Source organism: Lacrimispora sp. 38-1 (genome assembly GCF_049890855.1).
Taxonomy (GTDB): Bacteria; Bacillota; Clostridia; order Lachnospirales; family Lachnospiraceae; genus Lacrimispora.
In genome coordinates this window covers 1-57,671 of record NZ_JBANEW010000014.1, presented here as the reverse complement: position 1 = coordinate 57,671, position 57,671 = coordinate 1, and the positions used below count along the sequence as shown (strand labels likewise).

The 57,671-nt window shown below is 42.7% G+C and carries 52 protein-coding genes and 1 other annotated feature; of the genes, 8 read left to right on the top strand and 44 right to left on the bottom strand.

Features of this window, described 5'->3' with window-relative positions:
• Positions 1-30 precede the first annotated feature (30 nt).
• Entirely contained in the window at positions 31-1,563 is a 1,533-nt protein-coding gene (locus tag V7D18_RS03805) for a GH39 family glycosyl hydrolase (RefSeq protein ID WP_426151604.1), read from the top strand.
• 25 nt (positions 1,564-1,588) lie between these two features.
• Here the strand turns inward: V7D18_RS03805 and V7D18_RS03800 are convergent, their stop codons facing one another.
• The 9 genes from V7D18_RS03800 to arcC form a co-directional block, all read right to left on the bottom strand.
• Positions 1,589-2,479 carry a carbohydrate ABC transporter permease gene (locus tag V7D18_RS03800; RefSeq protein ID WP_426151665.1) on the bottom strand — a complete coding sequence of 297 codons (891 nt, stop codon included), beginning with the start codon at positions 2,477-2,479 and terminating at the stop codon, positions 1,589-1,591.
• 25 nt (positions 2,480-2,504) lie between these two features.
• Positions 2,505-3,440 (bottom strand): ABC transporter permease, encoded by a 936-nt coding sequence (locus tag V7D18_RS03795; protein WP_426151602.1) that lies wholly within the window; start codon positions 3,438-3,440, stop codon positions 2,505-2,507.
• Between the two features lie 69 nt (positions 3,441-3,509).
• Entirely contained in the window at positions 3,510-5,198 is a 1,689-nt protein-coding gene (locus tag V7D18_RS03790) for a sugar ABC transporter substrate-binding protein (RefSeq protein WP_426151601.1), read from the bottom strand.
• 117 nt (positions 5,199-5,315) lie between these two features.
• Positions 5,316-6,914 (bottom strand): response regulator transcription factor, encoded by a 1,599-nt coding sequence (locus V7D18_RS03785; protein WP_426151599.1) that lies wholly within the window; start codon positions 6,912-6,914, stop codon positions 5,316-5,318.
• Between the two features lie 12 nt (positions 6,915-6,926).
• Entirely contained in the window at positions 6,927-8,696 is a 1,770-nt protein-coding gene (locus V7D18_RS03780; protein ID WP_426151597.1) for a sensor histidine kinase, read from the bottom strand.
• Positions 8,697-8,892: 196 nt separating this feature from the next.
• A complete protein-coding gene (gene aguA / locus V7D18_RS03775; protein ID WP_426151595.1) occupies positions 8,893-9,996 on the bottom strand; it encodes an agmatine deiminase in 1,104 nt (367 codons plus the stop codon).
• A gap of 17 nt (positions 9,997-10,013) precedes the next feature.
• Positions 10,014-11,375: an APC family permease gene (locus tag V7D18_RS03770; RefSeq protein ID WP_426151593.1), complete on the bottom strand. Its 1,362-nt coding sequence runs from the start codon at positions 11,373-11,375 to the stop codon at positions 10,014-10,016.
• Positions 11,376-11,387: 12 nt separating this feature from the next.
• Entirely contained in the window at positions 11,388-12,416 is a 1,029-nt protein-coding gene (gene ptcA / locus V7D18_RS03765; RefSeq protein WP_426151591.1) for a putrescine carbamoyltransferase, read from the bottom strand.
• 22 nt (positions 12,417-12,438) lie between these two features.
• Positions 12,439-13,383 carry a carbamate kinase gene (gene arcC, locus V7D18_RS03760; RefSeq protein WP_426151589.1) on the bottom strand — a complete coding sequence of 315 codons (945 nt, stop codon included), beginning with the start codon at positions 13,381-13,383 and terminating at the stop codon, positions 12,439-12,441.
• A 271-nt stretch (positions 13,384-13,654) separates the two neighbouring features.
• On the opposite strand from arcC, the gene V7D18_RS03755 reads away from it, so the two are divergent.
• Positions 13,655-14,671, top strand: a complete 1,017-nt coding sequence (locus V7D18_RS03755; RefSeq protein ID WP_426151587.1) for a LuxR C-terminal-related transcriptional regulator — start codon at positions 13,655-13,657, stop codon at positions 14,669-14,671.
• Between the two features lie 28 nt (positions 14,672-14,699).
• Here the strand turns inward: V7D18_RS03755 and V7D18_RS03750 are convergent, their stop codons facing one another.
• The 14 genes from V7D18_RS03750 to V7D18_RS03685 all read right to left on the bottom strand — a co-directional run bounded on the left by V7D18_RS03750 (position 14,700) and on the right by V7D18_RS03685 (position 30,464).
• Positions 14,700-15,938, bottom strand: a complete 1,239-nt coding sequence (locus V7D18_RS03750; RefSeq protein WP_426151585.1) for a DUF1015 domain-containing protein — start codon at positions 15,936-15,938, stop codon at positions 14,700-14,702.
• A 10-nt stretch (positions 15,939-15,948) separates the two neighbouring features.
• Positions 15,949-17,112: a phosphoglycerate dehydrogenase gene (locus V7D18_RS03745; protein WP_426151583.1), complete on the bottom strand. Its 1,164-nt coding sequence runs from the start codon at positions 17,110-17,112 to the stop codon at positions 15,949-15,951.
• 15 nt (positions 17,113-17,127) lie between these two features.
• On the bottom strand, positions 17,128-18,222 hold the full coding sequence (gene serC, locus V7D18_RS03740; protein WP_426151581.1) for a 3-phosphoserine/phosphohydroxythreonine transaminase: 1,095 nt from the start codon (positions 18,220-18,222) through the stop codon (positions 17,128-17,130).
• 48 nt (positions 18,223-18,270) lie between these two features.
• The gene (gene ilvB / locus V7D18_RS03735) at positions 18,271-19,950 is read right to left on the bottom strand and encodes a biosynthetic-type acetolactate synthase large subunit (protein ID WP_426151579.1); all 1,680 of its coding nucleotides are present in this window, start codon (positions 19,948-19,950) and stop codon (positions 18,271-18,273) included.
• A gap of 17 nt (positions 19,951-19,967) precedes the next feature.
• Positions 19,968-21,629, bottom strand: coding sequence for a dihydroxy-acid dehydratase (ilvD, locus tag V7D18_RS03730; RefSeq protein ID WP_426151577.1), 1,662 nt, complete (start codon positions 21,627-21,629; stop codon positions 19,968-19,970).
• 127 nt (positions 21,630-21,756) lie between these two features.
• Complete coding sequence (gene leuB / locus V7D18_RS03725) at positions 21,757-22,842, bottom strand: 3-isopropylmalate dehydrogenase (protein WP_426151575.1); 1,086 nt, start codon at positions 22,840-22,842, stop codon at positions 21,757-21,759.
• 163 nt (positions 22,843-23,005) lie between these two features.
• The gene (locus V7D18_RS03720) at positions 23,006-23,902 is read right to left on the bottom strand and encodes a hypothetical protein (protein ID WP_426151573.1); all 897 of its coding nucleotides are present in this window, start codon (positions 23,900-23,902) and stop codon (positions 23,006-23,008) included.
• The gene (locus tag V7D18_RS03715; protein ID WP_426151571.1) at positions 23,892-24,512 is read right to left on the bottom strand and encodes a TetR/AcrR family transcriptional regulator; all 621 of its coding nucleotides are present in this window, start codon (positions 24,510-24,512) and stop codon (positions 23,892-23,894) included. Before V7D18_RS03715 ends, V7D18_RS03720 begins: the two co-directional genes overlap by 11 nt.
• Before the next feature lie 213 nt (positions 24,513-24,725).
• Positions 24,726-25,709 carry a DUF4340 domain-containing protein gene (locus tag V7D18_RS03710; protein WP_426151569.1) on the bottom strand — a complete coding sequence of 328 codons (984 nt, stop codon included), beginning with the start codon at positions 25,707-25,709 and terminating at the stop codon, positions 24,726-24,728.
• Between the two features lie 14 nt (positions 25,710-25,723).
• On the bottom strand, positions 25,724-27,094 hold the full coding sequence (locus V7D18_RS03705) for a Gldg family protein (protein ID WP_426151567.1): 1,371 nt from the start codon (positions 27,092-27,094) through the stop codon (positions 25,724-25,726).
• A 10-nt stretch (positions 27,095-27,104) separates the two neighbouring features.
• The gene (locus tag V7D18_RS03700) at positions 27,105-27,971 is read right to left on the bottom strand and encodes an ABC transporter permease (protein ID WP_426151565.1); all 867 of its coding nucleotides are present in this window, start codon (positions 27,969-27,971) and stop codon (positions 27,105-27,107) included.
• Positions 27,971-29,023, bottom strand: coding sequence for an ABC transporter ATP-binding protein (locus V7D18_RS03695; protein ID WP_426151564.1), 1,053 nt, complete (start codon positions 29,021-29,023; stop codon positions 27,971-27,973). The genes V7D18_RS03700 and V7D18_RS03695 overlap by 1 nt, the downstream gene beginning before the upstream one ends.
• A gap of 183 nt (positions 29,024-29,206) precedes the next feature.
• Positions 29,207-30,082 carry a DNA glycosylase gene (locus tag V7D18_RS03690; protein WP_426151562.1) on the bottom strand — a complete coding sequence of 292 codons (876 nt, stop codon included), beginning with the start codon at positions 30,080-30,082 and terminating at the stop codon, positions 29,207-29,209.
• A complete protein-coding gene (locus tag V7D18_RS03685; RefSeq protein WP_426151560.1) occupies positions 30,054-30,464 on the bottom strand; it encodes a MerR family transcriptional regulator in 411 nt (136 codons plus the stop codon). The genes V7D18_RS03690 and V7D18_RS03685 overlap by 29 nt, the downstream gene beginning before the upstream one ends.
• Before the next feature lie 125 nt (positions 30,465-30,589).
• Here V7D18_RS03685 and V7D18_RS03680 point away from each other — a divergent pair, with 125 nt between their 5' ends.
• Positions 30,590-31,441, top strand: a complete 852-nt coding sequence (locus V7D18_RS03680; RefSeq protein WP_426151558.1) for an aldo/keto reductase — start codon at positions 30,590-30,592, stop codon at positions 31,439-31,441.
• A gap of 28 nt (positions 31,442-31,469) precedes the next feature.
• Positions 31,470-32,654 (top strand): iron-containing alcohol dehydrogenase, encoded by a 1,185-nt coding sequence (locus V7D18_RS03675; protein ID WP_426151556.1) that lies wholly within the window; start codon positions 31,470-31,472, stop codon positions 32,652-32,654.
• Between the two features lie 100 nt (positions 32,655-32,754).
• Here V7D18_RS03675 and V7D18_RS03670 read toward each other — a convergent pair whose 3' ends face one another.
• The 7 genes from V7D18_RS03670 to V7D18_RS03640 form a co-directional block, all read right to left on the bottom strand.
• Positions 32,755-33,054, bottom strand: a complete 300-nt coding sequence (locus V7D18_RS03670; RefSeq protein ID WP_426151554.1) for a hypothetical protein — start codon at positions 33,052-33,054, stop codon at positions 32,755-32,757.
• A gap of 45 nt (positions 33,055-33,099) precedes the next feature.
• Entirely contained in the window at positions 33,100-33,837 is a 738-nt protein-coding gene (locus V7D18_RS03665; RefSeq protein WP_426151552.1) for a C2 family cysteine protease, read from the bottom strand.
• 470 nt (positions 33,838-34,307) lie between these two features.
• Positions 34,308-34,916, bottom strand: a complete 609-nt coding sequence (locus tag V7D18_RS03660; protein ID WP_426151550.1) for an HAD family hydrolase — start codon at positions 34,914-34,916, stop codon at positions 34,308-34,310.
• Positions 34,913-36,256 (bottom strand): MATE family efflux transporter, encoded by a 1,344-nt coding sequence (locus V7D18_RS03655; protein ID WP_426151548.1) that lies wholly within the window; start codon positions 36,254-36,256, stop codon positions 34,913-34,915. Before V7D18_RS03655 ends, V7D18_RS03660 begins: the two co-directional genes overlap by 4 nt.
• A 22-nt stretch (positions 36,257-36,278) precedes the next feature.
• On the bottom strand, positions 36,279-36,782 hold the full coding sequence (locus tag V7D18_RS03650; protein ID WP_426151546.1) for a GreA/GreB family elongation factor: 504 nt from the start codon (positions 36,780-36,782) through the stop codon (positions 36,279-36,281).
• Between the two features lie 28 nt (positions 36,783-36,810).
• Positions 36,811-38,130 (bottom strand): 4Fe-4S dicluster domain-containing protein, encoded by a 1,320-nt coding sequence (locus V7D18_RS03645; RefSeq protein ID WP_426151544.1) that lies wholly within the window; start codon positions 38,128-38,130, stop codon positions 36,811-36,813.
• A 17-nt stretch (positions 38,131-38,147) separates the two neighbouring features.
• On the bottom strand, positions 38,148-39,122 hold the full coding sequence (locus V7D18_RS03640) for a hypothetical protein (protein ID WP_426151542.1): 975 nt from the start codon (positions 39,120-39,122) through the stop codon (positions 38,148-38,150).
• A 164-nt stretch (positions 39,123-39,286) separates the two neighbouring features.
• On the opposite strand from V7D18_RS03640, the gene V7D18_RS03635 reads away from it, so the two are divergent.
• Together V7D18_RS03635 and V7D18_RS03630 are read left to right on the top strand one after the other, a co-directional pair.
• Positions 39,287-40,168: a LysR family transcriptional regulator gene (locus V7D18_RS03635; protein WP_426151540.1), complete on the top strand. Its 882-nt coding sequence runs from the start codon at positions 39,287-39,289 to the stop codon at positions 40,166-40,168.
• A gap of 94 nt (positions 40,169-40,262) precedes the next feature.
• On the top strand, positions 40,263-41,204 hold the full coding sequence (locus tag V7D18_RS03630; protein WP_426151539.1) for an NAD(P)H-binding protein: 942 nt from the start codon (positions 40,263-40,265) through the stop codon (positions 41,202-41,204).
• Between the two features lie 199 nt (positions 41,205-41,403).
• Here V7D18_RS03630 and V7D18_RS03625 read toward each other — a convergent pair whose 3' ends face one another.
• Positions 41,404-42,276, bottom strand: coding sequence for an aminoglycoside 6-adenylyltransferase (locus V7D18_RS03625; protein ID WP_426151537.1), 873 nt, complete (start codon positions 42,274-42,276; stop codon positions 41,404-41,406).
• Positions 42,277-42,291: 15 nt separating this feature from the next.
• Positions 42,292-42,984: an HAD family hydrolase gene (locus V7D18_RS03620; protein ID WP_426151535.1), complete on the bottom strand. Its 693-nt coding sequence runs from the start codon at positions 42,982-42,984 to the stop codon at positions 42,292-42,294.
• Between the two features lie 112 nt (positions 42,985-43,096).
• On the opposite strand from V7D18_RS03620, the gene V7D18_RS03615 reads away from it, so the two are divergent.
• Positions 43,097-43,669, top strand: a complete 573-nt coding sequence (locus V7D18_RS03615; RefSeq protein WP_426151533.1) for a TetR/AcrR family transcriptional regulator — start codon at positions 43,097-43,099, stop codon at positions 43,667-43,669.
• Positions 43,670-43,680: 11 nt separating this feature from the next.
• Positions 43,681-44,292 (top strand): GNAT family N-acetyltransferase, encoded by a 612-nt coding sequence (locus V7D18_RS03610; RefSeq protein WP_426151531.1) that lies wholly within the window; start codon positions 43,681-43,683, stop codon positions 44,290-44,292.
• Between the two features lie 56 nt (positions 44,293-44,348).
• Here V7D18_RS03610 and V7D18_RS03605 read toward each other — a convergent pair whose 3' ends face one another.
• The 12 genes from V7D18_RS03605 to V7D18_RS03550 form a co-directional block, all read right to left on the bottom strand.
• The gene (locus tag V7D18_RS03605) at positions 44,349-44,987 is read right to left on the bottom strand and encodes a CatB-related O-acetyltransferase (RefSeq protein ID WP_426151529.1); all 639 of its coding nucleotides are present in this window, start codon (positions 44,985-44,987) and stop codon (positions 44,349-44,351) included.
• Positions 44,953-45,789, bottom strand: coding sequence for an amidohydrolase family protein (locus V7D18_RS03600; protein ID WP_426151527.1), 837 nt, complete (start codon positions 45,787-45,789; stop codon positions 44,953-44,955). The genes V7D18_RS03605 and V7D18_RS03600 overlap by 35 nt, the downstream gene beginning before the upstream one ends.
• Positions 45,786-47,033 carry a [Fe-Fe] hydrogenase large subunit C-terminal domain-containing protein gene (locus tag V7D18_RS03595; protein WP_426151525.1) on the bottom strand — a complete coding sequence of 416 codons (1,248 nt, stop codon included), beginning with the start codon at positions 47,031-47,033 and terminating at the stop codon, positions 45,786-45,788. The genes V7D18_RS03600 and V7D18_RS03595 overlap by 4 nt, the downstream gene beginning before the upstream one ends.
• A gap of 118 nt (positions 47,034-47,151) precedes the next feature.
• The gene (locus V7D18_RS03590; RefSeq protein ID WP_426151523.1) at positions 47,152-47,718 is read right to left on the bottom strand and encodes a GNAT family N-acetyltransferase; all 567 of its coding nucleotides are present in this window, start codon (positions 47,716-47,718) and stop codon (positions 47,152-47,154) included.
• A gap of 40 nt (positions 47,719-47,758) precedes the next feature.
• A complete protein-coding gene (locus tag V7D18_RS03585) occupies positions 47,759-49,024 on the bottom strand; it encodes an Nramp family divalent metal transporter (protein WP_426151521.1) in 1,266 nt (421 codons plus the stop codon).
• Positions 49,025-49,051: 27 nt separating this feature from the next.
• A complete protein-coding gene (locus tag V7D18_RS03580; RefSeq protein ID WP_426151519.1) occupies positions 49,052-50,194 on the bottom strand; it encodes a diguanylate cyclase in 1,143 nt (380 codons plus the stop codon).
• 95 nt (positions 50,195-50,289) lie between these two features.
• A complete protein-coding gene (locus V7D18_RS03575; protein ID WP_426151517.1) occupies positions 50,290-51,165 on the bottom strand; it encodes a hypothetical protein in 876 nt (291 codons plus the stop codon).
• A 15-nt stretch (positions 51,166-51,180) separates the two neighbouring features.
• On the bottom strand, positions 51,181-51,981 hold the full coding sequence (locus V7D18_RS03570) for an ABC transporter permease (protein WP_426151515.1): 801 nt from the start codon (positions 51,979-51,981) through the stop codon (positions 51,181-51,183).
• Entirely contained in the window at positions 51,981-52,775 is a 795-nt protein-coding gene (locus tag V7D18_RS03565; RefSeq protein WP_426151513.1) for an ABC transporter permease, read from the bottom strand. Before V7D18_RS03565 ends, V7D18_RS03570 begins: the two co-directional genes overlap by 1 nt.
• Positions 52,768-53,754, bottom strand: coding sequence for an ABC transporter ATP-binding protein (locus V7D18_RS03560; protein WP_426151511.1), 987 nt, complete (start codon positions 53,752-53,754; stop codon positions 52,768-52,770). Before V7D18_RS03560 ends, V7D18_RS03565 begins: the two co-directional genes overlap by 8 nt.
• A gap of 422 nt (positions 53,755-54,176) precedes the next feature.
• Positions 54,177-54,821: a class I SAM-dependent methyltransferase gene (locus tag V7D18_RS03555; protein WP_426151509.1), complete on the bottom strand. Its 645-nt coding sequence runs from the start codon at positions 54,819-54,821 to the stop codon at positions 54,177-54,179.
• 90 nt (positions 54,822-54,911) lie between these two features.
• Entirely contained in the window at positions 54,912-57,284 is a 2,373-nt protein-coding gene (locus tag V7D18_RS03550) for a valine--tRNA ligase (protein WP_426151507.1), read from the bottom strand.
• A 59-nt stretch (positions 57,285-57,343) separates the two neighbouring features.
• Positions 57,344-57,609 (bottom strand) — a binding site (T-box leader).
• Positions 57,610-57,671 lie beyond the last annotated feature (62 nt).

Below are 57,671 nucleotides of genomic sequence, written 5' to 3'. Positions count from 1 at the left end.
TCAGATCAGATTCAGGGGAAGGGGATTTCAATGGAAAAGCAAATCAGTTACCAGATTGGAAATGAAACAGAATGTAGTTTTAAGAATCATGCAGATTACTGTGTCGGAACCGGGCGTATGGGGCTGGCCCTGCAGCAGCAGTATCAGGAACAGTTAAAGCTGGTGCAGGAACAGATTGGTTTCAGCCACATCAGAGGGCATGGGATCTTTTGTGATGATATGGCGATTTATCAGGAATATACGGATGAATCAGGCAGCATCAGGGTGGAATACAATTATACATATTTAGATATGGTTATGGATGCTTATCAGAAGCTGGGGATTAAACCGTTTATAGAGCTGGGATTTATGCCTTATAAGATGGCTTCCGGTGATCAGACCGTATTTTACTGGAAAGGAAATGTCACGCCGCCCAAAAGCTATGAGGCATGGTCCGGTCTGGTACAGGCTGTTCTTTTACACCTTATGGAGCGTTATGGAAAGGAAGAGGTAGTGACCTGGCCGGTAGAGGTATGGAACGAGCCAAATCTTCCCGGTTTCTGGAAAGATGCCGACAGAGAAGAATATTTCCGCCTGTTTCAGGAAACTTTTTATGCAGTAAAAAAGACTGACAGCCGCTTTCTCATAGGCGGACCGGCAATCTGCGGAGTTGACGACGTTGTCTGGCTTAGGAAATTCCTGGAATATTGTGACGCTCAGGACCTGAAACCGGATTTTATTACAAGGCACCATTACATGTTTGAGAAACCGGAACAATGCGGCCATTACAGCTATGGAGCCTTACGGGATCCAGCAGCTGCTTTGGATGAACTGAAGGTATCCCGGGAAATTATAGACAGCTTTGATACATTTAAAGGACTGCCCATGCATATAACGGAATTCAACACCAGCTACAGCCCTGACAGTCCCATTCATGATACCACAGTCAACGCCGCCTATGTGGCATGGCTTCTGTCTAAGCTGGGGGATTTCTGTGAATCCTATTCTTACTGGACGTTCGGCGATATTTTTGAGGAGAAGGGCGTGCCCTTTACCCCATTTCACGGCGGATTTGGTCTGGTTGCAAACGGAACCATTCCAAAACCAACATTCTGGACCTTTGCCTTCTTTAAAAAGCTCCAGGGCAGATGTATCCACCGTTCCGATGAACTGATTGTTTTACAAAAAGATGATGGGAGCTATTGCGGAACCGCCTGGAATTTATGTCTGAAGCAGAAGGAATGTCTGCGGCTTTATTTGGCTTTACCGGAAAAAGAGGAAGGAGAATACTGTCTGCTCACTAAAACCGTCGATGAAACCCATGGAAACCCCAGAAAAAACTGGCATGATATGGGAGAACCGTCCTGGCTCTCAAAAGAAGAAACTCAGATATTAAAAGACAGCGCACAGCCATTCCTACATACAGAGACTCTCAGTGCTTCGCCCTCCGGCATTTCATTTTCCATATTGCTTCAGCCATGGGCAGTTGTATGGTTCCAGCTTAAGAAAATTAAAAATTGCAAAGACAGGGGGTATGATTACTTCCGCGGAGAAGACCCTGCGGCAGGTACCGGAAATAAATAAATTTCCTGTCCTGCCGCCGTCTTTCCTATCCCTTAACACCTCCAATGGTAAGACCTGTAACAAAATACCGCTGTAAAAACGGATACAGGCAGACAATCGGCAGCATAGTAAGTATGGTGGCAGCAGAACGGACCGAAGTGGGCGTTACGGCTGCCACCGCATTCTTCATGGATTCTACAGAATTACTTTGATTACTTACAGATGACAATAACTTCATCAGTTCATACTGCAGTGTGGTCAGATTGGCATTCATCCGATTGTAGAGCATGGCATCAAACCATGAATTCCAATGTCCTACTGCACAAAATAATGCAATTGTAGCATATACCGGTTTGCATAAAGGTGAGATAATTTTCGTAAATATAACCAGGTCTCCGGCTCCGTCTAACTGAGCCGACTCTTCCAGGCTATCAGGAAGCCCTACCATATATGTCCGGATCACCATCATATTAAAGGCTCCTACCATTCCAGGAATTATATAGACCAGAAAGCTGTTGGTAAGGCCTAAGCCCTTATATAAAAGAAAAACAGGAATCATTCCACCGTTTACGTACATGGTAATAACCCAGAATAAGGAAAGCTGTCTCTTAAAAAGAAAGCGTTTCCGGCTTACTATATAAGCAAGAAGGGCATTGGCGGCCAGTGCAGTAATGGTGCCGATCGCCGTCCTTGCAACACTTACATAAGCTCCCACAATCAGATTTTTTTTATGAAGTACTGTAATATAATTCTGAAGTGTCCATTTTCTGGGCCATAAATACAGCCCTCCCCTCAGAGCATCAGTCCCGTCATTAAAGGCCAGGACCAGTGTATTCCAAACTGGATAAAGGGTAATGATCACAAACAGAACCATGAATATGGTATTAAGGAAAACAAATATCTTATTACCCAGTGAACTTTTCCTTTTATGTAACATTCTATGATTAATCATATCTGCCCCCTTAGAATAAGCGTTCTTCGCCGGCCCGCTTTGCCATCTCATTTGCAATTAATATAATGGAAATACTTACCACGCTTTTAAATATTCCTGCTGCAGTACCCAGGGAATAATCTCCCTGACTGATACCCCATTTCAAAACGTATATATCAATAGTCTGGGATACACTCTGTACCAGACCGTTTCCTAACAGATACTGGACTTCGAAACCGGCATTTAAAACATTTCCTGCATTCATTAAAAGAAGAATAATAATCGTAGGCTTTATACCAGGCAGCGTAATGTATTTGATTCTGGCCCACCTTCCCGCTCCGTCTATGGCCGCCGCTTCATAGAGAGATGTGTCTATGGCTGTTATGGATGCCAGGTAGATAATGGCATTCCAGCCCGTTTCCTTCCAGACATTGGCAAAGGCAACAATCCACCAGAAATACTTAGGATATGCAAAAAAATTCAGAGGCTCCTTTAACAGATGAAAGCGAACCAGAAGATCATTAACTATCCCCGTCCCAGACAGAGCATCATGCAAAATGCCGGTAACAATAATCCAGGATAAAAAATGTGGAAGATATGATATTGTCTGCACAACCTTTTTACCGCCCTGTGACTTTACTTCGTTTAATAGAATTGCAAATACAATAGCTGCAACCATGGTAGTAACTAAATTAATAACTCCCATAGCCAGGGTATTTCTTATGACATGGATAAATCCATCGTCAAGAAACAGCTGCCGGAATTTTGCAAGCCCTATAAATTTTGAGTGGAAAAAGCCTTCCTTTGGCTTATAGTTTTCAAATGCCATGAGCCAGCCTGCAAGAGGAAGATAACAGAATATAAATCCATAAATCACATAGCCTGCAGACAACAGCAGGAGCACTTTCTGCTTTTTTATTTCTTTCCAATTGATACGTTCTTTTTTAACCTTTCCAATGGATGCCATGGTATCACTCCTTTGCTAAAAAACAGGCTGGCGCAGATATATATGATTGCACCGCCTGTTTTCTACTATTTAATTTGCTGCCGCTTCTTCTGCAATTTTAATTCTCCTGTCTACCTCCGGCTGTACTTCATCAAGAAATGCCTGTGGATTGCAGGTTTCATAAGCAGTTAAATATTCTTCCCAGCCAGCTTCAAAATCAGGCGCCATGACAACCTTTGGTAAATATTCATGTTTTAATTCTCTCATCTTAATCCATGCGGTTCCGCCGGGTGTTGCCGTAGTCATGGTTCCAACAAACGTATAAATCGGATACCAGGGTCCAGGAATTTCATTTTCTCCTACCATATCTACATAGGTTTTGCAGCCATATGCCTGAAGGCATTCCTGTACATTCTTCGGAAGACTATCCAGGAACTCATTGGGCTGCAGCTCAGGTTTTGCTGCATTGATTCCATCCTGGCTCATTCCCCCCCAGACCGGGAAATAGGAATAAGGACATAAATGAGAGGCTTTGTATGCAGTATTGCTGACTTTCATACGAATTTCAGGTGTCCGGTAGAATAAGCCATCCTGATCCACCAGGTAATCCACATCCTTTTCTCCCCAGTTTCTGAGAGTGATCGCTTCTTCACTTAACAGATCATCTACGAATTTTAAGGCTCCTCTGACATCTTTACAGCTTACGGTAATGGACAGACCGGAACCTACATTTAACGTATCCCCGGAGGTATGCCATCTGTTTTTTACTCCCTTGTCAATGGTAATCGGAAGGGGTACATAATTACAGCCCTGGTCCTCCAGCCCCTGCTGCTTTAAAGCATCATTAACGTGAACATAAAAATCCCACCACTGGTCAATCATTCCAAGTACACGGCCTGTGGAAAGCTTTGTAATATATTCATCATATATCTGAGTAAAGGATTCCGGATCTACGATTCCCTTTTTAAATTCTTCATTCAGCTTCTGGAAATAGCGTTTTGCCGTAGGTGTAGTATTGTAATCAATTACTTTCTTTGTTTCCAGATCCACAATACAGCTTCCATCATTGGGATATCCATCCAGGAACAACGGAGCATTCTCAAGGCAGAAATATCTCCAGTCATCACATAAAATAGTGTATGGAATGTTCTTTGTTCCATCCTCCATGGTGGGGTTGGCTTCCTGATATCGCTCGATTAAGTCAAAATATTCGTCCATTGTGGTGATCTTTGGATATCCTGCCCATTTTAGTACACGGGTCTGAATCCAGAAGGCCTCATCGTTATGAGTGGTCTGCATATCCTTTTCATAGCTGTTGTTGAACTGGGGGATCCAGTAGATATGACCATCAGCCTGACGCAGCTGTTCCCATTCCAGCTCGGTAAAGAAATTCTTAATATTAGGATAATCATCAATATAATCATCAAGTGCGACCAGTGCTCCCGCATCATAAAGCTGGCTGGTTCCGTCGCTGCCGCAGATAAAATCAGGATATTCCCCTCCTGCTATTAAGGTTCCCACTGCTTCTTCTGCTGACTGTCCGGTCAGCCAGGTTTCCTTCACTTTGGCTCCTGTAATCTCTGCAATGTGCTGTTGAATTTCATTGTCATCATTGATTTCGTCTCCCGGTACCGCAAAAAAAGCGGTAAATTCTTTGATACCCCCGTCTTCTTTGGCTGTACTGCTGCCGGTAGCTGCTGTCCCCTTAGAGCAGCCAGTCAGAGTTTGCAACACCATGGCACCGATCACAAGCAGAGCTGTAAACTGTTTCTTTCTCAACGTCATATCCTCCCTTTTCTTTTATATTTATAGTTTACTTCAAAGCTGTGTTTTCACAACTGGAGAAAGCTAATAAAAACACAGGGGAAATTATAGAAGCAGTATCCATAATCTGCCCTATTTCACTCTATTTTCCCCTCCCTTTCTAAACTTTGACGGTGTACAGCCCTTAACGGAAATAAAACGGTTCACAAAGTAGTCCAGGTCCCGGTACCCAACCTCCTCCGCAATCTGATATATTTTAAGATCGGTTCTTAACAGCCTGACTGCCGCCTGCTCAATACGGCAGTTATTTAAATAATCCTTAAAGGACATTCCGTACTTTTTCCGGAACAGCTGACCTAAATAGGCGCTGTTTAAATAATATTTATTGCTGTATTCTCTTAATGAAAGATTTTTTGCGTAATTTTTTCTGATATCCTTCTCCACCTCATGGAGAATATCCTTTGATACATGGTTTCGCAGCTGTTCTAAGTAAGCCGCATACTCACAGGATAACCGGATTAAATGCTCTTTTCCGCCTCTGAGCATATCTCCTTCAAAGACATTTTCACTGATATAGAGCATGATTTCTTCCTGGTTTACATATCCGTCCTGCTCGGATGCCAGATGGATCAGCTGGAATAAAAGATAGTTAATATTCAAATTAACCGTGTCCATGGCAAATCTTAAATGATTCATTTCTTCATACAGCCGCTCTACACTTTCCTCAATTCTTCCCCGTTCATTCTGCTCCACTGCAAACAGCAGATCATCCAGATATTGCTTACATAATACGATCCCATTGTTATTTACCTGTACCTCTTTTTCATAATAATAGATGGGCTGCTTTTTGCGAAAGGCCTGAAAAGAGCGGAGAATTCTGGCTGCACCATAGGAATTTGAGATTTTTGAAATATCATTTACCTTTTTTCCTACCAGCATGACAACCGACAGGCTCATGGCATCATTTAAGTACTTTCTGAACCGCTCCAGATACGCTTTCTGAGTCTCCCCTGCATTTCCTGCCATATAATCACAATATATAAAACCAATATCATAGCTTTTTTCATGACTTGAAACATCAAAAATACAATGATCCCCATCTCCTTTTAAAAATGCCAGGCAAGCACGGTAAAGTTCTCTCTGCTGGTTTCGCTTTTCCTCATCCATCAGCTCTTCCATCTGCTCAATATTGTCAATCTCGATGTCCACGTAACTGATTCCTTCCGACCATTGCATCTGTTCTCTGATATAATCGAGATTGATCTGGTCGTATTTCCCAAAGATAAGAGATATCATATTTCTGGCAAGATATGCCTTCTCCATCTTGATTTTGTTAAGCTGTTGCTTTTTACTGCCCTGTCTCTGATAATTCAGCCGGTGCAGCACCCGGATCAGTTCTTCTTTCACAACCGGCTTTAAAATATAGTCAAAGCAATCAAATCGAATTGCCTGCTGGGCATAGGAAAAATCACTGAAACCGCTTAATATGATAAAATCTGCATGGGAAATTTTGTCTCTTCTCAATATTTCCAGCAGCTCCATTCCTGACATAACAGGCATCTTAATATCTGCAATGATTAAATCCACCTGATTATTTTTCAGGTATTCAAGTGCCTCCATTCCATTTGCAGCCGTTTTGACAATCTCATAGCCTTCTTCCTCCCAGTCAATCAGTACCTTTAATCCCTGCACAATAAATGGTTCATCATCCACTAATAAGACACGTATCATAGTTACCCCCCATTATTTCGATATATTTGATACCGGAACTTTAATTGTTACCATGGTTGAAATTCCCGCTTCACTTTCTAACTCAAAGCTTACCATATTATCCGTTGCCATCTTAAGCCGCAGGCAGGCATTTAATATACCGACTCCTTTCTTAGCTTTTAGCATCTCAATACTGGCATGGTTCATCTTGTATTTCAATTCATCCAAAAATGACTCTTCCATTCCGTCCCCGGTGTCTTCGATTTCAATATAAAACACTTGATCTTCTAAATATACATGGACAAAAATCCACCCATCTGCTGTTTTACTCTCAATGCCATGAATACAGGCATTTTCAGCAAATGTAACAATGGTCAGCTTTGGAATCTGGTAGTCCATACATTCTTCCATAATATCAAGCCGGTAAGACAGCCGATCTCCAAAACGGTACTTCTGCAGCTGCAAATATGCCTCCACAAATGAAATCTCTTCCCTTACTGTGATAAAATCCGTACCCCAGTCAAAGTTCTGGCGCTCCATTATTGCCAGCCGTTCCACCATGCTGGCGGTTTCTGTTTCATTTTTAAGCAGACTATGCATACGGATGCTCTCCAATGCGTTAAATAGGAAATGGGGATTAATCTGGCTGTGAAGCGCTAAAAGTTCCGCTTTCTGCCGTTCAATATCCATCTCCTGTTCTCTTAAACGGTTAATATAAACAGTCTGGATTAACTCATTAATAGTAGCCACCATGCGATTATAATTGCGCATTACAATTCCAATTTCATCTTCTCCCCTGATGTTCTCAATCTTCATAAGCTTTTCATCATCAATGCGCTTAAAGGCCTGACTCAGCTCCTTCAGCCGTTCGGTAAAGGATTGGTTGATGGCTATCATAAATCCCAGAGGCAACAGGATGTTTATAAAAACCAGCAGGATGAACAGGGGAATATTCTTTAACATCTGCCTTACGATAACTGTCTGGGGCTTTAAAACATAAATGGTTAACTCAGCCCCGTAGGAAGCAAAGGTCATCTGATAGCCCACTTTTTCCTGCAGATCAAAGGTCTCAAAATCCTTCCATTGTCCGTAATTGCCTTGATTGGACAAAATGATTTTATCATTCCAGCATACATAAACCGGGGCCTCGTAATTCATTTTTACAAAGCTCCGTGCCATGGTGCTATAGTCTATATCCATTTTTACAAGCTTTTCGCAGCCATCTCTTTTGTAAAAATTCAACCTCCTGATAAAGGATATTTTCCGTTTGGAATCTACAGTGGGAATTCTGCTCTCATCATAATACATATAAAGCACCCCATCCCTGCTTGAGCCCTTTAAATACTGGTACCACTCCTGGTCTTTCACTGTAGAAAGCTGTTTAAATTCCCCTCCGCTTACAATGGTGGGGTTGTCCGCATACATGGTGATGGAAGACGCTGTCGTTCCAATGCTGCTTTCAAATAATGAGTCTTTCATAAAAGCCTGATAACTTAAAAAATAGTCCAGCTCAGACTCAAACTGGTTATCCATGAACTGGTTTACATACTTGTTCATATATATTTTCTTTGTTGTGCCGGCTGATTCTTCAATATCATAAAAAAAGTTATATTTCACGGCACTTGCAATATTCTCCATGCCCTTTTGCATGGAGGAATTTTCCGACGCAATAAATATGGTAACGATTACACTGTCCGTTATAAAAATCGGCAGCAGGACACTGTAAATATAAAGTATCCTTAGCTTCTTTTTTAATTTAAAATCGTCCAGTTTGGTGGTGATTCTTTTTAAAATCTGTTTCATCTCTGGTCCCCCTGTTAAATCCTGTCCAATCCTATTATAACTCTTTATACTAATTATACGGGATAAACTTTTTCTATACTCCTGACAAACTATATAAATTTGCCAGACAAATTTTCATTCTATGGATGAAATATAAAAAAGCGCAACAGACTCTGTGAAATGAGTCTGATGCGCGTGTGGTATTTTTTAATTTATCTTAACCGTTCACTTTCGGCTGCTGCTGAGTAATACAGTGTATATTACCGCCTCCAAATGCAATCTCTTCGGTGCGTACTCCTACTACCTTCCGTTCCGGGAACATTTCCCGAATCTGCTCTAAAGCAAGTGCATCATTTTCATCACCGTACTGGGGAACGATTACACCGCCGTTTACAATAAGGAAATTCATATAGGAAGCAATGGAGATTTCTCCGTCTTCTCTTGGCAGAGTACCCTCTACCATATCAATGGAATCTGCTCCGTTTAACCGTACAGGTTCTTTCGTAAGGCAGAGCTTATGAACCTTCAGTCTGCGTCCCTTTGCATCCACCGCTTCAGAAAGAGTTTTGTACGCGGCCTGTGCTTCTGCATAGAAAGGATTTTCCTTATCCTCCGTCCAGATACAGGCAACCTCACCCGGTCTTACATACTGGGCAACATCATCGATGTGGCCGTTTGTTTCATTTGGATCAATTCCGTCCTTAATCCATATCACTTTTTCACAGTTTAAGTACTGATAAAGCATTTCCTCTATCTCTTCTTTTGTCATATGGGGGTTCCGGCCCTCACTTAACAGACACATTTCTGTTGTAATGACAGTTCCCTCACCATCTACATGGAAGGAGCCGCCCTCCAGAACAAATCCTTCTGTACGGTAGGAATCGATTCCCTCCAGGTCACATACCTTCTGTGCTACCAGATCGTCCTGATCCCAGGGGAAGTACAGTCCGTCAACCAGACCGCCCCATGCATTAAACGTCCAGTCACAGCCTCTGATCCCGCCTTTATCATTGATCACAAATGTTGGACCGCAGTCACGAATCCATGCATCGTTGCTGGTAATTTCCACGACACGGATGTCAGTTGGCAGATGTGCGCGGCAGTTCTGGAACTGAGCAGGGGAGGTGCATACTGTGACCGGTTCAAACTGCCGGATTGCCCTGGCAATCTGGGCAAATACAGTCTGTGCAGGCTTTGCACCATTTCTCCAGTTATCCGGTCTTTCCGGCCAGAGCATCCAGATTCTTTCCTGTTCTTCAAATTCTGCAGGCATACGGTATCCATCCTGTTTTGGGGTTGTATGTTCAATTCTCTTTGCCATAATTTATACCTTCTCTCTTATTTATCTCTTTTTCTGTTAACAATTACCTCACCGATAATAATGAATATGACTGCGCCGATGGTGATGGGAAGCACTGATGTTAAGGACTCCGTATCAAAACTTAAAGGGATTGCTGTAAATATTAGGGCAACTACAATTAACAACATGGGGATGCCTGCCAGTATTTTTAAGAATAATGGACTGCCTGGAACCCGAAACGGCCGTTCTGTATCTGCATCAATTTCCCTCAGCTTTATAAATGCGGGAAATACCGGCAGATAGGAAAGCAGAAACATAACAAGGTTCAATGCGAAGAAGCTCCAGAACAAATCCTTATTTGGCATAAACGGAGCTATAATAAGAACCAGGCTGGCAACCAGACCGTTCATGACTGCTGCACCGGTTGGCATATTTGTTTTTTTGCTCCGTATTTTAAATACTCCGGGCATATCTCCATTTTCTGCAGAATAGGCTGCCACATTGTTTACTCCCAATGACCAGGAAATCATATTTCCGAAAAGTGTCAGCAGAAAGCCAACTGCTACAGCAACTACAATCATACCTCTGGTCGTGCCTGTTAAAATCTGAACGCTTGCAACAAGCCCTGTGCTGGTGCTGATCTGGTCGGAAGGAATCGCAACACCAATACCAAACGCCATAAAGATATAAATAGCTGCTATGACCAGACCTCCCGCAATAATTGACTGGGGAATCTGCTTTTTCGGATTTTCCATATCTCCCGCAAAGGTACAGACTACTTCAAATCCAAGGCAGTTAAACAGAATTACGGATATGTAGGATAAGCTGTTTAAATCAAATTTGGGAAGCATGGAGGACAAGGTGTATTCATTGGCCACACCGTGGGTAACTGCTCCGTAAATTCCAAGCACACCTAACGTTATGGCAATTAAAATTTTAATCACAGCTGCTCCATTTAAGATCCATGCGCTGTCACAAATTGAATTAAAGCTGATTAATACGATAATCCATACAAAGGCCAGTTCGATCAGTAAAGAAGGAATCAGTCCCATCTCGGTGCCTGTCAGCAAACTGATAATATTGGGGAACATCAGCGCCAAAGAAGCCATCCAGAGGGGAAAATTAATCCAGTAATACCACGAAACTCTTCCTCCCCATTTTTTTCCAAAAGCCTTTGATACCCAGTCGTACAATCCGCCATCCCCTTCATAGGTTGTACCAAGCTCTGATGAAATCAGTCCATAAGGCAGCAAAAATGTAATGAGCAGAAAAATCCACCAGAAGTACTGGGAATTACCGATTGCTGCTACCGGTGCTGCTGCTTCTGCCACAAATACCACACAGATTACGGTCATTATGGCATCGATCAAACGAAATTTTTTCTTTGGCGCTTCTGACATGGTGACTCCCCCTTATCTGATATGTCTCTCATCCATAAATTTTTCTAACTGCTCTTTTGCTGCTGCGATCTGCAGTTCGCTTGCTGCCTGTTCTCTCTGGTACTGAGTGAAATAAACCAGCAGACCTCTCATTGCAGTGAGACGGTTTCCTGCCTCTAAGAATGCGATGGAGCTTTCACTGTCAAGTACCTCATCGGTTACGTCCTCTCCTCTTGTAGCAGGGAGGCAGTGCATGAATTTGCATCCGATATTTCCAAGAGACATCAGATCTTTATTTACCTGGTAATCTTTAAATGTTGCAACCCGCTCTTCTTTCGGAGTCTCGTTTTCGTAAAGGCCATACCATACATCTGTATAAATGAAGTCTGCTCCTCTTACGCTTTCACGATTGTCTGTCACTTCCCATGTGCCGCCTGAACCCTTGCAGTTCTCTTCCATAATTTTTTTGTGTTCTTCTAAAAGCTGGTTCTTTTTAGGACCATAATGAACAAAGTGCATGCCAAGCTTTGTTGTGATGAATCCCAGAGAAGCGCAAACCTGAGTACCGTCTCCCACGAATACCACCTTGCAATCTTCCAGTTTCTTTCCTCTTGGAAGGTGCTCCACAATCGTGCACAGATCGCCGATTTCCTGAGTTGGGTGATTGTAATCGCTCATGCCGTTTAATACAGGAATTGAGCTTGCACTTGCCAGTTCCACTACGCTCTTATGCTCAATCACGCGTGCCATAACCACATCAATCATCTGTGATAAAACTCTTCCAGTGTCGCCGATGGTCTCATGACCGCCCAGCTGAATCATGCCAGGTCCTAAGTACTGGGCATGTCCGCCCAACTGCTCCATTGCTGTTTCAAAAGATACACGGGTTCTTGTAGAAGACTGCTGAAAGATCATTCCAAGTGTTTTTCCCTTCATAAGGGGTGGATTATATCCAGCCTTAATGCTTTTTTTAATTTCCAGGGAAAGATGAATGATGTCTAACAGCTCCTCCTTTGTAAAATCATTGGTGTCAATAAAATGACGAATTCCGTTTGCTCTCATGGTAAATCCTCCTGTTTTTTATTTAATTAAAAGTGAATACAGTTCCGGTTTTTCCGTCCAACGCCTCAATGGCTTTGTCCAGGGAAGTGATAATTGCCCGCTTGGAAGGATTGGATCTTACAAATTTCATCGCCGCCTGTACCTTTGGAAGCATACTTCCGGGAGCAAACTGTCCCTCTTCGCAATATTTATTTGCCTCATAAATACTGAGATGATCCAGGTTCTTCTGATCCGGCTTGTTGTAATTAACCGCTACCTTCTCTACCTCAGTGAGAATCATAAGGATATCCGCTTCTACCTGCTCTGCCAGAAGCTCTGCTGCAAAATCCTTATCGATAACCGCTGCAGTGCCGCAAAGAGAGCCAGCCGGATGTTCAATGACCGGAATTCCTCCTCCTCCGCAGGTAATTACGATTGCTTTTGGCCAAAGCTCCTTAACTGCATCAATTTCAACAATTTTCTGAGGAAGGGGTGATGCCACAACTCTCCGGTATCCCCGGCCTGCATCTTCCTTCATCACATATCCTTTTGATGCTGCCAGCTCATCGGCCTCTTCTTTTGAATAAAAAGGACCAATCGGTTTGGTTGGATTTTTAAATGCCGGATCCTTCTCATCCACCACCACCTGGGTTGCAATGGTGACAACAGGGAAATTCTGATTTCTCTTATTAAGCGCATACTTCAGTGCCTGCTGCAGATGATATCCGATATATCCCTGTGACATGGCTCCGCATACATCAAACGGCATCGGGGGTGTTACATCCTTTGCTGCCTCAGACGCCATCAGGATTCTTCCGACCTGGGGGCCGTTTCCATGTACAATGGCCATTTCATACCCGCGTTCGTTCATTTCTGCTATGTACTCACAGGTCTTATGAACGACTGAAAGCTGTGCCTTTGCAGTTGCTTCTCCTTTTCCTGACTGAAGGGCATTTCCTCCTAAGGCAAGAACTATTTTTACAGCCACTGGTGAAACCTCCTTTATTTTCATTTTGCTGTGATCGCCGGTCTGGACCGCTCTCACAAGACGAAAATAACAGTTTTCGGACCGGTTGAGAATGTAGCTGAAGGGTAGAAATTTATAACACTTTTTACTGTTATACACATAAACTCTTCTAAACTTTTGTGCATATTGTACTAAATTTTTGTCGGTTTTTGTAATTTGGCGGTTGAAAAAAGTTTTTATTTTGATATACTGATAATAACTTACAACAGCGGCTTAAAAACTGGAGGCACATATGGCAAAGGGTATTATCTTTCTCTACAATCTGTTTTTAATCATTGTCTATTCCGGGATTCTGTGGATGTCTTTTTTTCTGTTTATGAATGGAAAAGATAAAATTCTGCTTTGGATCGGAATCATTTTCACAGCAATTTTAATAGATGATATCGTAATTTTCGCATCAGAAATCTTTCAGAGCTTTGCTGAATATTATAATCAGATTTTTATGATCGTACCGACTCATAAAACATTGATTTATTTAATTGAATCTCTTGGTTGTCTGATCATTTTCAAAAGCCTGATCAACAAAAAAATAACCTGGTATGACTTCAGTATTCTTGCACTATATGTAACCTTCATGTTTTTTGTACCCGTAATGGGTAACAGCGCGTGGAAGATCTGGCTCTATTACCTGCCGAGCCAGCTTTACAATGCTTACGTCGGTGCGGAGGTTTTATGGACAATAAAAAAGAACCCTGATTTTTATCAGAATTCTTTTTACCGCTGGTGCAAACGTCTTTTTTATTTTACTGTATTTATGAACTTTTGTATTATTGCCGAAGATACCATCGTCATTTTTCATTTTGATGTGTATTCCAAATATTATATCAACATGAACAACAGAAGCTTTACTTCAGATATTTTATACCTTACTTACTCCGTATTTGCCGGCGGATATTTAATGTATTATCTGAAAACCTCTCTGCGCAATAATACAATTGTAGACTATATCAATAGCCATACCCACTCAAATCTGCCTTCTGATATTGAGGAAAGTATCCTGTACCGTTTCAGTGAGGCATACCACTTAACGGTAAGAGAACGGGAAATTTTAAAAGTGCTGCTCTTAGATAAAACAAATCAGGAGATCAGCGATGATTTATTTATCTCTCTTGGAACAGCGAAAACCCATGTCCATAACATCTTTCAGAAAATAGGCGTAGTAAAACGCCCCCAGCTTCTGAGTATTTATGAGGTCTACCGGAAAGAACAGCTGAATGCAAAGCCGGAAAATGAAACACCGTCCCCCTAGCCTGCCGGCTTCGGGAACGGTGTTATTTTTATTTCAGCATATGAATGAACAGCCCGCTTCTTAACTTCGGTTCAAACCAGGTTGATTTTGGCGGCATCAAAAGACCGGCATCCGCTACGGAGAAGAGCTCTTTGATGGAGGTGGGATACATGGAAAATGCTACTGTCATATCTTCCTCACACCGTTTTTCCAGTTCCTTTAACCCCCGGATTCCTCCGATGAAATCGATCCGTTTATCAATTCTCGGATCTCCGATTCCCAGAATGGGACCTAAAAGATTGTCCTGTAAAATAGATACGTCAAGACCTTTTACCGGATCTTCACTCATTAACGCATCCTTTGCTTTTAAGCAATACCAGGTGTTATTTAAATACATTCCAAAGGTTCCCTTTTCAGACGGTCCATACGCTTCTTCTCCAACAGAAGTTACTGTAAAGCCGTCTGAAAGCTCTGTAAGGAATGCTTCCCGGGATAACCCGTTTAAATCCTTTACCACACGGTTGTAAGGAAGAATCATCAGCTGGTCATCGGGAAAGAGAACCGACAGGAAGAAGTTAAACTCCTCTTCTCCTGTATATTCCAGCGTTTCTTTCCGTCTCTTTAAGCCTACCTTTACGGCAGAAGCAGCACGGTGATGTCCATCGGCGATATAAGTGGCGGGAATGCGTAAAAAGCTTTCTTCAATCACCACAACTGTTTCCGGATCGGCAATTCTCCATACCTTATGGCTGATTCCGTCATCTGCAGTAAAATCATAGAGCGGTTCTGTCTTCTTTTTATCCTCTACCAGCCGGTTAATTTCTAAAACAGAACGGTATGCCAGAAAGATAGGACCAGTCTGGGCGTCTGTGGTATCTACATGGCGAATCCGGTCCAGTTCTTTCTCCTCTCTGGTATTTTCATGTTTTTTTATCACGCCGTTTAAATAATCATCAATGGACGAACAGGCCACAATTCCAGTCTGGCTTCTTCCTTCCATAATCAGCTCATAAATATAATAGGCTTTCGTGCCGTCCTGTGCAAAAGTTCCGTCTTTGATCCAGTCCTTTAACATGCCTGCAGCTTTTTCGTATACACGGTCATCGTATATATCCACATCCTGGGGAAACTGTGTTTCCGGGCGGTCAATATTTAAAAATGATTTAGGATTTTCAGCCGTCACCTGACAGGCTTCCTTCCGGTTATATACGTCGTAAGGAAGGGCCGCCACCAGGCTGGCCTCTTCCTTATCAGGTCTTACACATTGAAATGGTTTTACTATTGCCATGTTTATTCTCCTATTTGATTACTCTGACCCGTATCACGCCCTTAATGGCATTCAGTTTCTGAATGCTTACGGCATCCGGTACATTCTCTAAATCAAGGAGTGTATATGCATACTTTTCACGGCTCTTATTGGTCATGTCGGAGATATTCACATCACCGGCTGCCAGAGTTCCCGTAATCTGTCCGATCATATTGGGAATGTTTAAATGCAGGACTGCAATACGGCTTGCAGCGTTGCAGATTCCCATATCACAGGCAGGGAAATTCACGGAATTACGGATATTTCCATTGTCTATATAATCCATGATTTCTTCCACTGCCATCTTCGCACAGTTATCTTCTGATTCCTCTGTGGAAGCTCCCAGATGAGGAATAACGATGGCGCCTTCCATATGTACAGAAGTCGGATTTGGAAAATCAGTCACATATTTTTTGATCTTCCCGGACTTTAATGCCTCCGCTATATCATTTTCATTCACCAGAATATCTCTTGCAAAATTAAGGATTACTGCTCCGTCCTTCATATTGTCAAGGGCAGCTTTATTGATCATTCCCTTTGTGGCATCCACTAACGGAACATGAAGGGTAATGTAATCACATTCTTTATAAATCGTATCCACAGCGGTAATATGCTTTACATTTCTGGAAAGTCTCCATGCAGCATTAACTGAAATAAAGGGATCATATCCGTATACATCCATTCCAAGGGAAGAGCAGGCATTGGCGACCTCTGCACCGATTGCTCCAAGACCGATGACTCCAAGCTTCTTGCCTCTGATTTCACATCCGGCAAATGCACTTTTTGCCTTTTCTGCTGATTTGGCGATATTTTCATCTTCCTGATTTTCCTTACACCAGCGGATTCCGCCTTCAATATCACGGGAAGCTAACATCAGTCCGGCAATAACCAGCTCCTTTACTCCGTTTGCATTGGCTCCCGGTGTATTGAATACCACGATTCCTTCTGCAGCGCATGCTTCTAATGGAATGTTATTGACGCCTGCTCCTGCTCTTGCGATTGCAAGAAGCCCGTCCGGAAGCTTCATTTCATGCATGGAGGCACTTCTGACCAGCACCCCTTCTGCGTCTTCCAACTGATTTGTCAGCTCGTAATCTTCTGTTAACAGTGCGGTTCCGTATGTAGAAATCGCATTAAGGCAATGAATCTTTTTCATGGCTGTGATCTCCTTTCAGTCTGCCTGACTCGTGTGTTTTTCTTCAAAATCCTTCATAAAGGATACCAGCTTCTCCACTCCTTCAACAGGCATGGCGTTATAAATGCTGGCACGCATACCGCCTACGGACCTGTGACCTTTTAAATTCTCAAGTCCTGCTGCTTTTGACTCTTTCACAAATAAGGCATCCAGTTCTTCATCACCGGTAACAAAGGGTACGTTCATAAGAGAGCGATCCTTTTCTACAACAGTGCCGTGAAACATCTTACTGTGATCCAGGAAATCATAAAGAATTGCCGCTTTTTTCTCATTGATCTTTTTCATTGCTTCCAGTCCGCCTAAGTTCTTTAACCACTTAAAGACCTTACCGCAGATATAGATTCCATAGGCAGGCGGTGTATTATAAAGGGATTTTGCATCTGCATGAGTCTTATAGCGAAGCATGGTCGGTGTTTCTTTTAAAACGTCCTCCCGGATTAAATCTTCCCGGATAATGACAATTACAACGCCCGCTGGTCCCACATTCTTCTGGGCTCCGGCAAAAATAAGTCCATACTTACTCACGTCAACAGGTTCCGATAAGAAACAGGAGGAGAGATCTGCTACCAGTATTTTTCCCTTGGTATCAGGCAGTGTTTTATATTTGGTTCCGTAAATGGTATTATTTTCACAGATATATACGTAATCCGCATCTTCTGATATAGGAAGATCGGAAACATCCGGTATATAACTGAATGTTTTATCAGCACTGGAAGCTAACGCGTTGGCTGTACCATAAAGCTTCGCTTCCTGGTACGCTTTCTTTGCCCATTGGCCGGTGATGATGTAATCTCCAACCCCATTCTTAAATAAATTCATGGGAACCATGGCAAACTGCTGGGAAGCTCCGCCCTGTAAAAACAGCACCCTGTAATTATCCGGAATCGCCAGTAAGTCTCTTAAATCAGCTTCTGCTTCGTTGATGATGGTATCATAAGCCTTGGACCGGTGACTCATTTCCATAACCGACATGCCGGTTCCCTTATAATCCATCATCTCCTCAGCTGCTTCTTTTAAGACTTCTTCCGGCAGGACTGCAGGTCCTGCAGAAAAATTGTACACTCTGCTCATATCTCTTCCTCCTCAAATTCGGGACTCTTATCCCTTTCCTTACTGATGTTAAATCTTTAAATCTTCTTCGTCAAATGCATCCTCGATGGGCGCACCCGGTGAAACCATTGGGAATACCTTATCATCGCAGTGAATCTGACAATCTATAACAACAGGAACATTGAGGGCAATGGCTTCTTTTAAGACTTCTTCGAACTCCTCTTTCCCGGTAACCCGGTAAGCCTTTGCTCCCATTCCTTCTGCTATCTTTACAAAATCAACCTGGTCATTAAGAACTGTATGTGAGTACCTCTTTCCATAGAACAGGGTCTGCCACTGACGCACCATACCCAGTACATGATTGTTTAATACAACCTGGATAACAGGAATATTATAACGGGTTGCTGTTGCAATCTCATTTAAATTCATGCGGAAGCAGCCGTCTCCAGCCACATTGATGACTGTTTTGTCCTTACAGCCCATCTTTGCTCCAAGAGAAGCGCCAAGGCCATAGCCCATGGTGCCGAGCCCTCCTGAAGTGATAAAGCTTCTGGGCTTTTTGTACTGATAGTACTGAGCTGCCCACATCTGATGCTGCCCTACCTCTGTGGTGATAATGGCATCTCCTTTTGTCACCTCATAGATTTTTTCTATAATATAGGGTCCTGTCAGAATGCTTTTTTCATAACGCATGGGATACATATCTTTCATCCGGTCAATATGAGCAACCCATTCCTCATGATTGATGGGATCCAGCCTTGCATTTAATTTTCTTAAAATGGATTTTACATCACCGATTACGCTTGCATAAGTTTTTACGTTTTTATTGATCTCAGCAGGATCCACATCAAAATGCAGGATCTTTGCATTTCTTGCAAAGCGGGATGCATTCCCGGTCACACGGTCACTGAATCTGGCACCCACTACGATTAAAAGATCGCATTCCGTAATTCCGAAATTGGAGGTTTTGGTTCCGTGCATACCAACCATTCCGGTATAGAGCTCATCGGTTCCGTCAAAGGCTCCTTTTCCCATCAGACTGTCTGCAACAGGGGCCTGAATCTTATGGGCAAAGGAGGCAAGCTCCTCAGAAGCATTGGCAATGACTGCACCTCCGCCTACAAAAATATAAGGCTTCTGTGATTTGCGGATGAGCTGCAGCGCCTGTTCTAAATCCTCTTCCAAAATGGTATCTTCCTGGCGGATAATGGGATCCGGCTGCTTTCCTTCATAATCATAAGTACTGGCAGTCACATCCTTTGTAATATCAATGAGAACCGGACCTGGTCTTCCTGTCTGGGCTATCTTAAATGCCCTGCGGATGGTATCCGCCAGTTTACTGATATCCTTTACAATAAAATTATATTTTGTTATGGGCATGGTGACGCCCGCAATGTCGATCTCCTGAAAGGAGTCTCTGCCAAGGAGTCCCACCGCTACGTTGCAGGTAATGGCTACCATTGGAACGGAATCCATGAAAGCAGTTGCGATTCCGGTTACTAAGTTGGTTGCCCCCGGCCCTGAGGTCGCCAGACATACTCCCACTTTTCCAGTTGCTCTCGCATAACCATCCGCTGCATGGGCAGCTCCCTGTTCATGGGAGGTGAGAATATGGGTGATCTCGTCCTGATGCTTATAAAGGGCATCATATATATTTAAAATGGTGCCGCCCGGATATCCGAAAACGGTATCCACGCCCTGTTCCTTCAAGCACTCGATTACGATCTCTGCTCCAGTTAATGTCTTCATAAGCTGCTCCTTTTCTTTTATATTTCCAGGATCGCCCCACGGCTTGCAGGGGCTGCCATAGCCGCATATCTTGCCAGATATCCGGAGGTAACTTCAGGTTTTCTTGGCTGCCATTTTGCCTTTCTTGCTGCCATCTCTTCGTCAGATACCTTTACATCCAGTTTGTGATTGTCAATATCAATGGATATGATGTCGCCTTCCTCCACCAGTGCAATAGGACCTCCTACTGCTGCTTCGGGACAGGTATGACCGATGGAAGCGCCTCTGGAAGCCCCGCTGAACCGTCCGTCTGTAATGAGAGCTACTGTGGAACCAAGCCCCATACCTGCAATGGCAGAGGTAGGGTTTAACATCTCTCTCATTCCCGGACCGCCCTTTGGACCTTCATAACGAATGACCACCACATCTCCTGCTACGATCTTTCCGCCCTTGATGGCTTCGATCGCATCCTCTTCACAGTCAAAGACTCTTGCAGGACCTTCGTGCTTTAACATCTCAGGAGCAACGGCAGAGCGTTTTACAACCGCACTGTCGGGTGCTAAATTTCCTTTTAATATGGCGATTCCACCGGTTTTGCTATAGGGATTTTCCACCGGACGAATTACCTGTGGATCTTTATTTACACATCCTTTGATGTTCTCTCCCACCGTTTTTCCAGTTGCCGTAATGCAGTCCAGCTCCAAAAGTCCAAGCTTGCTGATCTCATTCATGACTGCATAAATGCCGCCTGCTTCATTTAAATCTTCTATATAAGTAGGACCTGCCGGAGCAAGGTGGCAGAGGTTTGGAGTTTTTGCGCTGATCTCATTGGCAAGCTCCAGATTTAAGTCCACACCTGCTTCATGGGCAATAGCCGGAAGATGAAGCATACTGTTGGTGCTGCATCCAAGAGCCATATCCATGGTAAGGGCATTTTTAAATGCCTTCTCACTCATAATGTCACGGGGACAGATATTCTTCTTTAACAACTCCATAACCGCCATACCTGCATGTTTTGCAAGTTTCAGACGTTGGGAGTAGACAGCCGGAATTGTTCCGTTGCCCTTTAAGCCCATTCCAAGGACCTCGGTTAAACAGTTCATACTGTTTGCCGTATACATACCGGAACAGGAACCGCAGGTCGGACACGCCTTCTGCTCGTATTCCTTTACATCCTCTTCCGTCATCTTACCCGCTGTATAAGCTCCTACTGCTTCAAACATGCTGGAAAGGCTGGTCTTATGACCCTGCACACGTCCAGCCAACATTGGTCCGCCGCTGACGAACACTGTGGGTATGTTAATACGTGCTGCTGCCATCAAAAGTCCGGGAACATTCTTATCACAATTAGGTACCATAACCAGTGCATCAAAGGCGTGGGCTCTTGCAAGACATTCTGTGGAGTCTGCAACTAAATCCCTGGTGACCAGTGAATACTTCATACCAATATGTCCCATGGCAATTCCGTCACATACTGCAATGGCTGGAACCATAACCGGTGTTCCGCCTGCCATGGCAACTCCCATTTTGACGGCATCGACTATTTTATCCAGATTCATATGGCCTGGTACGATTTCATTATAGGAACTGACAATACCGATTAAAGGCCTTTCCATCTCTTCCTCTGTCATTCCCAGCGCATTAAAAAGGGAACGATGAGGTGCCTGCTGCATACCTTTTTTAACTGAATCACTTTTCATCTGCTGCACACTCCTTTTCTTTTTTCATAACTTTCTGATTATATGGAAATCCGGGAGCGTATAAAATCAAATGTTTTATCCGCTTCCGGCAATTTTCATGTTCTGAATTGTTGGATAAACGGCCGGGCTAAATAATCCGTTCTGCGATCAGATCTCCCATTTCCGTTGTCGATACCTTTTTAAGTCCTTCGGAGTAAATATCTCCGGTCCGGTATCCTTCTTTTAAAACCTGCTCGACTGCTTCTTCCACCGCATCTGCTTCCTTATCTAAATCAAAGGAATACCGAAGCATCATGGCTGCGGAAAGAATGGTAGCGATGGGATTGGCAATATTCTTTCCTGCAATATCCGGAGCAGAACCATGGCTTGGTTCATACATGCCGAATTTGCTTTCATTCATGCTGGCTGAGGAGAGCATTCCGATGGATCCCGTAATCATGCTGGCTTCATCGGATAAAATATCTCCAAACATGTTCTCAGTAAGAATCACGTCAAACTGTCCCGGATTCATCACCAGCTGCATGGCACAGTTGTCTACCAGCATATGTTTCAGTGTCACTTCCGGATAATCCTGTGCAACCTCTTCCACCACGTTTCTCCACAGTCTTGAGGAATCCAGCACATTGGCCTTATCTACGCTGATCACCTGCTTTTTCCGCTTCATGGCAATCTCAAATGCCTTTACTGCGATCCTGCGGATCTCATTTTCATTGTAGGTAAGAGTATCCACTGCAGTCATCACACCGTCCACCTCTTTGGTGTAACGATCCCCGAAATAGAGTCCTCCGGTGAGTTCCCGCATGATGACCATATCAAAGCCGTCTCCGATAATCTCCTTTTTTAAAGGACATGCATCAGCCAGTTCTTTATAAAGATAAGCGGGGCGGATATTTGCAAATAAATTAAGACCTTTGCGGATGGCCAGCAGCCCCGCTTCAGGTCTCAGATTCGGTGCCACATCGTACCATTTTGAATTTCCCACATTTCCCCCGACTGCTCCCAGGAGAACGGAGTCGCTTTTTTTTGCTGTTTCTAATGCTTCGTCCGTTAATGGGACGCCGTAAGTATCAATGGATATCCCTCCCATTAAGACTTCTGTATACTCAAACAGGTGATGGTAAACCGCTCCAACCTTATCTAATATCTTTCTCGCCTCTCCAATGATTTCAGGCCCTATCCCGTCGCCAGGGATTACTGCAATGTTATAATTCATTTGTACTCTCCCTCTGTGTCACTGTAATCTGCTGATATATTTCTTCTCATAATAGAACATTTGTCAGGATTTTTCAACTAAAATAAAATATTTTTACTGGAAAACATATATGAGAAAGGAATTGATACCATAATTGGCAGTTATGAAAGAAACGATCAGCCTATTAAAATCTGGTAATGACAGTCTTATTAATCCCGCTGTCTACCGGCGTCCGATTCACATGATATTCTGTCTGTGGTAATAAATTTTCTATAAAGGAAACAGAGGGAGTATAGATCCATCTCCCACCTGAAGCAAGTGATTTCAATATTTTCATATATGTTCCCGCATACAATCGATCAATGCCATCATTCTGCAAAAAATGATGAAGGAAATGACTGCTAAATGAAAGATGGGAAATAATCGTCCCCCATTTTTGATCACCATACATAAATTCCAGCCAATCACAGTTACAATAATAATCTTTATTTTGCTGTAAACGATCTATTCCATACACCGTCAAATGCCGGGCCCTCAAATATTCAACCAGACAACCATGTTCTCCGCAACCAATATCTAATATTGGATCAATTAGAAAACTGCTGTCTATTTTTAACAAATTCAATTGAAATTCAGGTGAATATTCAGCGCATACAAAATGCTTTGCATCCCGATTTGAATTATGGTTAATTTGATAAACAGCTGGATTCGTCTTTTTTACTAACATGCAGATTCTTTGAAAATGCCCTCTTTCAATCTCATCAACTGGCAATTGCCTGGTTATATCACGCATTAGCAGCGAATATATTGTTTGAATGATTAAATTATCTTCATTACTAAAATTAATATACGGATCTGTCTGATAAAGTGTTTTGACGAAACCACGTGATAAATTCACCAATAAAACTTTCTTATCTTCATTGGAAAGATTTAATAATTCTTCATTTAGCAATTTAATTTCTTTTCTGGTAGTTCTATTAAAATGTAACTGGCTCCCCATCGTACAAAATAAATTCTTATATGAATTCTCCTGAAATTGTCGCTCGGCAATCTCATTTAATTTAGTCAGGTTAGATTGCATTCCTATCTATCATGCTCCTCTCTAAACATAGTGTGAATATCATTAGGCATGTATCAGCAATATGGTTTTTGAGTTCTTCTTCATCCGAAATTAATCTCCTTCCATTGAAATAGTTCGATACTTCCCCAATTATATAACAGTGAACATTGTGCAATACCCAATAAATCTTTTCCCTGTCCACCACCTCATGACAGCTATCTTCCCAAATGTTCTTTAAAACTTCAACCATGGAGCTTACTGCTTCCTCAGTAGCAATTATGTCATTGTCTGGACGTACATCATCAATATAATCTAACCAGGCAAGTCTGAACCATCCCCTATGCTCTAAATATTGATCAGCCAGCGTAGAAAAGAAACACTGTAATTTATTGCTTTGATCCTGCATATTCGCTAACCTTACATATAATTCTGAAATAATTTTTTTTTGAATAACTATATGTGCTTCCCAAAGCAGGTCATTAAAAGAAGGGAAATAATTATATAAATTCGTATGAGCACAGCCAAGGGCACGCGCAATTTCCCGTAGATTGATGCTGCGAATATCACTCCTGTCTTTCATCAAATCAAGAGCCGTTTCTATAATCTGATCTTTTGATATACTTTTGTTCATAAATTCCTCCTGCATTACCATTGGTAATTACCAACGGTAATATGATGTTACAATATTTTATTTAGCAAGTCAACTGATCTTTTTAAAAACGTTTCCATTGCTGCTCTCGGATCCAGGACCAACACTCGTTTGAATGACTGCCGGACAAACCGGAAAAAGCAGTTCCGGCATCATCACAATCCGGAACTGCTTTTTTAATATATACTTATCCCTCTATTTACTGATTTCCCCATTTATAGTCAGGCATTTATCAATGGATGCCTTTTCTATCTCATTAACATAAGCAGAATTCTCTGTCCGTGTATAATAACAGCTTGAGTCCTCGTTCAGGCTGCCTACAGACAGGCTGAATGTCTCATCCTTACCATTCTTATTATAAGTATACGTAATAACGGCTGAAGGCTGATCAAGCCCATAATCCTTTAACTGGGAATCGTTTACATTATAGTTTGGACAACTCTTTACCTTCAGGCTGGTGAGTGAATCAGCCAGTACATTTAATGGAGAATTATCCTCCACCTTATTCTCCTGGGAGTCTGCAGAGTCCTTATACCATTCTATGGTCCCTTTTTCATCATCCAGCTTTTTCTTTACAAAATGTTTGCTGCTTTCTCCCTTAGTAACAGTAATTTCTGTGACATCAGTTCCTGCAACAGCTGGAAATTCTTCCAGAGCCATAAAATCATCAAGGCCGCTGTCTGTCTCCGTAAACAGAGAGGAGCTGATGAGATAAGGGGTATCCTCTCCCTGGATCGCAGCATAGTAATCTCCGTCCTCTGTTGCATTACCAAGAAGAATCACTGATTTTTTATTGTCTGCAGCGGTCACTGTAACAGTACGGATTGGCTGATCCAGCCCATATGCGCCAAATCCGTCGCCTCCCTCCAGTTTTCTGACTGCCTCCAGCTTAGAGACAGTAGTGACAATGCCATCCATCTTTTCCTGTTTTACAGGGAATTTATCATCCTGGTCATAGATCCATGTACCGTCTTTTTTTGTAAAGGAAAGCTCCTCACCGTCCCGATCATAAGAAACTGACAAAACATCGGAAACGTCGGTCATATAAACCTTGGAAGCCTCCTCTTTATCTTCAGTCTTTTTCTGGGATCGGTCCATATACTGACCCACTCCCACATACACTGCACAAAGCAATGCCAGAGCGGCAGCTCCATATATCAGGCCGTTTTTTTTCTTCATAATCATGCCTCCTTCTACAGACGCCTGCGCTTTAACCAGATCATAAGTCCACAGCAAAGGGCTGCCGCAGGAATGACAATGATAAACAGGACTCCCCACATGCCGCCATGAGTCACAGTATTGTAGGTCACTTCAAGACTCTTGGAAGGAATGGAAACATTGGCAACGTCATTAAAGTTGGAGGTTACTGCATTCATAAACAGGGTTAAATTGCTTAAATTGGTGAAGCTGGTATTTAAACTTTCATCAATAAGTGAAGGAGTTGAAAAAACGGTCAGACGGGCAGAACCCGTATCCAGCTTCTTTTCTGAAACAGCTCCAAGAATGTATGTGCCTTTCTTCTGGGCATCTGGAGTAACAAGCATTCCTCCGTCACTGGTCTGCATAAACGGGGTTACACTAATTCCCTCAGGGAGATTTTGAATCTGGGTCAATGCGCCTGACTGGAGAACCAGTGCCGTGCTCTTTATATCCACACCGTTTGTCACTTCACTTCCGGACTCAATGGTCGGGAAAATGTAATAAGGATTATTCTGATAAAAGTTCTTGGTATCTGCAGCCATTCCATTTTCTAAGTTAAGGCCATATGCACTGATAACAGAAGTCAGGTTCGGACGCTCTTTCTCAGAATATCCGGCAAATATTAATACGTGTCCCCCTTTGTCCAAATAATCAGAAACCATGGTCTTTTCATCATTTGCAAGATCAGAAGCAGGTGCATTTATAAGAAGAAGTTCACAATCCTCAGGAATCTTTCCGTCTTTTAAGAGGTTAATGCTTGTAACCGTTAAATTGGATTTGCCCAGCATATCAGTTACGGTTTTTCCAAATGCAGCCTCTCCGTGTCCCTCTGTAACATAGATGGTTTTGGAAACATCACTGGTCACATGGGAAATGGCTCCTGTCAGCTGACCCTCACCGTCAAACTCGGTTTCTTTTGCCTGCCCGTAATAGTAATAAGAGGATTCATCCATTTTAATAATATCGTTAAATGGAATGGACTGAGTTTTATTTGTAGCCTCACAGCTTACAAGCAGAGTGCTGTCTGTAGCATTCAGTTTTTTAACCTGTTCCGGGTGAAGTACGGAATCCACCGTCTCTACTTTGATATGGCCGGATAAATCCCCGTAACGTTTTACAAAGCTTGTGATCCGTTTATCCACGTTTGCCGGATCTCCCACCACGTAGATCGTCACATCCTTATCAAGTGCTTTTAACAGGTCACTGGTGGTCCCTCCCAGGGTGTAGATCTGGCTGCTGCTCATATCCCATTGCCGCACCTTTTCCGGAAGACGTCCCACAATCATATTCAGTATAATAACAGCAGCAATCACAATCACGGAAAGAATTGCCGTATAGCCGCCTTTTTTTAATTTTCTGGTCATTTCCATCCTCCTAACTCCATCTGCGTTTCTCTATGGACTGCACAGTCAAGAATACCAACAGGAATATAATGCTGATATAGGAAACCAGACCGCCTGCATCAAAGATATAACGGTTAGCAAAGTTCTGGAATACGCCGGTGATTGCAACCTTCTCCATAACACTGGTCAGCGCCCGGTCAAACATACCTTTTTTGATTAAGTACAATCCAGCCATAACAATAATTCCAACTGCCTCCAGAATCACCGCAAGCCCGTTGTGGCTGGTGATCCGGTTGACAATTAATACGGCAAAAGACCAGAGAAGGAAAAAACCAATCAGTGACCCCAGCGCGGTTGTAGGTAAAAATCCCACAAGATTGGGCCACAAAATCAGCAGCAGAATGATTCCAAAGGTGCCTACTGCCGCGATGATCTGACTTTCTGTCAGGGAAGAAATAAACATTCCTATGGCAATATAAACACAGCCCAGTAAGAAAAATGCCAGAATTGCCGCATAATCCGCTTTTAAATGGGCAGTTCCGTTCATCTTGATGATCAGCGGACAAAGGCAGGATAACAAAACAGGGACTGCGAATACGGTGACCATGGACAAATATTTTCCTACGACTATTTTTCCTACGGAAACCGGAGATGTTAACAGCAGCTGATCCGTCTTTGTCTTTCTGTCATCTGCAAAGCTTCTCATGGTAAGAACCGGGATGCCGATCATGATAATTGTCACCATTCCGGATAAAGTATAGGAAAAATATGGATACCCGCTCATCATGTTGTACGCCATGAAGTAAATACCGATGAACAGCACCATAAAGGCAATGAAAACATATCCGGTCATGGACTGGAAGTAAGATTTCAGCTCTCTTCTATAAATAGCAGCCATTATAATTCCTCCTCTCCATCTTTCTCAGTATTTTCTGTATCTGTGTTTTCCGTTTCCATATCTGTATAAACTTCTTCCGGGGTTTCCATCCCCATATCTGCGGACTCGGCATCTGCAGTCAGCTCTAAGAATACCTCTTCCAATGATGCCTTATTTACATGCATGGAAAGAATCGGGAGTCTGTTGTCTGCAAAAGCAAAGAAGATAATTTCCCGGATATCCGCTCCGTCTTCCCCTGTACCGGCCATACGGAATGTTACTTTTTTTACAAACTCTTCGCCGCTCTCCTTAATGCTCACGTCTGCTGTCTGGGGGATGGTGTCAAGAATCTCACGGATTACTTCCTCTTCTCCTTTTACCAGCAGCTCCATTCCGGAAGCATCTGCCATCTGGCGCTCTAAGTTTTCCGGTGTATCACTGGCAATCAGGCGGCCCCGGTCTATAATCAGCACATGATCACAGACTGCACTGACTTCGGAAAGAATGTGAGAGCTTAAAATAACGGTATGCTTTTGTCCCAGTTCTCTTATGGTATCACGAATCTCAATGATCTGCTTTGGATCCAGTCCCACAGTGGGTTCATCTAAAATAATCACTGGCGGAAATCCCAGAACTGCCTGGGCAAGCCCTACTCTCTGTCTGTAGCCCTTGGAGAGGTTTCGGATCAGGCGTCCGCTTACATCTGTAAGCTTCGCCAGGCTCATCACCTTAAGGACTTCCTCCTCCCTGTACTTTTTTGGTATTTTCTTTAGCTCTGCTGCAAAATCAAGCTGTTCCTTCACCGTCATATCCACATAAAGAGGCGGAAGCTCCGGCAGATATCCGATACATCTTTTCGCTTCCTCCGGATCCTCTAAAATGTTATGGCCATTAATCCACACATCCCCTTCGGTAGCACCTATGTAACCTGTTATAATATTCATTGTGGTGGACTTTCCTGCTCCATTGGGTCCCAGGAAACCATAGATCCTGCCATCCTCAATGGTAAAGTTTAAATGATCCACAGCCAGATGCCCGCCGTAATCTTTTACCAGGTTTTTGACTTCAATCAACTCTCTCTCCTCCTGTTCTTTTCACATAATCGTGTCCTTACTTAGGGTAAAAGGGAATTGTGAAAATTGTGTGATTTAACTTTGTTTATTGTGTGATAAAAGTATGAATTATTTCGACAGAAGAAAAGACAGGAACAGCCTGGGACATCCTGCGCCCCAGACTGCCAATTACAATGAGATGATTTATTCAGCCGCTAACCGGTTGATTTTGTGGTAAAACATATATTGCTGCAAAATACCTGCACAGCCCTCATACCTCTTAAGCGGAAAACCCTCCGGATAATAGGTTGTAAGGATCTGCTTCACATGGGTATCCACAGGGAATGCTCCCACATGGTGGAGTCCAAAAAGGCAGACACAGTCCGCCACCTTCTTTCCGATTCCCAGCTGTTTAAGCAGCATGGCATGAGCACATTCATAATCCGCTTCCTTTAAACCGCCAAGCCATTTCTTTCCCTCCGGCCCGCTGCAGCACTCCGCAATGGAAAGAATATACTTATCCCGGTATCCCAGCCCCAGGCCAGAAAGACCGCTAAGACCAGCCGACGCAATGGATTCCGGTGAAGGAAACGTCATATAGCTTTTCCAGACCTCCTCCCACCTTCCGTCAGAAGACAGCACCAGGCCTTTTCCCGTCTTCTCCATTCCGAATCTCTGGCAGAGTTCTTTTACACTGCCCTTAATCCGGGGGATATTATTATTCTGGGATATTATAAATGTGACCAGCATCTCCCATAAATCCTGGCGTAAAATTCTCACTCCCCAGCCGCATCTGATGGCCTCCCTAAGGTAAGAATCCTCCGATGGCACCCGTTTTTTATATCCGGCATAATCCTCTTCCAGATCAAAATAATGAAACCATATCGTTTGAAATTCTTCCTCTTCACAGGAAAAAAGAAATTCTTCCTCTTCCCTCACTGCTTCTATGTACCCGGCCCCGGCCGTGACAGACCAGACACCCTGTTCCAGCTCTTTCATGCGGAAGCATTGCCCGGACTTCGCAATCTGCCCCAGATCCATATCAGTAATTTTAATCCGGTACATGACTGACTTCTCCATTCTCACTGCTTCCAGCTAAATATTTCTCATACTGGTCAGTAAAATACTTAATCTTATGGTCCACCTTGCATAGGTATTTCTGCATTCCGGCGATCTGGTCCTCCACTTCCTTTTTATGGGCTTCCAGCATGGAACAGCGTTCTTTTAATGTCTCTTTTCCCTGTAAGCTAAGCTCCACAAATTCCCGGATCTGTCTGATGGCCATTCCAGTGTTTTTCAGACAGCAGATTAAAGAAAGCCATTCTAAGTCCTCCTCCGAATAACGGCGGATTCCGCTTTCACTCCTGTCCACGAATGGAAGAAGCCCTTCCCGTTCATAATACCGGAGAACGTGGGGCTTTAAGTTTGTCTTTTCTGATACCTGTTTTATCGTGTAATTCATATTTATCCTGTTCCGGCAGATTTTCCAATCTGTCTCTTGACTTAAAGTTAACGTTAAGGTTTACAATACTAACTATACAATAGTTTGGTCCCGTGATCAAGCAAAATCAATAAGGAGGTACCTGAATGAAATCTTTATCAGACAGTTTTATACTGGCTAACGGTGTCAAAATTCCCTGCATTGGCTTTGGCACCTGGAAGGCACAAAATGGGGAAACAGCGGTCAATGCAGTGAAACAGGCATTGAAGACAGGCTATCGTCATATCGATACTGCGGCACTATATTACAATGAGGAAAGCGTTGGAATCGGAATAAAGGAAAGCGGCATCCCAAGAGAAGAGATCTTTGTAACCAGCAAGCTTCAAAACGGAGAACATGGATATCAGGAAACACTAAATGCCTTTGAGGCAACCATGAAAAACTTAAATCTGGATTACTTAGACCTATACTTAATCCATTGGCCCAACCCTGTTAAGTCCCGCTCCAACTGGCAGGAGGCCAATGCAGGCACCTGGAAGGCATTTGAAGAGCTGTATGAGGCAGGGCGCATCCGTTCCATCGGTGTCAGCAATTTCCGCCGCCATCACTTAGAAGAGCTAATGAAAACAGCAAAAATTGCCCCCATGGTAAACCAGATCAGGCTTTGCCCTGGTGATACCCAGGATGATCTGGTTTCTTACTTAAGGGAACAAAATATATTGGCAGAAGCCTACAGCCCCCTTGGGTCAGGCAAAATCTTCCAGGTTCCGGAAATGATTGCGTTATCAGAAAAATACGGAAAATCCATTGCACAGATCTGTGTCAGATGGAGCTTACAGATGGGCTTTCTTCCATTGCCCAAGTCTGTCACAAAGGAACGGATTGAGGAAAATGCCCACGTGTTTGACTTTGAGCTTACATCCGAAGATGTATCCATCATAGCAGGCTTAAAGGGCTGCTGTGGTTATTCTACCGATCCGGATACAACAGATTTTTAATTAATGCATAGAAAAGAGGGGTATTACCATGTTAAATTTTGATTTTCACATTCCCACACGCATCTGTTTTGGAAAAGACTCTCATAAGGAAATCGGAAGCCTTCTTGCTCCTTATGGCAAAAAGATCCTTTTGCATTACAGCGGAGACAGGATTAAAAAGAACGGTCTGTATGATACAGTCGTTCAGTCTTTAAAGGAAAACGGTATTGAATTTGCAGAACTGGGAGGGGTTGTTCCCAATCCCCGTCTGTCACTGGTTTATGAGGGAATAAAATTATGCAAAGACCAGGATATTGACTTAATTCTGGCAGTTGGCGGCGGCAGTGTCATTGACTCTGCAAAAGCCATCGCCATTGGAGTCTGCTATGAAGGTGACGTATGGGACGTTTATGAACAGGGAAAGGCAATTACTGCTGCACTTCCGGTTGCTACGATTTTAACCATTCCGGCTGCCGGCAGCGAATCCAGCAACAGTACAGTCATTACCAATGAAGAAAAACAGATGAAGCTGGGATATGGAAGCGATCTGGTCCGTCCGGTTTTAAGCGTCATGAATCCGGAATTTTTCTTCACTCTTCCGAAAAACCAGATTGCCAACGGTGTGGCAGACATGATGAGCCATATATTCGAGCGTTATTTCACCAATACCCTGCATACAGATTTAACAGACGGTCTTTGCGAAACAACTCTGAAATCAATTATGAAACACGCACTTCTGGTTTCCCAAGATCCGGAAAACTACGATGCCTGGTGCCAGGTGGGACTGGGAGGCACCATTGCCCACAACGATTTACTGGGACTTGGACGGAGACAGGACTGGGCCTGCCATGGTATGGAGCATGAGCTGAGTGCCATCTACGATGTGGCTCACGGTGCCGGACTGGCAGTTCTCACTCCCGCCTGGATGAAATATGTCTATAAAACAAATATTAACATGTTTGTACAATTTGCTGTTAATGTCATGGGTGTGGAAGGCAGCTTCCGGGATCCTGATTCCATTGTTCTGGAAGGAATCAATCGTCTGTCCGGGTTCTTTGTAAAAATGGGGCTTCCCACAACCCTTGAGGAACTGGGAATCGACAGCACCAATTTAGAGCTGATGGCTAAAAAATCAACCGGAGAGGCCTATGGCGTGGAACATCCGTTAGGCGGGTTAAAAAAGCTGTATTGGCAGGATGTACTGGAAATATATAAGATGGCTTCAAAAGCATAAAGCAGGAAACAGGGAGACAAGTCAAGATTAGCAAAAAGAGGACAGCCAAAATCAGTCTTTTGGCTGTCCTAATTGTAATTAGGCGCTGTTTTCAAAAATATCAGCCCATGCTATCTTTTTTATGCCTTAAACGAGCGGTTAACTTCCCAAATGCCTTAACCAAAATACACAAAATCAGCCAGTTCACCCCTACATTACCTAAAAACTGTATTAGATTAATTCCTAGTCCAGCAGGAAATTCAGAAATATGCCCATGCATAGTAACAAATATATCAGGAAATCCCAAGCTATATACATGTTCCATATTTCCCCAACTGATTGGTAATACCCATGGGAAGAAAGAAATTGCTATTGCAAGAATAAGCAATCTAATCTTTTTTCTTTTCAACAAATTTCTCATGTTCCATGCCTCACGATGCGTCTGGTGATTTCATACCCTTATGATTTATTCCCAATAAACTACAACATTTTTTGCCGCATCATCTACATACGTCATATACCGAATAGATCTTTCAAACTGACTTCTGGGCATACTGATTAAAACAGAAGTATCCCACGGATTTATTACTACAACCGTATTTTTATTTACACTCTTTATGGAATAGGAATGACCTCCATCACCGATAATTCCCTTGTCTGGATCAGCTATATTAAAATCACAGGCTGCTGTAATTCCCTCTCCGTTCTGACATTTTGCAGCCATTGTATTCATGATTTCAGTTTTATTTGAGGACCTGTATATTCTTTGTCTGAATCCTGTCATTCTTGTAAAAACATCACAGGCAAAACAACCATTATAAACATTCATGGCCTTTTGTAAACCGGCCTCAATCACTCTGGCATCAAGATCACCTTCTATGTATGCATTATAAACATCATCCTCAGTGACTGTTACTCTTCCACCGCCGAAATTAAGGGTGTAGGTGCCATTATAATTATCCGTAATCATTTTTCTGAAAATTTTTCTGCCATATTTGCTGTTGTCCAATGCCTGTATGGCTGAAACTGCTCCACAATCACCGATACTTCCCTGATAAATTGTATCTAACTTTCCATCCAGCTGTGATTCAGAATAACCACCTGTTGCTGCCAAAGCAGTAACTGGTGTAAACAAAGTACTTGCAGCAATTCCTAACGCCAAACATAAAGCGCCTATTCTCTTTTTGATTTTTCTCATTTCCATACTTAAATCCATTCCTTTCGCTTCGCTCAGGCACAAAGCATGATGAAAATGCCGGCTTGAGCTGTTTTTCTTTTATTATTTTTATTACAGGAACTCTGGCGGACTTCGCAGTTCTAAAAAAGTTCCTATAGTTTATAAATCAAGTACAAATCTGCATTGGCCCTGATGTCCACAAGACTGTTTCATACTTCCCTTCTTTAACAGCATGTTTCACCTCCTTGTTTTTTAATTGTCTCCAGGAATCTCCACCCATATTTCCTATCGCAGTTTATAGCAAGATTTAAAACTCTCGTATACCCATTTATTATAGCTTATTTTGTCACAAAAACATGTACCATGTAATAAATGACGCTCTGAATGTAACTTTTGGTACTATTTTGTAGGTTTTTGCCTCTTTTATGACAAAAAATTATGCGCAAAAAAAGATCAGGCAGTTTAGGCTCCTGATCTTTTTCTCGTTTAATCTGCGCTTAATTTAATTTTCTCAGACACTCCTTAAGACCTTCTATATCCCGGTCAGCAAAACAGTATCCTTCCATACCGCATTCCCTTGCCCCTTCCACATTCATCGGCAGGTCATCAATAAAAAAGCATTCCTCCGGTTTTAGGTGAAACCGTTCAAAGAGATGACCGTACATCTCCTTTTGAGGCTTCATGCACTTCACTTCTGCAGAAAAGAGAACTCCGTCAAAATATTCAATTCCCGGAATGACAGACGTATAGGTCAGCAGACGGAGGGAGGCGTTGGAACAGAGGTAAATTCCATAACCCTGTTCTTTTAACTCTCTCACAAGTTCACCCATTTCTTTTACCGGATGCATATTATATTCATGCCAGTGCTTCAGACAAAGCTCTGCCATATCCTTTGCATGATCTGTGGACAGACGGGACTGCATTCTCTTTAATGCATCCTCCTCTGAAATCAGCCCCATATCAAGCAGCAGCCATTCCTGGGAATCAAAGACCGATGTACAGACTTCTTTTCGTTCCGCTTCATCTTCCATAAAAACGGTTCCCACCTTGTGGCCTTCGTAATCAACCAGTACTTTTCCCATATCAAATACAATGTTTTTTATCATCTGTCTCTCTCCTGTAGTAATTCATTTCTGTTCTTAAACCAAAAATAATAAGGTACTTCTGCAAAAAGCATGCAGGCCCAGCCGATCAGGCTGGCATATGCAACCCCCTTCATTCCCATTACAGGAACGAAAAGTGAGACGAATACCACCCGCACAGAGATCTGGATCAGGGTGGAAATCAGCGTAATGGACATATTTCCCATTCCCCTGAAGAACCCCTGAATTCCATTGGTAAATGCAGGCATGAGGTAGAAAAAAGCCATCAGCCCCAGATATTTTACTCCGATTTCCACCATTCCCGTATCGTTCCCAGATACGAACAGCTTCATTACAGGCTCTTTTATAATTAGAATTAAAATGCAGATGAAAACCCAGTATCCTGCCTCAATCATAAGTCCTGTACCAAATCCCCTCTTTATGCGGCCGCTGTTTTTAGCTCCCCTGTTCTGGGCCACAAAGGTCATGATTCCGCTGGAAATGCTCTGCTCCGGCGTAAATGCAAAATCATCCACCCTGTTTACTGCATTAAACGCTGCAATGGTGCTGACACCAAGGGGATTAATCATTCCCTGAATCAGCAGCTTCCCGATTGGCTGGCAGGATTGCTGAAGCGCTGTAATGGCTCCCTGTCTTAAAGTCAGATTTAAAAGATCCCGGTCCAGCCGTATTTCATTCCTGCTCACCCTGAGAAGGGGAACCCTTTTATATATGTAAAGAATACAAAGCCCGGCAGATACTGCCTCTGCAATATCCGTGGCAAGGGCCGCTCCTATAACATCCATATGAAACCATGCCACAAAAACCACATCAAGCAGTCCATTTAACACAGAAGCCCCGGCCAGGAACCGCACCGGAGTTTTAGAATCTCCAACGCTCCTCAGTGCAGAAGCCACTGCATTATAAAAAAATGTAAAAGGCATTCCCAAAAAAATGATCCGCAGATACATGGCTGCATCCTCTAAAATCTGGTCCGGAACCCGAAGCAGCCTTAAGATGCCCCTGGAAGAGATAAATCCCAGCACAGCAATGATAAAGGAAAAGAAGCACCCAAAAAGAAGTACCGTTGAAACCTCCTCCTTTAGTCTTTTTTCATCACCTGCTCCGAAGAATTCGCTCATCAGCACCGATGCCCCGATACAGATTCCTGTAATTCCTAAAATTACAATGCTCATAACGGGGTTTGCAGTCCCCACTGCCGCCAGAGCATCTTCTCCTGCAAAACGCCCAACTATTATGGAGTCCACCGCATTGTAAGTCAGCTGAAATAAATTACCCAGAACCAGAGGAATGGAAAAACGGATCAGCTGGGAGGAGATATTGCCTTTTGTCATATCTTTCATCAAGAAACCTTCCTTTGCCGGATCAGTAACTTCTCAGCTGATCACTTCCATCATCCTTTGTATTTTCCAGACGTTTCACCACTACATAATAACCGGCTTTCTCATTTACCTTAACATAGATCCGGTCTCCCACTTTATGCCCCAGAATGGCACTGCCTAACGGCGATTCGGAGCTTATCAGGCCTTTCATGGAATTCCCCCGGACAGTTGTCACCAGTTTATAGGTCTCCACCTCATCGTCGTCTTCAAAATACAAATCCACTGTGTTATAAAGCCCTATTTCATCCTCTTTGGAATCGTCAGAAATAATCTGGGCAGTCTTTATCATTTTCTCCAGATAACGAATTCTGCTTTCATTCTGGTTCTTATCCTTTTTGGCCGCATGGTATTCAAAATTTTCACTTAAATCTCCATGAGCTCTCGCTTCCTTAACCGCTTCCAGAGCTTCCTTCCGCACCACCAGCTTACGGTATTCGATTTCCTGCTTCATTTTGTCAATATCATTCTCTGTCAATTTGTCAAACACGTTACTGCATCCTCTTTCTTCATTTTGGTTAAGAAAGGCCCTCACTCCCCTTTGGACCAGCTTCCACGGGTTTTCTCTTATAAAGAGACAAAAGCCTGTCTAAATATATGGATTTCAGCTGCTTACTTGCCAATGCCTGTTTCACCGGAGGCAGCTTTAAAATGGTCTCAAATAATGCTGCCATGGCACGATGGCTGGCAAATGCCTGATTATCAAAAATAAGATTCTGTAAGGTTCCCTTTTCAATGGCCTGCAGCACAAAACGGTGGGTGCTGTTCACCGGAGTGATGATCTGCTTTGGCCTCCGTTCCAGTTTTATCGCTTTCACACTGCAGTTTCTTGCGCATACGCCGCAGCCAAGGCAGATTTCTTCATCCACCACTGCCTTTCTCTTTCCATTTTCATTCTTTTCCATGGAAATCGCCAGAATCGGACACACCTTCTCACATTTACCACATCCTACGCAAGTCTCCTCTGATATGCGGGGAATGTAATTGGTGGTAGCAACGGGCTGCATGGGGCTGAACTTTCTGGCTGCCTGAAGTGCTTCACAGCAGCATCCGCAGCAGTTACAGATAAATGCCGGATGCTCCCGCACATTTTCTCCGATCTGCACCAGATTGCTGGCATAGGACCGCTCCAGCGCATCCATGGCCTCCTCTTTGGAAACCAGTCTGGTATAATCCCCATGCTCTGCCAGAGAACGGGCAACATTGTCAAAGGTCAGACATACATCCCAGGGAGCATTGATTTCACAGGGATGACCTGCATGCGACATCTTATGCCGGCAATAGCAAAGCCCCAGACCGATGTAATCTGCTTCCTCCACAATGTGTGAGGCCCTTTCATAATCCAGGATATGGTTGGTTTTATCCGTCATCAGTACAGGTTCCTGAACATAAACTCTTCCCAGTTTTGTTTCCGTAGCAAAAAATAAGTCCTTGATAAAGTCCTCTTCTACGTTCATGTATTGATAATAAAGCTCACCTAAGTATTTCTGGTCAATGTCTCCTCTTGTCCTCATCAGGGCAAATTCAATAAACCCTGCCATGGGAGGCGGCATGACAAACTTCCGGATTCCGTTATGATAGGAATCCACCAAAAGAGCTTTTTCGCACAGGTGATTTAAAAGCCGTTCTGCCTTAAACTCCGTAGTCTCCCAGATTTTTGCTGCTTTTTTCACCGTAAACGGCCGTACCGGCAGCAGTGCCACCCATTTTGCTTCTTTCTCCGAATACAAAACCTGAAGAATTTTGTAAAGCGTCTCCGACTCAGGCGCCCCTTGTGTGAACCAGTTAATGCGGTCACTTAAATTTAAGTACGCATCACGGGCTGTCAGATGACCCATTTCCATTCCTTCTTTCTTTATGCTTTTTTTGCAATTATTTCAATTCGTCCCCGGGTGGTTCCCACTCTCTTTAAGGACTTTACAGTAAGCCCGAACAGCTTTGCCAGATTCTTAGTTCCCTCTCTGGTCAGATAAACCTCCGAAGCAGCTTCCCGCCACATCACACTCCCCTTCTTTTCCAGAAGATCCATTGATTTATCCAGATCCGGTCCGTCAAACCAGAGAATTCCTCCATCTGCCAGACAGTCAGCTGCCTTATCAAGAATCGCATTCATATCACGGCTGTCCGTAAGATGTTCAATGATGACCACTCCATAGCTTCCCTTTTTGCCGGAGTTCATTGCCTCAGCCTCAATCAGAGTACTGATCTCATAACCTGCACTGACCGCCGCTTTATATAATTGACTGTTTTGGCTGCCGATAAACAGCATGGAATGATCAGAAGCCAATCCTTTCATATCAGCAAGTATTCTGTTACATCTTGCCCGGGAGCGTTCTGCTCTCTTTTTTCTTTTTATAATCCAGGGTTCTTCCTTTGCCAGATAATAATTTCCGCACTCCCCGCACTTCATAAAAATGCGGACCGGTTTTAGCAGCTCTTTCCCCGCTTCATCCCCCTCCAGGTAAAGAGATGCTCCATAATGCACCGCACCTTTACCGGAGCAGACGGGACAAATTTCAATCTCTGCAAACATTAAATTTCTAAGCTCTTTTAAAGCCTTAAAATACCAGCGGTACAGACGGTCCCGGAATTCCCGGTCATAGACAAACAACCAGTTTTTTATAACTTCAGCCATCCATCTTGTTTCGTGGATTACAGACTTGTCCGCCTGAAGTCCCTTTAAATTTTCTTCCAGCGTAAGAAGTCCGGAAACAGCATCCTCTTTCAGCCGGTCATTCCCCTGAGAAGTAATCAGATGTTCGATCCCTTCCACTACGCTGCTGCACAAATTGACCATCACTACCAGCTGATTCATTCTGCCTGTCGCCATACATCCATCCTTTCCTGTCAATCGTTTCAGTATTTCGTACATACTCTGTTATTTTAGCACTTTTAAAAGGGGAATGGCAAACACTTTCTTGTAGAGAACCTGTAAACGGTTTATAATAATATTATAAAATACACGGATTAAAAGTAATAGTTAAAGAGGTTAATATGAATTTTGATAAAATAAAATATTTTATTGATTTGGTTGAATGCAGGAATTTTACAGAAACTGCAAGGAAAAACTTTGTATCACAGACTACAATCAGTCTGCAGATTGCATCACTGGAAGAAGAGGCAGATATTCAATTAATAGACAGGAAAAAAATTCCTATTGAACCAACAGAAGCTGGATGGCTATTCTACGATGAGGCCGTCACTCTCTGGAAACAATACAATCATATGAAAGCTAAATTGATTAATTATAAAATGAATCAGGATCTGACAATAAGCGTAGAATACGCTGCAGCAACAGACATTCAGAGCATGTTAAGCTTAATGCCTTCTTTTAAAGAAAAGAATCCCAATATAAAATTTGAATTGGATAAGGTACTGTTAAAAGATGTTTCAGAATATCTGCTGAGAGGATTATATGATATTGCTGTGGCATTTGATTCGGAGTTTAAGGATAAACCCCGCATTCACACTTATCCCCTGTATAGCGGGCAATATTGTGCAGTTGTCAGCAGCCGTCACCCTCTGTTTCACCATAAAACAATTTCCAAAGATGAATTATATCAGTATCCGCTGATCATGCTGAATGCCGACTCAATTGGCAGTTCCTATGAGCTGATGATACAGCATGCAGCCTTAGATGGATATCACCCCAAAATAGTCCGGTCAGCAGATGATATTGAAACCGAGCTGTTTTACATTATCACAGAAAACCTGATCGGATTTTTTCCAGACAATTATAATGCCGATTATTTAAAAAATGATGTCCGAATGATCCCTTTAGAAGATACAAATCATACATTCCAAATCGAAATTGCTTACTTAAAAGATAATAAAAACATTGCTTTAAAACAGTTCCTTAAGCATATACAAAATTAGCTTTTTGAATAGCCCATATATTTATCTCATTGGACTTTGTCTAATATTTAACGTATCATAGAAATACAAACAGTCAGAAGGAGGATTAACAATTATGGGTAAATTATTATTAACTGGAGCCGATGGTAATTTAGGGCGGCAGGCCGCTAAATATTTATTGGAATTAGTTGGCAGGGACCGGATCATTCTCTGCGGTTATAATCAGGAATCCTTAAAAGAATTTGAAAATCAGGGCATCGAAACTTATGTGACAAATTTCAACAGCAGCGAAGGGCTTGATGAAGCCTTTGCCAATGCAGACAAGATTGCTTTAATTTCTATGCCTTTTGTGGGGAAAAAGCGTCAGAATGCTCACAAGAATGCTATCGATGCAGCTAAGAAAGCAGGTGTTGAACAAATTATCTATACCTCTCTTGTCAATGCAGCAGATGAATCAAATCCCAGTGTAGAAAAAATTGACCATGCCTTCACAGAGGATTACATCATGCAGACCGGACTGGATTATATTTTCCTCCGCAATTCCCAATATGCGGAGGCCATGATCACCAATTATTTTACCTTTGCTAAAATGGATGGCGTATTAAAAAACAGCCAGGGCAGCGGAAAAATGGCTTACATTTCCCGTAAAGACTGCGCCAAAGCAATCGCTTATTCTCTTGCAACCGAGAATTATCACAAATCCATTTTAAATATCAATGGACCTCAGTTAATGACCATTTCCGATTTTATCGAATATGGAAATCAGGTTACCGGAAATCATGTAACCTATGAGGAGCTGACGGACGAAGAAAATTATGCTGTCTTTGATTCTATGGGAGTACCCAGAACCACTGACGGAAAATTTAAGGAAGATTCCGAAGCGCCGTTTTCTTCTGAGGGAATGGTGACCTTTGCACAGGCCATTCGTTTGGGTAAAATGGACATGTTTACGGATGATTTTAAAAAACTTACCGGTCAGGAGCCTATCACAGTTCAATACATGTTTGAGCATGCAGATGACTACCAGATTGGAGAACGGCATTCAAAGGATAATTAATAAGGTAAAAATCCATGGGATTCTGCAGCATGTTTACAGGATTCCATGGATTCTTTTTTTATAAGCTTTTAATTATATGAAATACCCCGCCTCACGACCTGTATGGACTGCATGATATAACGTACCCTGTTTTGTATTGCAGTCACCGATTGAAAGAATATCGGCGGCATATACCTACCCTTCCTTTATCACAGGATGATTAATAAACTTGTTTTGCATCCGTAGGAAGTTCTCTGACATGGTTTAAATATTTCATACAGTTTGCCGCTTCCGTCTTGTCATATAAAAAACCAAGCTCTCCCGATACAAATCCCGCCGTCTCATGAAACAGATTACACATTTTTTCAACTGACTCCCAGATATGTTCTGTCTCAGCATCCGCATATGTCTTTAAAAAGCTTTCCCACTCTCTATTTGACAGCCACCGGTACATATCCTTACCGGATTTTCCAATACTGCATGAAAAACCTGTTGCGATTCCGATTTTCCAGGATAAAAGTGTCACCAGCTGGGGCCGTATGTGATGATTGAGCATATCCTGCACATATGGAATCTCTTTCCTCCACAATCCCTTAGCCACGTTATCAAGACACCACCAGAATTCATTGCAGGTACATAAAAATTTTGTTTCCGAAGGTCTTTTCACCCAATGACTTTGGTCTGATGGTTCATGGATCACCGGAAGTATGTCATCTTTATCCATGAGGATTCTGCAAAGCAGGTCGGCAGAAATATCCGTTAGGGCACAATCCAGAGTCATAACATGAAGGTCCAGCCTGTTTCCGTCTGAAAACTGCATTAACCATCCATAGCTCTCGTCTTTGTTATGGGGATAAGCCGGGTTTTCATCCGGATACTGCATAAAAAGCCGGTCACCAAACCGGTCAATCCATGAAGTATCATTGATAAAAGATCCCGTCTCTTTTACTATGTAAACTACATCATAATCCTGAAACATATCCGGGACTGCGTTTGGATTTGTTCTGGACCCACCCATGTAAACCCCTCTGATCCTGTCATCAGCCCGAGCTGTACCAAGAATCAGATCATACATCTCTTTTTCTGTTCTCATATTTCCCATTCCTCCTCAAAATCTCCCCCATTCTGCTTCCAGACAATCAATCAGACCAGAGAATTTTTTAATATGATAATCCGCATATTTTAAAATATTTATTCTTTCCACTTTCTGTTTATCTTCCAGATATTCAGAAAAAACCGTTTTCATTCCGGCCATTTTTGCCCCCCGCAGCTCATCAGAACCGCCATCACCTATAAATACACTCTTTTCCGGCGTGATATTCATTTGTTCCATGGCATATTTATATATTTTAATGTCAGGCTTTAACATTTTCACATTACATGAAAATACAGATAAATCGAACAGTTCATAAAGTGGCGAATCTTTCCAATATTTACAGTCTATTACATCTGCATTACTGATCAGGCATATTTTTATCCCCCGCCTTCCAATAATTCTCAATGTTTGAAGTACGTCCTGATCCACGTTGCTCATGGCCAGCCTCATTCTCTCCAGACGCCTTTTTAAAAGCAGATCTTCCTGTTCTTTTGTTACTGGAAATGGGAGTAACTTCCCAATTCGCCCGATTATCTCCTGTTCTGTATTCACCATACCCAAAGCCCGTTCCATATAAAGAGCTGAATTCTCTGCATAATTTTCCCATTCCAGTGGAGTAAGATTTAGAACATCACATTCTTTTTCACTCTGGTAGTATGGGACGATCAATGTAAAAAATAAATCGCAAAAAAGTACTCTATCCATTTTTAACCTCCGGTTCAAAAAAGCTCTTGACATTAAAATAGCAATACGTTATGCTAATTATGATAGTTTTATCTATCATTTAGTATTTTAAAATACCGAAGAGGGCGAAGATATGATAAATCAAAAATATAAAAAAAGCAGACATGAAGAAATTCTGGAATCTGCAACAGAACTGCTGTCTTTAAGACCAACCGCTACCCTGCAGGAAATTGCAGATTATGCAAATATAGGAATTGCAACTCTTCACCGCCATTTTTCATCAAGAGAAGCACTGCTCAATGAGCTTGCCATTAATGCAATTCATTTAGTTGAAAACGCGTTACAGGATATGAGCTTTCAGCCGGAGGAGATGGAAAAAACGCTGGAAGAACTGTTTCTGAGGCTCATACCTCTTGGTGACAAGATCTATTTTCTTGCATATGCGGCTTCTGTTGATGAGAATCCCAGGGTCTCAGAGAGTGAGGCACAATTAAAGAAACCACTTGCAGATGCCATTGAAAACTGGACACAGGCTGGTCTTTTAAATCCCTCCATACCCGTGCAGTGGATGGTCACAGTCATCTATAATCTGCTGTTTGGCATCTGGCAGGAAATACATTCCGGTAATCTGGCAAAAAACGACGCCGCCAGGCTGTTATTAACCACCGTACTTCAGGGGTTTCAACCAGCGCACTTACAGCCATGAAAGGAGAATCTATGGAAAATGACAATATAAGAATTACAAATGTACTCACACGAGTTCAGAAAAAGCAGGTGGCCCGCCTGTATTATGAGGCATTTACGAAAAAATTTCACGCATTATGGATCTTTACCAAAGACCGTTCAAAAGCGGCAGAAGTACTTTTTAAAAGCCTGCGGTATAAAAACGGTCTTTATGTAGTAAAGGAAGAACGGGTTCTGGGATTTATAGGTCTGGAGAAGGGGTCTGATTTCTTTTTCTCCCTTAACTATTCCGCTTTTTGCAAGGTATTCTCCCCAATTGATGCACTATGGAGATATCTCGCCTATCAGATATACCGACTCATTCACAGGCCTGCAGGCAAAGACGTTCTGCACATTGATCCCATTGTTGTGTCAGAGCAGGCCCGCGGCAAAGGAATCGGCTCCAGCCTTCTTTTACGTACCTTTGAGCTGGCAAAAAAGATTGGGCGCAGGCAGGTAGTACTGGAGGTAGTAGATACTAATCCCCAGGCCAAAAGGCTTTATGAAAGACTTGGTTTTCAGGTTTTTAAGGAAGAAAATACGGGGCTGCTCACTAAAAGAGCTGGTTTTGAGAAGGTGTATTATATGGTAAAAGATATAAGCTGAAACAGTTTTTACATTGACAGGAGGGCAGACCAATACAATGCACTGCCCTCCTGCAATTACCTGCTATTTCCTTCCAGCAGTTTTCTCACATTCCCGGAAGTAATTGCCTCTAAATTTGCTTTCACTTTCTCTTCGGGCCAATCCCACCATTTTAAAGAGAGCAGCGCATCAACCACCGGCTGATCAAAACGGGAACGAATTGTTTTTGCCGGAATCCCTCCCACGATGGAATAAGGCTCCACATCCTTTGTTACTACAGCTCTGGTTCCGATCACTGCCCCATCACCGATATGTACCCCCTGCATAATAACTGCTTCATAACCGATCCACACATCATTTCCGATCACAATATCCCCTTTATTATCCCAAGTATCCGCAATACATTCCACAGAAAGATCCCACTCATCAAAAAATATCCCAAACGGATACGTAGCCAGAGATCTCTGGGTGTGATTGGCGGAAGTAAATATAAATTTCGCTCCGCATGCAATCGAACAGTACCTGCCAATAATCAGGTGTTCTTTATTAACCGGATAATGATAAAGCACATTATTTTTTTCAAAATCCACAGGATCATTTACATAATCATTATAAATCGTATAATCTCCGACCTCGATTGCCGGATCTTTCACAACATTTTTTAAATATACTGTTTCTCTGTCATGTTTTCTTGGATAAATCAATTTGCTGTTCATACTTCTCCTTCCAGAATAACTTTCTGGCATTTTTATAAAATACCTTCTCCGCCCCAGCCCTGCCGAAGTTTTCAAGAACGGAATCGTAAAAGCCATCATAGCGGCCATAGCTGTCCCTGCCAAATACAAGGGCGTCTGTTCCAAAAAGTATCTTCTCCGGTCCGCATTTTTCAATGGCTTTTCGCATTTCCTCTTTGGAAACGAGAGTAGTATCCCCGTAAAGGTTTGGACAACGTGCGATAAAATCACCGGCTCTTTCCCTGTCACCGCCTAAATCCATATGGACGGCAACAAACGTGACTTCCGGGTTCTTAACCGCAGCTTCATACACATATTCCATATTGCAGTAACCATCCCCCTGGGTGTGGATACAAAACGGTATTTTCTGTCTTCTGCAGATCTCTATGTAAGGGCTGTAATCAGAGGAGGAAAAAGGAACACCTGCTGTTTTGGGGTGAACCTTTAATCCTCCGATCCGTTCTCTGTTTTCGCAAAGAAAGCGGATCAGCTGTTCTTCATTCCGGTCAAAAAGAGGACGGATCCAGAATAATAATAAAAACCTGTCACCATATTCGTTTATGATCTCAAGAGAACGGCTGTTTAAGGTAATCGTGTCTATATCCGGGAATCTCTCAATCCCCTGTTCATCAAGGGCATTAAGCCCAATATCAGAAATCACTGCCTGTGCCACACCGGACCGGTCCATTTCTTTTGCCAGATCTTCTATTTTTATTTCATAAGGGCCATAGATCCCCATATGAACATGGGAGTCAATGATCTTATCTCCATATTCTGAAATCATGTAATATCACGGCTGAATAAATCCGTCTCCTCCAAAAGGCTTTCAATGGTGTCAAGATTTAAACGGTGAAGCAGCTCAATTACGTAAGGATTTTCAGCCGGATGCTGATATGTGGCCTTTTCCCCATATTCGTTTACCAGTCCGGTTCCCTCTTCTCTTCCCAGAATGGATCTGGGTCCGCCTACGCAGCCGCCCACACAGCCCATACCTTCATAAAAGTTGGCATCAATATTTCCGTCCATAATATCCTGAATCATTTTTTTGCATCCGGGAACTCCATCCGCCTGTTTGGTCCGGATCTGAATTTCTTTCTGGGGACTGATGGCTTTTAAGGTATTCTCAACTGCTTCACTGACTCCGCCCTTTCTTGCATAGATCCGTCCGGCTTTGGAGGAATGATCCTTTTCACTTTCTTCCATCGCTGCAGGGTCAATTCCCAGTGCATCAAAAATATTTTTTACTTCCTGGAATGTCAGAACATAATCTACTGCACCGGCTAAATCCTTTTCTCTTGCCTCTGCTTTTTTCGCAAGACACGGACCAATGAATACAGTTAATGCATCGGGATGGAGTACTTTTATCACTTTAGCGCAGGCAACCATGGGAGACACAGAACCGGGTACATGAGGCAGAAGCTGATGGTAAACCTTACGGATCATACCGATCCACATGGGACAGCAGCAGCTGGTCAGCTGATAGTCCCCGCTGCCTTTGATATTTTTATCAAATTCCAGAGCTTCTTTCAATGTCAGGATATCGGCAAATAAAGCCACCTCCAGCATTCCGTCAAATCCCACTTCTTTTAATGCACTTCTAAGCTTTCCAGGTGTGACATCACTGGAAAACTGTCCTAAAAATGCAGGAGCTATCATGGCATAAACAAGCCCTTTCGCGCCTCTTACCGCTTTGAGGGCAGGAATGATATCCGTACTGGCTGTCAGCTTCTCACTGGCACAGCCGTCAATGCACTTTTCACAGCCCAGACATAATTCCGGATCAACCACAACCCCGTCTTCCTCTGCCTTAAGCGCTCCAAACGGACACCTTTTAAGACATTCCTTCTGTTCTCCGTCCCCGCAGTCGCAGGTACCCGTACGAATCACAATCGGATGCTTGCTGGGATTTAACAGGCAGTCGAGATGCTTGGGATCATAAGAATTTCCATTATCTGTTTCTGCCGGATCAAAATTTCCCGCCAGTGCGGCACTTACCGTGCGCTCATATAGTTCTTTAAATGTCTGCATAAATTACCTCCCGCATGTATGCTTTATGTTTCGTATCGCATAATTCTCTATGGCTTCAGACTTTCATGCAATTACCATTATCATACCTTTTTTCTTTCTTACTATTCCGGTAAAATACTCAAAATAACGATCTGTTAATATATTGGTCCTTTGTAATAGCGTATAAAGTGCAATCACAGATTCCCCTGTTGTTTTTCCCCGCCTGGCGCATGGTACCCTCATACTGCATACCGGCCGCTTTCATGACTCTTCCGGAATTGGGATTATCGGTATCATGCCTTGCACATACCCGGTTGAAGCCAGCTTCTTCAAACAGAAACCGGATCACAGCCTTTAAGGCTTCTGTCATAATGCCCTGTCTCCAGTATTCTTCGCCGATACAGTATCCCACTTCGGCCTCCTCAATCTCTTCTTTCATATGTACAACCCCTATGCTGCCGATGGCGTGATGGTTCTCTTTCCACTCAATACACCAGTTATAATTCTTAGGATCTTCATAATCCTTCACCCATATGTTAAGAATTTCACCTGAATCCGCCTCCGTCTCATGTACCGGCCAGGTTAAATACCTGGTTACATGACTGCTGTTTGCCCAGTTATGAAACATATCATGGGCGTCCCCGGTGCTAAACGGACGTATTATTAACCTCTCTGTTTCCAGAACAACTGTTCCCAAAAAATTCATCTCACATTTCCTCCTGTCTGGCTGACACTGCCTGTCACATTCAGCCCTTTCCCACAGCAATTAAAAGCATTATATTTAAAATTGTCAATATCACACCAATGGCAATAAGAAAAATCTTATCCCGAAGTCCATTTTTATATTTCCCCATAACTTTCTCTGAAGATGTAAGATAGATCTGTAAAAATACAGTAACCGGAAGCTGGACACTTAAAAGCATCTGACTATAAACCAGCCCTTTAAAAGGATCACGAATCAAAAATATAACAAACGCAGCAATCACCAGTATCCATGTCACACCAAACCTGGTATGTGGATCGTCCGGATCATAAGGCTCCCCGAACATTCCCGCAAATATGGAACCTCCTGCCATACCGGCAGTCGTAGTGGAAGCAATTCCCGAAAACAGCAATGCTACGGCAAATATGAGGCTTGCCCCCTGGCCAACCAGCGGTTTTAACATCTGCGCGGCCTGTCCAAGCTCTGAGACATGCTCTCCTTTACTGAAAAATGTAGTGGCTGCCAGTATAATCATGGCACTGTTGATCGCCCAGCCGATAATCATGGATAATAAGGTATCAGCAAATTCGTATTTTAACTGAAGCTTCTGAATGGATTCATCCTCTAAATTCCATTGTCTGCTTTGTATAATCTCTGAGTGGAGAAATAAATTATGAGGCATAACCACTGCCCCCAGTACCGACATAATGATGAGCATGGAGCCCTTTGGAAACTGGATGGTTGTCCAGCCCGCTACCGCCTGATTCCAATCCACATTCACCATACTCAGTTCATAAATAAAAGACAGCCCGATGATGGAGACAAAACCGATAATCCATTTTTCCAGCTTCTGGTATGAATTGGTAAACAGCATCCACAGGATCAGGGCCAGTATGAGAACAGAAGCCAGTTTTACAGGAATCTGAAACAGCAGATTCAAAGCAATCGCCGCTCCCAGGATCTCCGCCATGGCCGTAGATATCGCCGCCAGAACTGCAGTTGACAGAATAATTTTTGAAAGCCAGGGTTTTAAATGCTTGTGGGCTGCCTCAGCCAGACAGTCCCCTGTTACAATTCCCAAATGTGCCACATTGTGCTGAAGTATAATCAGCATTATGGTTGACAGTGTTACCATCCAAAGTAATGTATATCCAAAATCCGAACCTGCTGCAATATTAGAAGCCCAGTTACCCGGATCTATAAAACCTACCGTGACCAAAAGCCCTGGTCCCACATAATGAAGCAATTTCTTTAATCCTAATTTAGGTCTGTGGTGTTTTGTTTTTTCCTTTTTAAACAAATCCAACATCTCATATAACCTCCCTTCGTATCTTCGTTATTTCTCTTCTTGATGTATCCGTATGGCATCTCTCGTAATTTTAGCCTGATATAACGCCTGGTCTGCATTCAGAAACAGTCTTGCGGCATTCATTCCATTCTGATATTCTGCAAGTCCAAAGCTTGCAGTCAGTTTCAGTCCCGGATGCTCTTTAAAATCCACCTGCTTTAATGTGTTTTGAATTAAAACCGCCGTCTCGTAAGCTTCTTTCATATCAGTATTATAAAATATAAGACAGAACTCATCTCCACCATACCGGTAAGCAACTGCCTTTTCACAGCTGTTTTTTAACAGTTCTGCGAAGGCTGTCAGACATTTATCACCAGTCTGATGCCCCCAGCTGTCGTTAATATTTTTGAATTTATCAATATCCGTAATTCCAAATACATAACTATCACAGGGATTGCAGTCCTCTAAGTCTCTCATCGCATCATGGAGTGCTTTCCGGTTGTAAATACCCGTCAGCTCATCCATTTTCAGCCTCTTCTTTAATAGAATCCGTTCCTCTTCAATGCGGATACTGGCGCGGTTTTTCCGCTGCTCATACCGAATTACCACCATGCATATTATCGATACAAAAAACATAACAAACAGAGCGATCAGAAAATTCCCCAGTCTGAGTGTACTTTGAAAAACTGTGGGTTTGTCCACATCCCAGGTAATGAACAGTTCAGAAACCAGCAGCAGCACCACTCCAATGACAGAAGTACTCAGTGTAACCAGACTGCTCGCATAAACTGTGGTTAAAATCACCGCAGTAACAAACACATAATAAGTAGCTGCAAACGCACTGTGCGCCGTAAACAGGGTAAAACAGATAACTGTATTAATAATGGATACCGTATAAATTTTTGCTGTCTGGGAGATCTTACGGGATTTCACCACTGCATGATCTACGGCTATACACAGTGCGTTCACACTGCTTGGCACCAGAATAAATTTAAAGACAAACCGCCAAACCGTGGTATGGAGCATATCAGAGTTCACTAAAATGACGCCCATAATACATTCTACTGCCAGCGCAAACAATACCATTCCGATGGATATTTTATAATGAAGGCTGAGCCAGTCTTTATCAATCCTGGTATACTCCTTCTGTATCTCATTTACATGAGCGGTTTCATTGGATTCGGCTGCCATAGGTCTCTCCTGCTATTGCTGTTCCTTATATTCTGAAATTGTATCACCAGTCAGTAAAACCGTCAATTTTTTTCATGGCAGCCTGTTAAAAATCATTAGGTATGAGCCAGTTCAGGAATCCTTAAACAATCCCGATCAATACAATTTAGCGCTGAGCCTTTTACATGCAGCACTGTATCATGTCCCCCGGCCTTTCTGCATGTAAAGCCTTGTTTATCAATAGGAGTAAAGCCCAGAACCAATGTCTTTACCTCTCTGCCAAAAGCAGCCGCAATCCGGTTTACATCCACCTGTTTGGGAGCAAAGACCTGGTGGAGATTCAATTGTCCTTTCTCGAGGCTGGCAATGACATATGCACCGTACTCCGGCAGGAAATATATATTTTTTCTCATGTAGTCCAGCGCATAAAACATGGTAAGTTCCTCATGGCTTTCCAGCCACAGGCTGCTTTGTGGACAGCTTTCTCTCATACTCTGCCTAAACCTTATAAGTTCATCTTTTTCTTCTAACTGAACTTTTACCGCAGTTGCCTCCGCATCAATGATCACATCTTTTGCATATTCAAACTCATTGGATCTTCTAAAACCAAACTTCGGATAAAAATCCAGTACACTTTCATTTGCAAATAAAAACCATCCGTCTGTCTTTCCATCATAATCTTTCTGGATTTCCTGTATCAGCTGTCTGATCAGTCCCTGATTCCTGCAGGTTTTGCAGGTCATAACCGTCCCCAGCTGTATGTAATGCTTCGGCACTCCATTCTCTAAAAATAACATGGGGCTTACCGAAACATTTGCAAGTACCTCATCCCCTTCCAGAATCGAATAAGGAATATAATTGTCCTTCCAATAACCGTTCTGATACCATTTTTCAAAATCCAGGCCAAATATCTGCTCTGCAAGCTGGTTAAAACTTTTCCTTGCCCTTTCGTCATCCTGATATCCTTTTCTTAACACATAACTGTCTCTCATCTTTCATTTCTCCTTTTACGAACTTGCGCTGTTATAATGCCGAATTCCCTGTTTCCACACAAAAGCCGTCAGCAGGGTAAAAACCACTGCAACCAATATTCCCCATACAGCACCTCCTGCAGTCAGCTCTGCTGTGAGAAACTGAACCGGCAGGGTTGCCATGATCCCATAAGGAAGAATCATATAAAAAATCACTTTGTAAAACCCGTAAAATACGATTCCCGGCAGCTGCATACATAAGGTAAGTCCTGCCTCTTCCAGTATCACTGCATTTCCACTGGATAAGATAAAAAACGAAAGGGAGCGGATCAATACTTCAACCAGATAATATAACACGGTCATTACCGCCACCCAGAACACATATCCCAGTACCAGAAAAGGAGTGACCTTTATTCCGCCCTCTTTAATCCCATAAGCAATGATTATTCCGCTTAAGAGAAGGAGAGGAACAGACCCCGGATTGATCCGTTCAAAGGTCAGCCGCAGCAAAGGACTTACCGGTTTCGTCAGATATAAATCCATATCTCCATTCTTGATTTTATCCGGGATATTATTAATCCCGAAAAAATATATCACCATATTTATAGCATTGATCATGGAAAATGTCCCAATATAAAGAAGCATCTGGCCCTTTCCCCATGTTCCGATCCGGTCCACATTGGAATAAACTGCCTGAAACACGCACAGCTGAATCAGGAATACACAGCTGTCGACAAAAAATGGTCCGAAAAAGCTGAGCCGGAACATCATCAGATTCTGCAGACGCATATCTATTAATACTCTGACCACCCGTAGATTTCTTTTCATTCTGCCCATTATATCCCCACCCCATCATACTTAATCCTGTAATTTTGCCATGTAGCATGAATAACTGCCTGTAGAATTACGCACCAGCAGGAAATAACCAGAAGTCCCATTCCCAGTTCTCCCTTAAGCCTTCCGATGAGAAGCATGGAAGGCAGATATGTCACATAATAAAATGGAAACACCTTCATAACCGTGACAAACCCTTCCGGCAGCAAAGCAAGTGGAATGATGCTTCCTGTAACAAAAGCCACCAGATTATCTTTAATCATCAGAAATGTTCCTATTTCCTCATATTTCAAGGTGAGCAGACCCAGATAATAATTTAACTGAACCATGAAAAATAGACCAAGAAGAATCAAAATTACTGCTCCCGCAAGTGCAGCAGGGTCTGATACAAATACAAACCTGATACGAAATATAAAAATCCAGATAACTGATGTCATGAAATCCAGAAATAGATAAAAAAGCACGATTCCCATTTCCATTGCAATAAAATACCCCTGTATATTTACAGGAAGGACCATATATTTGGAAAAGGTCCCGTTCCTGATCCTCTGGCTGATCTCTCCGCTCACACGGGAAGACATATCCAGCTGTCTGAGAAAAGAGCTGATGATATAATAAGACAGCATGCTGTTAATGGTAAACCCGGCCACCTCATCCCGGTCCTTAAATATCGTTCCCCACAGCAGACAGGCAAATAAAATCTTTGTCAGAGTAAACAGAGTCTGAATCACCGCATCTCCCCGCCAGGCTAACTGGGTCTTTATAAAAATTTTAATAATCTCCAGGTATTTACGCAAGTCTGTTTCCCCCTTCCTGATAAATTCTCTCCACCACAGTTCCAATTTCCTCCTCTTCCACTGATATGTCACTGGGCATTAAACTCATAAGTTCTCCCAGTAAAACCGCGGCATCTTCTTTCGGCACCATAATTACCTTCTTATAAGGTGTCTGTTCCATAATCCGTGCTTCAGACTCCAGCTTTGGAAGTGAAGTTGGTACCTGAAATGTAACTGTTATTTTTTTATACTTCTGGTACTGCTCAAAAAGCTTCTCTGTATCACCATCATAGATTTTACATCCATGATTGATGACAATCGACCGTTTGCACAATGCCTTGATGTCCTCCATGTAATGGGAGGTGAGTATAATTGTAGTCCCCTTTCTTTCATTAATTTCTGCTAAAAATCCCCGGATCTGTTTGGATGCTACTGCATCTAACCCAATTGTCGGTTCATCTAAGAAAATGATTTTCGGATTGTGAAGCAGTGCGGCAATCAGCTCCATCTTCATCCGTTCTCCAAGAGACAGCGTCCTGACCTGTACATGCATCAGATCCTGCACCTGAAACAGATTTACAAAGTAATCCCTGGAAGTCTGGTATTCCGCTTCTGGTAACCCATAGATTTCTTTGAACAGCCGAAGTGTATCTTCCACAGTCAGTTCAAAAAAAAGCTGGCTCTTCTGCCCCATAACGACTGCATACTGCTGTTTCAATTCATGTTCCAAATCATTTGGATAATATCCCAATACACTTAAGGTACCACAGGTAGGTGCGATGATTCCCGTCAGCATTTTAACCAGAGTTGTTTTTCCCGCTCCATTTGGACCAATCAACCCCACAAACTCGCCTTCCCTGATCGTAAGATCCAAATTGCTCACTGCCTGTTTCACTTCGTATTCCCGTCTTATCAGCCCCTTAATGCTTCCTATAATACCCGCCTGTTTCTTAAATCTCCTGTAATTCTTCGTTAATCCTGCAGTTTTAATGATATCCATGTCTTTTCCCCTTTTAATAAATAAAAATGACCACCGATTCATCTGCCCCACAGGCATAAGCTTTTGCGATCTCAAATAAGACCTGCTCCCAGACAGATTTCACAAAAAAGTACAAAAAAAGCATAACATTACCGTTATGCTTTCAAAAAGTCCGTCTGATACAGACATATATTTGGAAGGTATGAGCTTTCGCAGTGCAAAAGTCAAGCATTCAGTAAGGCAGATTTATCGGCATAGCAGCCGAAAAAGGGCAGACTAATCTTGTAAAGCTTCTTCGTCTTTCCTTTTCAACTATTTAATTAGTTGCGATCTCCAATACTGACACACATAACATACACATACCTCTCTTTTCTTTATAATAATCTGATATTACTCTATTTGGCAATATCTGTCAATCGCTTTTCCTGATTTTGGGTGCCCTCTTATTTATACGCAGCAAGAATCGTAGTCTGTCCCATGCGGAATACAGATTCTATCCTGTCAAATCCGCCCTGTCTTAGCATTGCAATCTGATTTGCGACAGTACAGGGTGTATCATAATGATAAAATTCCCTTTCAGGAATATTCAGCTCTTTTCTGATCCTTTTATTTTCGGCAAAGTAAAAGTCCTCCTCATCCTGATTCTCAACCATGTAGTCGCATTCAATGTAGAGTCCATGATCTTTCAGGGCGCTAAAAATTTTCCGGTATAAGCCACTCTTTGCTTCATGGCTAAAATGATGCATTGTCTGAAAAGATATTGCACTGTCATACTCTTCCGTTTTCAAATCAACATCGAAATAACTTCCACATATTAAATTAATTTTCCTGTCCTGAAAATTACGTTTTAATTTATCAAGCATTTCCCTGGTTAAATCAATCCCCGTGACAGAAAGATCCGGAAATCTTTTAAAAATCTGTTTCAGTTCCAGTCCTGTTCCGCACCCCAGATCCAGTAAATTACTGCATGATACAGGGAGAAGAGATGGGACCAGAGCATACGCCTGCTCACATCCTTCTACACCTGAAAGCATGTGTTCCTCATATCCGTCAACCCGTGCCGCGAAAAAAACCTCCATCCGTTCCATTTCGGCATCACCTTTCTATTTCTAATACTATACAGATAAGAATACAGCGGGTGGAGAATTCACGCAACCTCAAACTTTTCTCTGAATCGTTCAGCTCCTTAAAATAATTTTTTTCGCGCCGGTGCAGGCCTGGATATCCAACTGGGTATCTTTAAAAAACTCCCGAAATCTTTTTGGACTGGTTATAATTACTTCTGGTATTTCATCTTTCATAGACAGTTGTTTTTCTGTCTTTTCTCTGCGAACCGCCCCAATCAGCTCTTTTACCTGATCCCCAAATTCCAGATAAGCCTTATTGGCTTCTTTCCTGTCCCACACCATCTGGTGAATCGACAGGTTTTTCTCATGGCTCCGATAATAGTCCTGGTAAATATACTCTGTTATGAAAGGCGTATAAACAGCATACAGCTTTAATATACCAAGCAGGCTGTGATACAGAGCATATTGGCCGGAATATCGTTCCTTTACGCCATGCTTTTGCGGCTGATAGAGGCGTTCCTTCACAATTTCAATATAGTAATCACAGAAATCTTTCCAGAACAGTTCATCAATTTCATGCCTTGCCTGACCCATCTCAAATTCGTCTAAATGCGCCTTTACAACACCGGTGGTTTCAATTACACGTTCCAACATCCACCGGTCAATAGGGAGCAGCATCTCCTGATTAAACTCTTCCTTCTTTTCATAATCTTCCAGTTGTAAGACTGCAAATTTTGCCGCGTTGTAAAGCTTTGTCAAAAATCTCCTGGATACCTTCATTTCATCTTCGCTGAAAAATGTATCCGTCCCCAGCTTATTGCTGGCGGCCCAATACCGGATTGCATCAGCCGAATGCATCTCAATAAGGGCCAGAGGTGATTCTGATCCATTGTTTTTGGATTTACTGATCTTTTCCCCAGGTTTTGCCAGTACAAACCCGCTGATCATAATATCCTTCCAGGGAATTTCCCCAGTATGGCAGAGGCTTTTTACAATAGTATAAAACGCCCAGGTACGAATGATCTCGTGAGCCTGATTTCTCATCCCCATGGGCAGAATTTCCCTGCTTCTGTCATAGCTCTCTCCATATCCGGCATTGATGAAAGGGGTCATGGACGAGGTTGCCCAGGTATCAAAAACAGCTTCCTCCGGCAGAAACTGCCTGCATCCGCAGCTGCATGCCTTACGGGGCATTTCTTCCATTGGATTTACCGGCAGCTGGTCTTCCTCTGCAAAGACAGGTTCTTTGCAATCCTTACAATACCAGACCGGGAATGGAACTCCGAAATACCTCTGCCTGGAAATACACCAGTCCCATTTTAAATTCTCCACCCATATCTGATATCGTTTCTTCATATGAGCCGGATGCCAGCTGATCTCATCAGCTGCCTTTAAAAATCTGTCCTTTTCAGACAATACATCGATATACCATTGATTGGAAGGAATGATCTCTACTGCACTGCCGCACCGTTCATGAACTGCAACGCTATGAGAGACTGCTTCCTGCCTAACAAGGAGGTCCCTGCTTTTTAATTCTTCCACTATGGTCCGTCTTGCCAGGCTGATTTCCATTCCCCCTATATAGGGAACCTCTCCGCTAATGGTTCCGTCAGGGAGAATTACTTTTTTATAAGGAAGATGATATGTCTGATACCACGAAACATCTGCCGTGTCTCCAAAGGTTGCGCACATAACAGCGCCTGTTCCTTTTTCCATGGAAACCATTTCATCTGCCATAATCGGTATCTCAAAGCCGTATAAGGGAACTCTGGCTTTCTCTCCAATGAATTTAAGGTATCTTTCATCCTCAGGATGAACAAACACGCAGACACAGCCGTATAAAAGCTCCGGCCTGGTTGTTGCTATCAGTAAATCTCCCAGAGACGTTTTAAAATTCAGATAGTGAAAGCTGGATTCTAAATCTCTGGTTTCCAGCTCCGCCTGTGCAATGGAGGTCTGACACTGGGTGCACCATAAAACAGGTGACTCCTTCCTGTACGCCTTTTTCATTTTTACCAGATTAAGAAATGATCTCTGGGAAATTTTGGGGGATAGTGAAGAGACTGTCTGATAACTCAAATCCCAGTCTACGCTGAATCCCAGTTTTTTAAAAAGTTCTGTGAAATCATTCTCATACTTCTCAATCGTCTCCACACAAACATTCCGAAACTGACTTCTGGGCAACTGTCCGGCCCGGATCTTCCTATCCCGCTCCACCAGCCGCTCTGTGGGAAGACCATTGTCATCAAAGCCCAGCGGATAGAATACATCAAATCCCTGCATGCGTTTAAATCTGGCTATTATTTCTGCCTGAGTATAGGAAAATACATGACCGATATGAAGCTTCCCGCTGACAGTCGGCGGAGGTGTGTCAATGGAATATACCGGTCGTTCCTTCCCCTGTCTGTACTTGTAAATTTCATTCTCTTCCCAAAACTCTGCAAACCGCTTCTCTGATTTTTGAAAATCATACTTCTTATCCATGATGGATACCTCCTGTAATTTTTACTCCAAAACAGACAAAAAAATTCACCCCAAGCTATGCTTAGGGCGAATTAACGTGTCCGCGGTACCACCTAAATTCAGAAATGATTTTCTGCTCTCAATACAATACGGGAAGACAAAAAATCTCTTCCGATATCGCTTCCCCTGATAACGGTGGGAATCTCCGTTGAAGTCTACTGGGATAATATCCGTTCAATCCAAAGCTCAAAGGCTACTTCCATGCTCCCATCACGAAGATTTTCACCAGCCATCTTCTCTCTGTTCATCCGGAATCGCATGTACTCCTCCTCGTCAACGCTTTTGTCTGTGTTTGTTATCCTTATTTTAGCACATAATTTTTCTGTGTCAACATGGATTTGCTTTTCT

Excerpts from the sequence above, each read along its gene's own strand:
- V7D18_RS03805 (WP_426151604.1), top strand. The coding sequence starts at position 31 with ATGGAAAAGCAAATCAGTTACCAGATTGGAAATGAAACAGAATGTAGT.
- V7D18_RS03800 (WP_426151665.1), bottom strand. The coding sequence starts at position 2,479 with ATGTTACATAAAAGGAAAAGTTCACTGGGTAATAAGATATTTGTTTTC.
- V7D18_RS03795 (WP_426151602.1), bottom strand. The coding sequence starts at position 3,440 with ATGGCATCCATTGGAAAGGTTAAAAAAGAACGTATCAATTGGAAAGAA.
- V7D18_RS03785 (WP_426151599.1), bottom strand. The coding sequence starts at position 6,914 with ATGATACGTGTCTTATTAGTGGATGATGAACCATTTATTGTGCAGGGA.
- V7D18_RS03780 (WP_426151597.1), bottom strand. The coding sequence starts at position 8,696 with ATGAAACAGATTTTAAAAAGAATCACCACCAAACTGGACGATTTTAAA.
- aguA (WP_426151595.1), bottom strand. The coding sequence starts at position 9,996 with ATGGCAAAGAGAATTGAACATACAACCCCAAAACAGGATGGATACCGT.
- V7D18_RS03770 (WP_426151593.1), bottom strand. The coding sequence starts at position 11,375 with ATGTCAGAAGCGCCAAAGAAAAAATTTCGTTTGATCGATGCCATAATG.
- ptcA (WP_426151591.1), bottom strand. The coding sequence starts at position 12,416 with ATGAGAGCAAACGGAATTCGTCATTTTATTGACACCAATGATTTTACA.
- V7D18_RS03755 (WP_426151587.1), top strand. The coding sequence starts at position 13,655 with ATGGCAAAGGGTATTATCTTTCTCTACAATCTGTTTTTAATCATTGTC.
- V7D18_RS03750 (WP_426151585.1), bottom strand. The coding sequence starts at position 15,938 with ATGGCAATAGTAAAACCATTTCAATGTGTAAGACCTGATAAGGAAGAG.
- V7D18_RS03745 (WP_426151583.1), bottom strand. The coding sequence starts at position 17,112 with ATGAAAAAGATTCATTGCCTTAATGCGATTTCTACATACGGAACCGCA.
- serC (WP_426151581.1), bottom strand. The coding sequence starts at position 18,222 with ATGAGCAGAGTGTACAATTTTTCTGCAGGACCTGCAGTCCTGCCGGAA.
- ilvB (WP_426151579.1), bottom strand. The coding sequence starts at position 19,950 with ATGAAGACATTAACTGGAGCAGAGATCGTAATCGAGTGCTTGAAGGAA.
- ilvD (WP_426151577.1), bottom strand. The coding sequence starts at position 21,629 with ATGAAAAGTGATTCAGTTAAAAAAGGTATGCAGCAGGCACCTCATCGT.
- leuB (WP_426151575.1), bottom strand. The coding sequence starts at position 22,842 with ATGAATTATAACATTGCAGTAATCCCTGGCGACGGGATAGGGCCTGAA.
- V7D18_RS03720 (WP_426151573.1), bottom strand. The coding sequence starts at position 23,902 with ATGCAATCTAACCTGACTAAATTAAATGAGATTGCCGAGCGACAATTT.
- V7D18_RS03715 (WP_426151571.1), bottom strand. The coding sequence starts at position 24,512 with ATGAACAAAAGTATATCAAAAGATCAGATTATAGAAACGGCTCTTGAT.
- V7D18_RS03710 (WP_426151569.1), bottom strand. The coding sequence starts at position 25,709 with ATGAAGAAAAAAAACGGCCTGATATATGGAGCTGCCGCTCTGGCATTG.
- V7D18_RS03705 (WP_426151567.1), bottom strand. The coding sequence starts at position 27,094 with ATGACCAGAAAATTAAAAAAAGGCGGCTATACGGCAATTCTTTCCGTG.
- V7D18_RS03700 (WP_426151565.1), bottom strand. The coding sequence starts at position 27,971 with ATGGCTGCTATTTATAGAAGAGAGCTGAAATCTTACTTCCAGTCCATG.
- V7D18_RS03690 (WP_426151562.1), bottom strand. The coding sequence starts at position 30,082 with ATGGAGAAGTCAGTCATGTACCGGATTAAAATTACTGATATGGATCTG.
- V7D18_RS03685 (WP_426151560.1), bottom strand. The coding sequence starts at position 30,464 with ATGAATTACACGATAAAACAGGTATCAGAAAAGACAAACTTAAAGCCC.
- V7D18_RS03680 (WP_426151558.1), top strand. The coding sequence starts at position 30,590 with ATGAAATCTTTATCAGACAGTTTTATACTGGCTAACGGTGTCAAAATT.
- V7D18_RS03675 (WP_426151556.1), top strand. The coding sequence starts at position 31,470 with ATGTTAAATTTTGATTTTCACATTCCCACACGCATCTGTTTTGGAAAA.
- V7D18_RS03670 (WP_426151554.1), bottom strand. The coding sequence starts at position 33,054 with ATGAGAAATTTGTTGAAAAGAAAAAAGATTAGATTGCTTATTCTTGCA.
- V7D18_RS03665 (WP_426151552.1), bottom strand. The coding sequence starts at position 33,837 with ATGGAAATGAGAAAAATCAAAAAGAGAATAGGCGCTTTATGTTTGGCG.
- V7D18_RS03660 (WP_426151550.1), bottom strand. The coding sequence starts at position 34,916 with ATGATAAAAAACATTGTATTTGATATGGGAAAAGTACTGGTTGATTAC.
- V7D18_RS03655 (WP_426151548.1), bottom strand. The coding sequence starts at position 36,256 with ATGAAAGATATGACAAAAGGCAATATCTCCTCCCAGCTGATCCGTTTT.
- V7D18_RS03645 (WP_426151544.1), bottom strand. The coding sequence starts at position 38,130 with ATGGGTCATCTGACAGCCCGTGATGCGTACTTAAATTTAAGTGACCGC.
- V7D18_RS03640 (WP_426151542.1), bottom strand. The coding sequence starts at position 39,122 with ATGGCGACAGGCAGAATGAATCAGCTGGTAGTGATGGTCAATTTGTGC.
- V7D18_RS03635 (WP_426151540.1), top strand. The coding sequence starts at position 39,287 with ATGAATTTTGATAAAATAAAATATTTTATTGATTTGGTTGAATGCAGG.
- V7D18_RS03630 (WP_426151539.1), top strand. The coding sequence starts at position 40,263 with ATGGGTAAATTATTATTAACTGGAGCCGATGGTAATTTAGGGCGGCAG.
- V7D18_RS03625 (WP_426151537.1), bottom strand. The coding sequence starts at position 42,276 with ATGAGAACAGAAAAAGAGATGTATGATCTGATTCTTGGTACAGCTCGG.
- V7D18_RS03620 (WP_426151535.1), bottom strand. The coding sequence starts at position 42,984 with ATGGATAGAGTACTTTTTTGCGATTTATTTTTTACATTGATCGTCCCA.
- V7D18_RS03615 (WP_426151533.1), top strand. The coding sequence starts at position 43,097 with ATGATAAATCAAAAATATAAAAAAAGCAGACATGAAGAAATTCTGGAA.
- V7D18_RS03610 (WP_426151531.1), top strand. The coding sequence starts at position 43,681 with ATGGAAAATGACAATATAAGAATTACAAATGTACTCACACGAGTTCAG.
- V7D18_RS03605 (WP_426151529.1), bottom strand. The coding sequence starts at position 44,987 with ATGAACAGCAAATTGATTTATCCAAGAAAACATGACAGAGAAACAGTA.
- V7D18_RS03600 (WP_426151527.1), bottom strand. The coding sequence starts at position 45,789 with ATGATTTCAGAATATGGAGATAAGATCATTGACTCCCATGTTCATATG.
- V7D18_RS03595 (WP_426151525.1), bottom strand. The coding sequence starts at position 47,033 with ATGCAGACATTTAAAGAACTATATGAGCGCACGGTAAGTGCCGCACTG.
- V7D18_RS03590 (WP_426151523.1), bottom strand. The coding sequence starts at position 47,718 with ATGAATTTTTTGGGAACAGTTGTTCTGGAAACAGAGAGGTTAATAATA.
- V7D18_RS03585 (WP_426151521.1), bottom strand. The coding sequence starts at position 49,024 with ATGTTGGATTTGTTTAAAAAGGAAAAAACAAAACACCACAGACCTAAA.
- V7D18_RS03580 (WP_426151519.1), bottom strand. The coding sequence starts at position 50,194 with ATGGCAGCCGAATCCAATGAAACCGCTCATGTAAATGAGATACAGAAG.
- V7D18_RS03575 (WP_426151517.1), bottom strand. The coding sequence starts at position 51,165 with ATGAGAGACAGTTATGTGTTAAGAAAAGGATATCAGGATGACGAAAGG.
- V7D18_RS03570 (WP_426151515.1), bottom strand. The coding sequence starts at position 51,981 with ATGGGCAGAATGAAAAGAAATCTACGGGTGGTCAGAGTATTAATAGAT.
- V7D18_RS03560 (WP_426151511.1), bottom strand. The coding sequence starts at position 53,754 with ATGGATATCATTAAAACTGCAGGATTAACGAAGAATTACAGGAGATTT.
- V7D18_RS03555 (WP_426151509.1), bottom strand. The coding sequence starts at position 54,821 with ATGGAACGGATGGAGGTTTTTTTCGCGGCACGGGTTGACGGATATGAG.
- V7D18_RS03550 (WP_426151507.1), bottom strand. The coding sequence starts at position 57,284 with ATGGATAAGAAGTATGATTTTCAAAAATCAGAGAAGCGGTTTGCAGAG.